The following is a 57,671-nucleotide window of genomic DNA, read 5'->3' as shown; positions in this document are numbered from 1 at the left end:
CGGCCGGGTGGTCAACTGGCCCAAGTCCCGCGAGTTCATCTCCCGCGGCGGCAGCCTCTACTCCCGCGTCCTGCTCGACGTGCCGATCCGTGACGTGACGGGCGGCTTCCGCGCCTTCCGCCGGGAGACCCTCGAAGGCCTCGGCCTCGGCGAGGTGGCCTCCCAGGGCTACTGCTTCCAGGTCGATCTGGCCCGCCGCGCGGTGAAGGCCGGCTACCACGTCGTCGAGGTCCCGATCACCTTCGTGGAACGGGAGCTGGGCGACTCCAAGATGAGCCGCGACATCCTGGTGGAGGCGCTGTGGCGCGTCACCACGTGGGGTGTGGGGGAGCGGGTCGGGCGGATCACCGGCCGCAAGCAGCCCTGAGCCCCCGCCGCACAGCGGGAACTGATCATCCCCTTATCCCGTCCTGAGCCCGGCCCAGGCACACTGGGAGCATGACGACTGGCGCTCCGACCCCCGCCCACCCCGCACGACCGCGCCGCTCGCGGCTGCGTACGTTGCTGCCGCTCGGCGTCGCGGTGTGGCTGGTGCTGGAGATCTGGCTGCTGGTGACGGTCGCCCATGCCACCAGCGGTTTCATCGTGTTCCTGCTCCTGGTCGCCGGGATCGTGCTCGGAGCGGTGGTGATCAAGCGGGCCGGCCGCCGCGCCTTCAGGAACCTCACCCAGACGCTGCAACAGCAGCAGAGCGGTGTCGCGCCCACAGCCGAGGGCGGCGGGGGCGGCGGGGGCAACGGCCTGATGATGCTCGGCGGTCTGCTCCTGATGATCCCGGGGCTGATCTCCGACGCCCTCGGACTGCTCCTGCTGATCCCGCCGGTCCAGAAGAGCCTCAGCCGGTACGCGCAGCGCGCCCTGGACCGCCGGATGCGTGCCGCCGCTCCCGGCACCGTCGGCGGCGCCTTCCAGCAGGCTCGGATGCACCGCCCCGACGGCAAGGTCGTGCGGGGCGAGGTCATCCACCACGACGAGCCCCGCGAGCCCGGCGAGCAGTACCCGCCGCTGAACCGCTAGGCAGTAGCCGCTCCTGAACCGCCGACGGGCAGAAGAGGCCGGAGCGGCCCCAGAACGCACGAAACCGCGGACCCCGTACAAGAACGTACGGTGCCCGCGGCTTCGGCGTGCGTGGTATGCCGCTCGGCCCCGGAGGGTCAGGCGGACTTGCGGCTGTCCCGCGGATGCACCGCGATGTTCATTGCGCCGGAGCGCAGGACGGCCAGGCGCTCTTCGAGGACCTCTTCGAGTTCCTCTCGGGTGCGCCGTTCCATCAGCATGTCCCAATGGGTACGCGCGGGCTTGGCCTTCTTTTCCTCAGGGCCGTCGCCGTCCACCAGGAGTGCCTGGGCCCCGCAGACCTTGCACTCCCACTCCGGCGGAATCTCCGCCTCGACCGAGAAGGGCATCTCAAAGCGATGTCCCTTCTCGCATGCGTACTCCACGGCCTGGCGCGGGGCCAGGTCGATGCCGCGGTCCGTCTCGTAGCTGGTCACCACGAGGCGCGTGCCGCGAAGAGCTCGCTCACTCATGAATCGTGCCTCCCGGGCTTGTCGCCCACAGGACAGGTGTCGCTGTCGTCGTCATCCGGTCAACGTCCGGTCGGCGGTAAAGATTCCCGTTCCGGGTCATGCGTCGCCGTCGTAGCCGCCCCTTGTTGTACCCACCGTCGCCCGGTTTGTCACATCTGGCATCAGATGTCACCCAACGCTTCAGTATCATTGACGCGCAGTAACGGTACGCCAGGCAGGCCAAACGCGTACACTACCGCTCTTTGGGCCCGGACGCTAAATCCTCTCGGGTACGGGATTGCCCGCGTCGCGCACCGCCTGCCGCACCCGCACCCTCGCGAGCAGCACGAAACCGATGAGGAAGAAGGCCACGAGGGAGATGATCGCGTCCCGGTAGCTGCCGGTGAGCTGGTACGTCACGCCGAACAGCAGCGGGCCGAGCCAGCTCATCCCGCGGTCGCTCATCTCGTACACGGAGAAGTACTCGGCCTCCTTGCCCCGCGGCACCAAATGGGAGAACAGGGAGCGGGACAGGGCCTGGCTGCCGCCGAGGACGAGTCCGATCGCCGCCGCGAGGACGAAGAACCAGACGGGCGCGCCGGCGGGCAGGAAGTATCCGGCGCCGAGGGTGAACGTCCAGGCGACCAGGGAACCGAGGATGGTGCGTTTCGCGCCGTACGTGCGGGCCAGCCGGCCCATGCCGAGGGCACCTCCCACCGCGAGCACCTGGACCAGCAGCACGGCCACGATCAGGGTCGACTGGCTCAGGCCCAGCTCCTCGGAACCGTAGACCGACGCCTGCGAGATGACCGTCTGGATGCCGTCGTTGTAGATGAGGTACGCGAGCAGGAACGACAGGGTCAGCGGCTTGCCGCGCATGTCGCGGACCGTGGCGGCCAGTTGCCGCCAGCCGTGCGCGGAAGGCTGCCCGGCGGACGGCGCGCGGCGGTCCCGCAGCCGCTTCAGCGGGACGAGCGTGAAGGCGCCCCACCAGACGCCCGCCGAGGCCAGACAGATCCGGACGGCCATGGACTCGGAGACGCCGAAGCTGTCGTGGGCCGTGTACAGGATCAGGTTGGCGATCAGGACCAGGGAGCCCGCCGCGTAGCCGAAGGCCCAGCCTCGGGACGAGACGGCGTCGCGCTCCTCGGGCGGGGCGATCTGCGGCAGATAGGAGTTGTAGAGGACCATCGACACGGCCAGCGAGGCGTTGGCGACGATCAGCAGCAGGCCGCCCAGCAGATAGCGGTCGCCGTCCAGGAAGAACATGCCCGTCGTGGCGCCCGCGCCCAGATAGGCCGCGGCGGCGAGCAGGGGCTTCTTGCGGCCCCCGCGGTCGGCCGCCGCCCCGGCGAGCGGCATCACGAAGATCGACACGATGACGGACGCGGAGACCGCGTAGGCGAAGAAGGAACCGGCGCGGACCGGCACTCCCAGCGGGTGCACGAATCCGTCCGCGTCCGCCGCGTGCTTGGCGACGGCCGTCAGATAGGGGCCGAGGAACACGGTCAGCACGCTCGTCGAGTAGACGGAGCACGCCCAGTCGTAGAAGTACCAGCCGCGTTGTTCGCGTCGGCGCTCGGTGGCCTCGCCGGCCGCCCCCGCCCGCACGGTGTCCGTGCTCACCCGTGCCCTCGTTTCCCTGTGAACGGACCGCGCGAGGAGGCTCAGAACCAGGTGCCCCGGTCTTCCAGGACCTTGCGCAGTGTGTCGATGTGATCGGTCATGATGCCATCGACTCCCAGGTCCAGGAGCCGGTGCATCCGCTGCGGTTCGTTCACGGTCCACACGTGCACCTGGAGCCCGCGCGCGTGGGCGGCCCGTACGAAGCGGCGGTCGACGACCGGCACACCGGACTGCGCCTCGGGGACCTGGGCGGCGATCGCCGAGCGGCGCACCGCGGCCGGGACGCCCCACGAACGCAGACGCAGGTTCAGGACGCCGCGGGTGCCGAACGACGTCGCGAGCCGCGGTCCCGCCAGGTGCCGGGCCCGCACGACCCGGGCCTCGGAGAACGAGCCGACGCAGACCCGGTCCCAGGCGTCCGTCCGGCCGATCAGGTCCAGCAGGGGCCGCAGCGCCGGTTCGGCCTTGACGTCGACGTTCCAGCGCACCTCGGGGAAGGTCTCCAGCAGCTCTTCGAAGAGGGGCACCGGCTCGCTGCCCGCCACGCGCGCGTGCCGTACGTCCTCCCAGGGGAGGTCGGCGATCCGGCCGGCGCCGTCGGTGACCCGGTCCAGGGTCGCGTCGTGGAAGGCGACCAGCCGGCCGTCCGCCGTGGCGTGCACATCGGTCTCGATGTAGCGGTACCCGGCGTCCACCGCCCGCCGGAACTGGGTCAGGGTGTTCTCCAGGCCGTCCGCCGAACCGCCCCGGTGGGCGAAGGGGATCGGGCCGGGGTGGTCGAGGTAGGGGTGGCGTATGCGCGTGCTCACCCGGGCAGTATGGCGCCCTCCGGTTGACCGGTGGCAACGGTGGTGCTGCCGCCCGGTGCCGGACGGGCGGCGAACACCCGCAGGAAGAGCTGGGCGAGCGGCCCGATGGCGACGGCGTAGAGCACCGTCCCGACGCCCACCGTGCCGCCGAGCGCGAAGCCGGTGGCCACGACCGCCACTTCGAGGACCGTACGGACCAGACGCACGGAACGGCCGGTGCGCCGGTGCAGCCCCGTCATCAGCCCGTCCCGGGGTCCCGGCCCGAAGGATGCCGAGATGTAGAGCCCGGTCGCCATGCCGTTCAGCACCACGCCCGCCAGCAGCAGCGGAATCCGCAGGCCCAGGGAGTGGGCCTCCGGGACGAGGGCGAGGGTGCCGTCCATGGCGAGGCCCACCACGAAGACGTTGGACACCGTGCCGAGTCCGGGGCGCTGGCGAAGCGGGATCCACAGCAGCAGCACGGCGGCGCCGACGACGATCGACACCACGCCGATCGTCAGACCGGTCAGCTCGGCGAGACCCTGGTGCAGCACGTTCCACGGCTCCAGGCCGAGCCCGGCCTCCACGAGCAGCGCCGAACTCGCGCCGTACAGGGCCAGCCCGGCGTAGAGCTGGACCAGGCGGCGGGGGAGCCGGCGGGGGGCGGGGCGCGCCGGGGGTGCGGACGCCGTGTCCGGAGTGCTCGCGGACCCGGCGTCCGGAGTGCCGGCGGCCCCGGCGTCCGCAGCGGTGGCGGATTCGGCGTCCGGGTCGCTCGCGGATTCGGCGTCCGGAGCGGTTGCGGACTTGGAGCGGGTGTTCATGGGATGCCCCCCGGTGGTGACAGTGGCCTGACTCATGGCACTCTGTGGCGTGAGAAGTGGCCGCATCCAGGGCCAATTCGTGGAAGGTGGACTGGAATCATGGCGCAGTGGACTTCGGCGGTCGGGGCCGCGCAGCTCGCCCGGCTCCTCAACTCCCAGCAGGAGCGCCCCGCTGGCCCCGGCACCCGCCGCCCGCCCGCCTACCGCGCGCTCGCCGACGGCGTCCGGCTGCTGGTGCTCGAAGGCCGGGTGCCGGTGGCCGCGCGGCTGCCCGCCGAACGCGAACTGGCCCTGGCCCTGTCCGTCAGCCGTACGACCGTCGCCGCCGCCTACGAGGCACTGCGGGCCGAAGGCTTCCTGGAGTCCCGTCGCGGCGCCGGGAGCTGGACCGCCGTGCCCGCCGGGAACCCCCTGCCTGCGCGCGGGCTGGAGCCGCTGCCCCCAGAGACCCTCGGCTCGATGATCGACCTCGGCTGCGCCGCGCTGCCCGCGCCCGAGCCGTGGCTGACGCGGAGCGTGCAGGGCGCCCTGGAGGAGCTGCCGCCGTACGCCCACACGCACGGCGACTACCCGGCCGGACTGCCCGCGCTGCGCGCCATGCTGGCCGAGCGGTACACCGCGCGCGGGATTCCGACCATGCCCGAACAGATCATGGTGACCACCGGCGCGATGGGCGCGATCGACGCGATCTGCCATCTGTTCGCCGGCCGCGGCGAACGCATCGCCGTCGAATCGCCCTCCTACGCCAACATCCTCCAGCTGATGCGCGAGGCCGGTGCCCGGCTGGTGCCCGTCGCCATGGCCGAAGGCCTCACCGGCTGGGACATGGACCGCTGGCGGCAGGTCCTGCGGGAGGCGGCGCCCCGGCTCGCCTACGTGGTGGCCGACTTCCACAACCCGACCGGGGCACTGGCGAGCGAGGAGCAGCGGCGCGGCCTGGTGGACGCGGCGCGCTCGGCGGGGACCGTGCTGGTCGTCGACGAGACGATGAGCGAACTGCACCTGGACGACGACGTCACGATGCCCCGGCCGGTGTGCGGCTTCGACCCGGCGGGGTCGACGGTGATCACCGTGGGCTCCGCGAGCAAGGCCTTCTGGGCGGGCATGCGGATCGGCTGGGTACGGGCCGCCCCGGACGTCATCCGCTCCCTGGTCGCCGCCCGCGCCTACGCGGACCTCGGCACCCCAGTCCTGGAGCAGCTCGCCGTGAACTGGCTGCTCAGCACCGGGGGCTGGGCGGAGGCGGTCGGTGTCCGGCGGGTACAGGCCCGGGAGAACCGGGACGCGCTGGTCGCCGCCGTCCGCCGCGAGCTGCCCGGCTGGGAGTTCTCGGTCCCGCGCGGCGGACTGACCCTGTGGGTGCGGACGGGCGGGCTGTCCGGCTCGCGGCTCGCCGAGGTCGGCGAGCGGGTGGGCGTCCGGGTGCCCTCGGGGCCCCGCTTCGGGGTGGACGGCGCCTTCGAGGGGTATGTGCGGCTGCCGTTCACGGTGGGCGGCGCGGTCGCGGACGAGGCTGCGGTGCGGCTCGCCGCGGCGGCCCGCCTCGTGGAGACGGGCGCCAGCGGGGGCGAGGAGAGCGCCCGGACGTTCGTGGCCTAGGTTCTGTCCGGCGATCATGTGACTTTCTGGCCAGTAGCGGCCGGGCCGCCGGGGCTGGAGACGGGGCGGCTCCGCGAGGCGGTTCCGCGCGGGTGTGCTGTCCGGGACCCGGTCCGCGCGGTGAGCCGCACGGCTGACCGCCCGGGCGATGAACCGCACGGTCACCGCGCGAGCGGTGCCATGGCGGAGGGGCCGGAACCCGAGCTGGGTTCCGGCCCCTCCGCCATGCGTTTGACGCTTCTGGGCTTCTTGCTCCCGGGCTTCTTGCTTCCGGGGGAGGGCCGTCCGCCGTGGGACGCGGTGGGCGGCCCTCCCGTGGAGGCTCTAGCCCTCGGCCACCGCGACCTCGGCGACCCCGGCGACCTCCGAGGGGACCGGCTCCGCGTCCGCCGGCGCGGTCCGCTCCGGCAGGAGGTCGAGCACCGCGCGCCGGTGCGTCTCGCTCGTCGCGTCGTCATAGGGGTCCGGGGTGGCCGGCACCTGGAGACGCAGGACGGGTCCGGCGCCCAGCCGGGCGTAGCCGCGGCCCGGCGGTACGTCCTGCGTCGGGGTCGTGTGCGGCGGCGCGCCCAGGATCATCGCGAGCTGGCCCACCGAGGCCGGCCCGAGCACCACGCGCGCGCGGGTGTACTGCCGTACCGCGTCACTCAGGAAGTCGAGGTGCTCGAAGTGCTCGGCCACCACCACCGTGACACCGGCCGCCCGGCCGTGCCGCAGCGGCACCTGCAGCAGGGACTGGGGGTCCGCGCCGCCGTCGGCGGAGGCCAGGTGGGCCAGCGCGGTCGGCCGGTCGACCAGGATCCACAGCGGGTTCCTGACGTCGTCGGGAGCGGGGTGTCCCGACTGGAGGGCACGGTTCGCGGCGATCAGCCGGCGCTCCGTCTCGTGCGCCGCCCACTCCAGGCTGGCGAGCGCCCCGGCCGCGCCGCACTCGACGGCCAGGACGCCGTCCCGCCCGGCCAGGCACGCGTACTCCCCGGTGCCTCCGCCGTCGACGATGACGACATCGCCGTACTGGAGGGCCTGGAGAGCGATGGAGCGCACGAGGGTGGTCGTGCCGGTGCCCGGTTCGCCCGCGATCAGCAGGTGGGGTTCCGTGGAGCGGACGCCGGTGCGCCAGACGACCGGGGGGACGTCCCGCTGTTCCTCGCCGTAGGTGAGGGGAAGCGTGCGCTGGACGTCGGCCGGGTCGGTGAAGCCGAGGACCGTCTCGCCGGGCGCGGTGACGAAGCGCTGGGCGGCGATGTCGGTGGGCAGCGGAGGGAGGACGGTGACGGTGAGTTCGTTGCCCTCCTCGTCCCACGCGAAGTGGTACTCACGGCCGCGGCCCGACTTGGCGTACAGGAGCTGCTCGATCCGCGCGCGGGCGTCCGGCTCGCCGTCGGTGAAGTACGCCGGGTAGCGGATGACCAGACGGGAGACCCGGCCGTCGTCGTCGAAGTCGTACGAGCCGAAGGCCTTCTCCCAGTCGCCGCCGTGGGCGTAGAGGGGAGCGGGGTCCTCGGCCGCCGAGAAGTACGGCACTAGGGCCTCGTAGAGCGACTGGAGGCGGCCGGTCTGCGCCTCGTCGGGGCCGGTCGAGGGCGGCGGGGTGCGTTCCCGGCCGGTCCAGGCTGCCGCCGCCATCAGGCTGATGACGGCGAGCAGCGGTCCGTACGGCACCAGCGCCACGACCAGGATCACCGAGGCCACCAGGAACAGCAGCGGCCCGCGCCGGTCCTTGGGGGTGGCGGCCCACTTGCGCCGTCCGGCCGCGGCCAGCCGGCGCAGTCCACGGGTGACCGTGATCAGTGGATGGAGGACATCGGTGGCGCTGTCGGCTGCCGTCCGGGCCAGCTCCCGGCTCTTGGCGATCTGTGCGTTGCCGTTGACGAGGATGCGGGGGAGAGGGCGCCGAGCCACTGCTGTCTCCTGAAGGTCCGTACGAGGTGGGGACGACGTCAGAACTTGATCCCGCCGAGGAGGCCCGCCAAGCTCTCCCCGCCGGCCTTGATGCTCGGCGCGATGGCCGTGCTCGCGAGGTAGAAGCCGAACAGCGCGGCCACCAGAGCGTGCGACGCCTTCAGTCCGTCCTTCTTGAAGAACAGGAAGACGATGATGCCGAGAAGGACGACGCCTGACATGGACAGAATCATTTGAGCTCTCCTGGTTCGTGGGGACAGTCACCATGAGTTGTTCCAGGATCACAGCATGTATCCATACGATAAAAGGTGCAACTGGGTGAATTTCGGCTGTTTTCACTCGCGCGATGGAGCCCTCTTGGGCCGCCTGAGCTGCTGTGTTGCGCCTTGCGCGCGTTTTGTGATCTTTGCCGCGGGCGGTGCCGGTCATGTACCCGCGGAGCCAGTACCCTGTCGATTCACCCGAACGGTTGCAGCGAGAGGCGGTCCGCCCCGATGAGTGAAGCCCCCGACCCCGAGGTCGTGGAGCTCGCGACCAAGATCTTCGATCTGGCGCGGCGCGGCGAGACGGAGACGCTCGTCGCGTACGTGGACGCGGGCGTTCCGGCCAACCTCACCAACGACCGCGGCGACTCGCTCGTGATGCTCGCCGCCTACCACGGCCACGCGGACGCGGTCCGCGCCCTGCTGGACCGCGGCGCCGAGGCCGACCGCGTCAACGACCGGGGCCAGACCCCGCTCGCCGGAGCCGTCTTCAAGGGCGAGGACGCCGTGATCCGGGTGCTCCTGGACGCCGGCGCCGACCCGGCCGCGGGCACCCCCTCGGCACTCGACACGGCGCGCATGTTCGCCAAGGCCGAGCTGCTCGAACTGTTCGGCGCACGCTGACGCCAACGCCCTGACCAGGCGTAACGGCGGGGAAACGACAGGAAAAAGGGAGGCGGAACGGGGCCGCCGGAAATACGGTCGCGGCAGGAAGAGCCGCCGAGTCATCATGACGACGTGATTCACGGACACGATGGCCGGGCAGATGTTGCCGCACCGCGCGGGCCGTGACGCGGCCCGTATGGGCCACCGACGAGAGGCAGAGGAAGATGGTCTACAGCAAGCAAGAGACGGCGGGCGCCCCGACGTGTTGTCACGCGGCCAGGTAATGCAGGATCCCGGTTGCGTCGACGCTTGATGTGAGGCTGTTTCCCATGTTCGATCCGGTCATAGCGCCCAGCGGTACGCTGCTCGGCCTGCTCCAGAGGGGCCGCGGCGACGGCACGCTGCACGCGCTCACCGCACCGCGCGCCGAAGCGCTCGCGGCGCTCAACCACTGTGTGCTGCGCGACCCCCGCCACGACTGGCAGGTGGAGAACCGCTCCCTGTACTACGCCCGTCTCTACCTTGATCTGAACGGCGAGCTGGACGAGATCGAGCGGCACCTCTTCGACGCCGAGGACGTCCTCGACACCTGCGAGACCCGCACCGGCCTCTCCCTCGCCGTGCTCGGCCACCTCGCCTCCTACGGCAGGACGGACGCCCTCGCGCTGCTGCGCGGGTACGCCGCCACCGGCACCAACTGGGCGTGGGCCCTGGACGAACTCGCCCTGCGCGACGACGACGCGGGCCTGCGCGCCCTCGCCGCCCCCACCCTCGCCCGCTTCCCGGCCGACCCGGAGGGCGAGGCCGCGCTCACCGCGGCCGTACGCGACGCGTTCGAGCCACGGCCCTGGCGGCTGTGGGCCGACGACCCGCGCCCCGCCATCGCCGCCCGCGTGCGGGGCGCCCAGGAAGCCGGCTCCTTCGACCGCTGGCAGCGCCAGATGCGGCCGGCCGGACCCCGCCCCGGCTGGAGCGTCCAGGCCGTCTTCGACTGGGCCCAGCAGGGCATCGACCGCGGAGCCGCCCTGCATGTGCCGGCCGCCCGCTGCCTGACCGCCGTCGCCGGCCCCGAGGACCGGCCCGAGATCGTCGAGGCGGCCCGGCACGGCGCGGACGGCGCCCGCTGCACCGCCCTGCGCTACCTCGCCGACGGCAACGACCCGGACGCCCTCGACCTGATCGAACAAGCCGTGGCGAACGGCTCGACGGCCGTCGCCGAGGCCGCCGTCGACGCCTTCGAACGGATGCGCAGTATGGCCGCCGTCGACCGTGCCCGGGGCTGGGCCCACCGGCCCGACACCCTCGGCGCCGCCGCCGGCCGCGTCCTCGCCTGCCGCGGCGGGCTGGGGGACCGAGACCTGGTGCTGGGCGCCCTGCGTGAGGCCGTACGGGGCGAGGGGCCCGACGCGCCGACCCTGTGGACCCTGGTCGACGGCGCCGGACGGCTCGGCATCGACTGCGCCGCCCCCGTCCTGCGCCATATCTACCGCGAGACCGCCTCCTCGCATCTGCGCCAGCGGGCCGCCCGCGCCTTGGCCGTCACCGACCCCACCTTCCCCGCCGGATTCGCCGTCGAGTGCCTGTGGGACTGCGAGGAGACCACCCGGGAGACCGCCGCACGGCACGCCGAGACCGGCGACGCCCGCGTGGTGGACCAACTGCGCCGACTGGCGTCGGATCCGGCCGAGGAGGCCGAGGTCCAGACAGCCGTCAGGAGCCGGATCGGGCCCGACATGCCCGCCGTGTGAACGTCCGGTGGCCCGCGGGCCGGAGTCGCGTGGACGCGGGCTGACCTGGACGGGTGCGGAGCGCAACGCTCACGGGACGTTCACCGTTCGCAAAGATCCAAGTTGACGCGGGCACGTCCAGTGCGGCGAGAACACCCGTATGCGTGTCGTCATCGTGACCGAATCCTTTCCCCCCGATGTGAACGGCGTGGCCCACTGCGCGCTCCAGACCGCCCGGCACCTCGTCGAACGCGGTCACGCTCCCCTCGTCGTCGCCCCGGCCACCGCCGCCGGCAACGGACCCGACGCCCTCGCGCCGTGTCCCGTCGTCCGTGTCCCCTCCCTCCCGCTCCCGGGCTACCCCCAGGTCCGCGTCGCCCTCCCCAGCCGACGCGTCGCCGCGGCCATCACCGAACACCGCGCGGACATCGTCCACCTGGCCAGCCCCTTCATCCTCGGTGTGCGCGGCATGGCCGCCGCCGCCCGGCTCGGCATCCCCGCCGTCGCCGTCTACCAGACCGACCTGGCCGGCTACGCCCGTACGTACATCAGCGCGGGCGAGGCCACCGCCTGGCGGCGCATCCGCTCCGTGCACGCCGCGGCCGACCTGACGCTCGCCCCCTCCAGCGCGGCCCTGCACGACCTGGAGACACACGGGGTGCCCCGCGTCCGGCTGTGGGCGCGCGGCGTCGACACGGCCCGCTTCCGGCCCGCCCTCCGCGACGAGGCACTACGCCGTGAACTGGCCCCCGACGGCGAGCTGATCGTCGGCTACGTCGGCCGGCTCGCCCCCGAGAAGCAGGTCGAACTGCTCGCCGGGGTCTGCGGACTCGACGGCGTCCGCGTCGTCGTGGTCGGCGACGGCCCCAGCGACACCACCCTGCGGGCGGCGCTCCCCGGCGCCGCCTTCCTCGGCCGCCGCACCGGCGACGAACTCGCGCGGATCTTCGCCTCGCTGGACGTCTTCGCGCACACCGGCCCCTTCGAAACCTTCTGCCAGACCGTCCAGGAGGCCATGGCCAGCGGCGTGCCCGTCGTGGCACCCGCCGCCGGCGGACCCCTCGACCTGGTGGACCACGGCCGCACCGGACTGCTCGTCCCGCCCCGCGACGGCGACGCCGTCCGGGACGCGGTGCTGACCCTGGCCGCCGACCCCGCGCTGCGGGCGGCCTACGGAGCCGCGGGACACGCCATGGTCGAGGGCCGCACCTGGGCCGCGGTGGGCGACCAGCTCATCGGCCACTACGAGAACGTCCTGTCCGCACGGAAGTTGGTGGCGGCATGGGCCTGAGGATCGTACGACTCGCCAACTTCGTCGCCCCCGCCTCCGGAGGCCTGCGCACCGCCCTGCGGGAACTCGGCGCCGGCTACCTGGCGGCCGGCCACGACCCGGTCCTGATCGTCCCCGGCGAGCGCGCGAGCGACCGGGAGACCGGACAGGGCCGCGTGATCACCCTCCCCGGCCCACTGCTGCCCGGCACCGGCGGCTACCGCGTCCTGACCGACAAGAGGAGAGTGGCCCGCCTCCTGGAGTCGCTCGCCCCCGACCGCCTGGAGGTCTCCGACCGCACCACCCTGCGCTGGACCGGCGTCTGGGCCCGGCGCGCCCGGGTGCCCGCCGTCATGGTGTCCCACGAGACCGCCGACGGCGTCCTGCGGACCTGGGGGCTCCCGGAAGGGATGGCCCGCCGGACCGCCGACGCCCTCAACGTCCGTACCGCGCACTCCTACGCGCGCGTGGTGTGCACCACGGAGTTCGCCGAGCGCGAGTTCGTCCGCGTCGGCGCCCGCAACGTCGTACGCGCACCCCTCGGCGTCGACCTGGAAGGGCGCCATCCGGACCTGCGGGACCCGGCGCTGCGGGCCCGCCACGCGCGCGTGGACGAGATCCTGCTCGTGATGTGCTCCCGGCTCTCGGTGGAGAAGCGGCCCGGCACCGCCCTCGACGCCCTGGAGTCGCTGCTGCGGCGCGGACGGCGGGCCGTGCTGGTCGTCGCCGGGGACGGACCGCTCAGGACCCGGCTCGAACAGCGGGCACGGGAGCGGAGGCTGCCCGCCACCTTCCTCGGCCATGTCGCCGACCGCGCTCTGCTCGGCTCGCTCCAGGCCTCGGCCGACGTGTGCCTGGCCCCCGGGCCCGCCGAGACGTTCGGGCTCGCCGCGCTGGAGGCCATGGCCTGCGGCACCCCCGTCGTCGCCAGCTCGCTGTCCGCCCTGCCCGAGGTGATCGGCTCCGCCGGGGCCACCGCCGCCGACAGCGGGGACTCCTTCGCGGACGCGGTCGGGCTGCTGCTCGGCCGCCGCGAGAGCGAGCGCCGGGCGGCGGCACGCGCGCGTGCTGAGTGCTTCGGCTGGGACACGGCCGTCGCGGGCTTCCTCGCCGCGCACGACGCCACGGTCCCCGCCGCATCCCGGCAGCCCGAACTCCGCGAACTCCACGAACTCCGCGAGTTCCAGGGGCGCCGAGGGCTTGAGGGACGTCAGGAGCTTCGGGAGTTCCCGGAGGGCGTGGCATGAGAGCGCTGCGCTTCGTGGCCCTCGGGGACTCGCTCACCGAAGGCGTGGGCGACCCCGTGGGGGACCGGTGGCGGGGATGGGCCGCGCTGCTCGCCCGCGGACTCGCCCCGATGGACGCGGCCGTGGAGTTCACCAACCTCGCGGTCAGCGGGGCGCAGACCCGGGACGTACTGGAGCGGCAGACCAAGGCGGCACTCGCCCTGCGGCCCGACGTCGTCTCCGTGCTCATCGGCGTCAACGACACCCTGCGCTGCACCTTCGACATCCACACCGTCGCCGAGCGGCTCGACACCGTCTACGCGGCCTTCCGCGCCCGGGACACCCTCGTGATGACGGCCTGCCTGCCGGACCCCGGCTCGATGCTCGGACTGCCGGGGGCCCTCGCCCGGCCGCTGGCCCGGCGGCAGCGCGCCGTCAACACCGTCGTGCACGCCCTCTCCGAACGGCACGGCGCGCTGCACCTGCACGCCGCCGAGGAGGACTGGCTGACCGACCGGGCCATGTGGAGCGCCGACCGGCTGCACCCGGGGGAGCGAGGGCACCGCCAACTCGCCCTGCGATTTCACGCCCTGCTCGCCGAACGGGGCATCGCCACCGGGGCCGCGCCCTCGGCGGACCCCGAGTTCCCCGTCCCGAGCCGTTCGGCGAGTCTCTGGTGGCTCGCCACCGCCGGAACGGGCTGGGTGGCCCGCCGGTGCACGGACCTGTTGCCCCAACTGCTCACCCTCGCCGCCTCCGAGGTACGCCACCGGGCCCGGGGCACCAGCGCCCGCCTCGACCTCAGCGCGGCCCACGCGGTCTCCGCGGCGCTCGCCGCCTTGTCGGTGGCTGAACAGGCGGATGCGGCTTGAGGGGTGGGGCTTGGGGGGTGGGGCTTGAGGGTCGCGGGTCTGGGGCCGGGCGGTCGGGCTGCCTGGGGCGGCTGGGCGAGGACGGGGCGGTCGATTGGTGCACGCGCCTCACATCCGGCTGCTGGGCGTACGGACCCCACGTCCCGCCCCGAGGCCGTACGAGCCCGGCGTCCCGCTCCGAGGTCGTACGAGCCCGGCGTCCCGCTCCGAGGTCGTACGAGCCCGGCGTCGCGCCCCGAGGCCGTACGAGCCCGGGATTCGGCTGCGGCGGCGTACGGGCCCGGCGTCGCGCCCCCGCCGTACCGCTCCCGAGGGGGCTCAGCGGCGGCGTACCGGTACGAAGCGGACCGGGGTTCCCGGGACCGCCTGGGCGGCGGCGGGGAGGTCCGCCGCGCGGACGACCGCGATGACCGGATACCCGCCGGTCGTCGGATGATCGGCGAGGAACACCACCGGACGCCCGTCCGGCGGAACCTGCACGGCACCCAGCACCATTCCCTCACTGGGGAGTTCACCCGTGCGGGCCCTCTCCAGGGCGGGCCCCCGAGTGCGCAGGCCGATCCGGTTGCTCGCGGGTGACACCTCGTAGGCGCGGCTCGTCAGCGTCCGCACGGCGGCGCTGGTGAACCAGTCGGCACGCGGTCCGGGGGTGACCCGCAGGACCAGCTCGGTCGGCGGCGCGGGCTGGGGAACGACGTCCACGCGCGCGTGCGGGTCACGCGGGCACCCCAGGGGGAGCACCGTTCCGTTGGTCAGCGGCGCGGGGCCGAGCCCCGACAGGAGGTCGGTGGAGCGGCTCCCGAGGACCGGCTCGACCGCGACGCCACCGGACACGGCCACATAGGAGCGCACTCCCGCGCGCGCGGGACCCACGTCCAGGAGCGCGCCCCCGGGGACCCGGACCGGCGCGCCCCAGGCGACCGGACGGCCGTCCACCGTGACCGGACAGGGCGCGCCCGTCACCGCCACGACGATCCCCGAACAGGGCCGCAGGGAACAGCCGTTGAGCGTCGTCTCCAGGACGGCCGCCGCTTCGGCGTTGCCGACGAGCCGGTTGGCCAGTGCCGCCGCCGGAGCGTCGAGCGCCCCCGAGCGCGGCACCCCGAGGTGCGCGTGGCCGGCGCGCCCCTGGTCCTGGACGGTGGTCAGGGCGCCCGCCCGCTCCACCGCGAGAGCCCGGTCGCTCATGAGCCCTCCACCGGGACGAAGCGGACGCGCGTGCCCGGCGCCAGCAGCGCGGCCGGCACGCGCGCGTGGTCCCACAGGACCGCGTCCGTCGTGCCGATCAACTGCCAGCCGCCCGGCGAACTGCGCGGATACACCCCCGTGTACGGGCCGGCGAGCGCCACGGAGCCGGCGGGCACCGCCGTACGCGGGGTCGCCCTGCGCGGCACGTGGTACCGCTCCGGCAGTCCCGTCAGGTACCCGAAACCGGGCGCGAACCCACAGAAGGCGACCCGGAACTCGGCCGCCGCGTGGATCGCCCCCACGTCCGGCACCCGCACCCCCCACAGCGCAGCCACGTCCGCCAGATCGGGACCGTCGTAGCGTACGGGGATGTCGACGGCCGCCTGCGCGCGCGTGCCCAGCGGGGGGATCTCCCAGCCCGGCAGCCGCTCCGCGACCCGCGCGGGGTCGGCCAGGCCGTCCAGGAGCACCGTGCGGGCCGCCAGCACGATCTCCCGCACCGCCAGCGAGCCCTCCGCGCGGCGCCGCAGCAGCTCGGCGTGCAGCGCTTGGGCGGCCTCGCCGGAGGAGACCTCCACGAGCAGGGCCCGGTCGCCGACGGGCAGGACTCTCGTCGGCCCGGAGGTGACCGCCAGGGCTGTGCGGCCACCCGCCGGGGTATCGCCCTCGGTGAGCGCCCGGGCCGCCCCGTGGCCGGCCCGGGCGCTGGTATCGGTGGACCCCGGACGTGTCGCCGGGCCGGTCGAGTGGGTTGTCATACGAACGCCTCCACGCGTACGCCCGAGGCCTCCAGCCGCTCGCGCACCCGGCGGGCCAGGCCGACCGCACCCGGCGTATCGCCGTGCAGGCACAGGGAGCGGGCGCGCACCACGACGCGTTCCCCGGAGAGGGCCGTCACCGCCGCTGACCGGGCCAGCTCCAGAGAGCGTTCCACGACCGCGTCGGCGTCCGTGATCACCGCGCCCTCCTGGGCACGCGGCACCAAGGTGCCCTCGACCGTGTAAGCGCGGTCCGCGAACGCCTCGGTGACGACGGGCAGTCCGGCCCGCTCGCCCACCTTCAGGAACTGCGAGGACGGCAGCCCGAGCACGGGCAGACCGGCACCCGCCAGCAGCACACCCTCCACGACCGCCGAGGCCTGCTCCTCGTCGCGCACGATCCGGTTGTACAGCGCGCCGTGCGGCTTCACGTACGCCACCCGGGAACCCGCCGCCCGCGCGAAGACCTCCAAGGCGCCGATCTGGTACGCCACTTCGGCCGCCAGCTCGGCGGGCGGCACGTCCATGGCGCGCCGCCCGAACCCGGCCAGGTCGCGGTAGGAGACCTGGGCGCCGATCCGTACCCCCCGCTCGGCCGCCTGTTCGCACACCCGTCGCATGGTGGCCGCGTCCCCGGCGTGGAAACCACAGGCCACGTTGGCGCTGGTGACGACGGACAGCAGCTGTTCGTCGTCGGTCAGCCGCCAGCGGCCGAAGCCCTCGCCGAGATCGGCGTTGAGATCGATCCGGGTCATGGGATGCCCTGTCTCCTCGTCCGGCCTCTTCAGGCCACTCGGTACTGCTCGTCGCGGGCGTGCGTGAGGAACATCCGCTCGGGCGCGTGGGTGATCGCGAACGGCGGACGCGACGCCGTCACGGCCGCCCGGGGCGTCACCCCGCAGGCCCAGAACACCGGGATGTCGTCCGGGGCCGCGACCACCGGATCACCGAAGTCGGGGCGCCAGTGCCCGACCACCTCCGTGGGCTCGTCCACCGGTTCGCCGTGTTCCCTGCCGTGTTCCCACACGCGGTAGCGCGGCTTCGGCGAGTGGGCCGGCGGCGGGATCCGGACGGTGTGGTCGACGTTCACAGCAACTCCTTGCCACGGGGCCCGGAGAGTCCGGGCCGGGACGGAGGGGTCGTGCTCATGGGCACCTCGCGGGAGGAACGGAGGGTGCTTGAGGACTGAGCCGTGCCGTGCTTGGGCGGGGGCGGCGCTCGACTGGAGTGGGGGTGGGTCCGTTGGGCGGTGCGCGGGGCGGGGGCGTGCGGGTTGTTGTGCGGCGCCTTTCCGAAACGGTAGAGGATTGTTGAACGATTCTTCAATACCCCTGTTGTCTCGTTCTCGCGCCTGATTGAATTCCGGGCATGGCAGAGCTGACGGGACTGGCGGACGACCGAGCGCTGTTGGGACGGACGAGCACCGCCGAGCGGGTTGCGGACATCCTCAGGACCCGTATCGCCGACGGCTTCTTCCCGCCCGGCACCCGGCTGTCCGAGGACAGCATCGGCGGCGCGCTCGGCGTCTCGCGCAACACCTTGCGGGAGGCGTTCCGGCTGCTCACGCACGAACGGCTGCTGGTGCACGAACTCAACCGCGGAGTCTTCGTGCGGGTGCTCACCGTCGAGGACGTCGAGGACATCTACCGCACCCGGGCCCTCGTCGAGTGCGCCGTCGTACGCGGGCTCGGCGGGCCCCCGTACGCCGTGGACGGGCTCGCCGGGGCCGTCGCGGAAGGGCAGCGGGCGGCCGGTGAGGGGGACTGGAGAGGGGTGGCCACCGCCAACATCCACTTCCACCGGGAACTGGTCGCTCTCGCCGGCAGCGCCCGTACGGACGAGGTGATGCGCAGCGTCTTCGCGGAACTCCGGCTCGCCTTCCATATCGTGGACGACCCACGCCGGCTCCACGAGCCCTACCTCACCCGCAACCTCCAGATCCTCCAGGCCTTGCAGCGGGGCGACCGCGACCGCGCCGAGCACCTCCTCGCCGGCTACCTCGCCGACTCCCTCACGGACATGGTCGAGGTGTACGCGCGGCGGGTGGCGGACGAGGGGCCCGGGGGCGGCCGAGCGGGGGCATCCTCTTCCTAGGGCTAGGGCTAGGGCTAGGGCTAGGGCTAGGGCTGGGGCTGGGGCTGGGGCTGGGGCTGGGGCTGGGGCTGGGGCTGGGGCTGGGGCTGGGGCTGGGGCTCGGGCTCGGTCCGTCCAGGGCCATGGCCTGGTTCCGGTCCAGGTCCAGGTCCAGGTCGGCGGCGTGGGCGTGGGCGGGCCGGGGGTGGCGGTCGCTTCTGGGCCGTTTCGACCGTTGTCGGACCGAGGACCTAGTCTGTGCACCGTGACTTCGCCTGCATCGACGGACAGCGTTCCGCCCCAGCTCAGCGCGGGGCCGCGCCCGGCTCCGGGTCCGGCCGCCGACGAGGGTCTGGCGCGGCGGCTGCGCGCGCTCGCCTGCACCGCGCCGCTGCACGACCTGGACGTACGCAAGGCGAACCTCGCGGGCGAGTACACGGTGTACGGCATGGCCGAGGTCGCCCTCGCCGCCATCGACCTCGTCACGCTGAACATGGACTTCGACACGGGCGCCGACCACGACCAGATAGTGGCCAGGCTCATCCCGCGCATCGCCGCCCAGGCCCCGCGCCGCCCCGTCGCCGAGCACGAGCGCGTGGCCCGCTGGGTCCTGGAGAACCTGATCAACGTCGGCAGTGTCGACCGCGGCTTCCGCGCCGTCTACGGCACCTTCGACCCGGACGGTTCGTACGTCCGCCGTGACTACGACTTCAAGCTGATCGAGGAGGTCCCGGGCTACGGGGGCGGCGTCTACCTCCGTACCACCGACGAAGCGGTCAACGTCCTGGTCGGCGCCCTCGACACCGACGTCACCAGCGCGCAGATCGCCGCCGAGGTCAAGCTGGAGGTGCTGATCAGCCGGGGCCGGCTGGCCGACGCCCAGCTCGCCGCCGAGCAGGCCCGCTACCGGACCGTGCAGTACGCGGAGACCCTCCGCAAGGCCCTCGACGCCACACGACGCAACGTACGGGCGGTCGACTGGCTCCAGACCGTCCCGGACATGATCGCCGAGGCCCTGGACCACGTCGCCGACCGCTATCGCCACGAGAACGCGATCCTCACCAACATCCGCAAGGCCCGTGACGAGTCCGAGGACCCCGAGCAGAAGCGGCGCGCGGCCGAGCTGGTCGACATCGTCAAGGACTGCATCCGCCGGCACACCCAGCTCCAGTCCCGCCTGCTGGAGGCCGGACCGCTGTTCCGCGCCGAGCAGGACCGGCAGGCCTTCGGCACGCCCATGACCACCTCGGGGATCGACCTGTACGGGCATCTCGTCGCGCCCGTCCTGCCGCTCCCGGTCGAGAACGCCCTGCGGGTCACCGACGCCTTCTTCGCGCGCGGGACGGGCCTGCGCACCCCCGCCGCCGTCCGCGTCGGCGATCTCGTCGACCTGCTGCTCACCCCGCCCCAGGAGCGGGAGCACCTCGGCGCGGAGATGCCCGAGCCCGACCTGATCGCGACCCCGGACGACAGCCGCTTCAGCGAGGAGCAGCTCGCCTCCGCCATGGAGCTGCTGAACCTGCCCGCCGACGCCCCGCGCAGACTCTCCGGCCTGCTGGCCGACGCGCGCCGCCGCGACCCCGACCTGCCCTATCTGGTCGCTCTGCTGGCCGTGCACGCCGCGAGCCCGCCGGTCGGCACCGCCTACCGCCAGGGCGAGGAGCGCCTGTTGTTCGCCGTGGACGACGGAACGGAGCTGGACGACGAGGAGTTCGGCGGCGCCGACCTGATCGTCGGCATGGCCCTGCTCGACGCGGCCGGGATGAAGGCGGACCGCGCGTGAACGGCCCGTACCCCGCCCCCGTACGCGCCGGCCGTCCCAACGGCGCCGGCCGTCCCGACCACTTCGACCGCCCCGACGGCGTCGACCATGCCGACCGCCTCCACCATTCGGGCCACTTCGGTCACCCCGACCACCCCCACCACCTCGGCCACCCGAATCATCCCGACCGTTTCGACAAGGAGTCCCAGCCGTGACCGAGCACGTCGAGTGGAGTGAACCGGAGGCCACCGCCGCGCCGGCGAACGCCCCCGTCACCCCGGCCGACGCCGCCGACGCGGCGCGGCTCGTCGCCTTCGGACTCCAGCCCAAGCTGCAGCCCGCCCGCGACCAGGAGTACGCCGAACTGCTGCGCCGCTACCGCGAGGACCCGCCCTTCGCGCGGCTCGCCGACGCGGTCGCCGCCGGCCTCGGGCTCATCGTCCTGGAGGTGTCCCCGCGCGCGGGGATGGCGGTCACCGCCGCCGAGGACTCCGTCTTCGCCGTCCGCATGGGCGACTACGCGCGCCGCGCCTCGGCCGACTCCGCGGACCGCTTCCTGCACGGCCTCGCCCACCTCGCCGTCGCCGCCATGGCCTTCCCGCGCCCCGAGGACCTCGCCGACGACGGATACATCGGCCGCGTGTCGGTCAACGGCGTCGACGCGTTCGTACGGCAGGCCTGCCGCCGTCTGGAGGAGCGCGCCGAGGAGACCGGCGAGAACACCGACCCGGCGACGGACGCCCCGGGCCTGGAGGCGGCCTGGCGGATCTGGGCCCGGCGCAGTTCCACCGGCGCCACCAAGGACGCCCGGAGACTGGCCGGCTCGACCACCGGCATCATCGCGAAGGCCGTCGCGTTCCTCACCGACTCCGGCTTCCTCCAGCGCACCGGGGACGACGCCGGCGGCACCTACCGCACCACCGCCCGCTACCAGCTCCAGGTCCGTGACATGGCGGGCAGCGCCGCCCTGGGCGAACTGCTGGAGCTGGGCATCGTCCCGGTGACCGACGGCACCGCGACCCTGCTGCCCGCCGAGGACACCGACGACCTGGAGCTGGCGGCCGGCGCCGGACTGCCCTTCCACTCCTGACGCCGGCCCCACCACGGCACCCCACCCGTTCCGCCTCCCCTCACCACGACGAGAGTCCGCCGCCATGTACGAGCTGTCCCGGGTCCGCCTCTACTCCATCGGGCCTGCCGGCGCGCGCTACGCCGACACCGTGCTGGACCTGCGCGGAGTCGGCGAGCCCGTGCCCGACCCCGCGCCCACCCAGGCGGAGTTCTTCGAGGAGGAGCCGGTCGGCCCGCCGCGCCGCCCCGCGCCCGCCGGCGTCCTCTTCCTGGAGAACGGCGGCGGCAAGTCGGTGCTGCTCAAGCTGATCTTCTCGGTGATGCTCCCCGGCCACCGCAACACCCTCGGCGGCGCCAGCTCCGGCGTGCTGCGCAAGTTCCTCCTCGCCGACGACTGCGGACACGTCGCCCTGGAGTGGCAGCACACGCTCACCGGCGAGTGCGTCGTCGTCGGCAAGGCCAGCGAATGGCGCGGACGCCAGGTCTCCAACGACCCGCGCAAGTTCGCCGAGGCCTGGTACTCCTTCCGCCCCGGCCCCGGCCTCAGCCTCGACAACCTGCCCGTCGCCGAGGCCACCGCCGTACGCCCCTCCGCCGAAGGCACCTCCGGCGCCCAGGGCAGGCGCCGCACCATGAAGGGCTTCCGGGACGCGATCACCGAGGCGGGCAAGGCGTACCCCCACCTGGAGGTCCACTGGGAGGAGATCCACGACCGCTGGAACGAACACCTCGGCGACCTCGGCCTCGACCCCGAACTCTTCCGCTACCAGCGGGAGATGAACGCCGACGAAGGCGAGGCCGCGGGCCTATTCGCGGTCAAGAAGGACTCCGACTTCACCGACCTGCTGCTGCGCGCCGTCACCGACACCCGCGACACCGACGGACTCGCCGACCTCGTGGGCGGTTTCGGCAACAAGCTCGGCCGACGCGACGAACTCATCGCCGAGCGCGACTTCACCGCCGGTTCGGTCGACCTCCTGGGACGCATCGTCGACGCCGCCGAGGCCCGGGCCCGCGCGCGGGACATCCACACCGGCGCCGAGCGGCGGACCCGGTCCCTCGCCCGCCGGCTGTCGGCGCGCGCCGTCCAGGAGCGGGTACGCGCGGGAGAACTGGCCCAGCGGGTCACCGCCGCCGCCTACGCCGTCACCCACGCCGAGGGCGGACGTGAGCGCAGCGCGCTGATCGCCGCCGAACTCGCCTACCGGCACGCCTCCCTGGCCCTCGCCGCAGCGGAGAAGTCCGCCGCCGCGCAGAAGCGCGAGCTGGCCGACGCGCGCACCCTCCACTCGGCCTGGCAGGCAGCCGAGGCCGTACTGCGGCACCGCGCCGCCGCCGACCGCTCCACCCGCGTGGCCGCCGCCATCCGCGAGGCCGAACGGGACGCGGCGCCCGCCCTCGCCGCCCGCGCCCGCGCCGCCGTCGACCTCGTCCGCGCCCTGCACCGGGCCGCCGACGGGGCCGAGTCGCTCGCCAACGAGGAGGAGGAGCGCTCCGCCGCCCTCCAGGAGACCGGCGAGCGTTCACACGCCGACGCGACCGCCGCCGCCACCGCCGCACAGCGCGCCCGCAGCGAGGCCGGCCATCTGAAGCAGCGACTGGCCGAGGTCGAGCAGGAGACCGCCGAGGCGGTCCGCGCGGGCTGGCTCGACGACAGCGCCCCCGACGCCGACCCGGCGCGGGCCGCGCTCGCCGCGAGCGACGCGGAGAAGACCGCCGTCGCCCGCTGGGACACCGCCCGCGAGGCCGCCCGGAGGGCCGCCGACCACGCGCGGGAGGCGGCCTCCGCCGAGTCCCGCGCCGAGCTGACGGCGGCCCGCGCGGCGGACGCGGCGACGGCCGCCGACAGCCTGTACGCGGCGGAGCGCCGCACGGCGGAGGCCCTCGCCCAGGAGGAGCGGCTCGCGGAACTGCTCGGCCTGCCGGGCACCGACGCCCGAGGCGCCGTGCCCCGGCCCCGCCGCGACGAGGAGACCGACGCCGCCCGGGGTCCGGCCGGCGGCACGCCCCCGCTCGCGGACGGCACCCCCGGACTCGCCGACGGCGCGCCCCTGACGCCGGAACAGCTCGACCAGTACGCCGACGAACTGCGCGAACTCCTCGAAGACGGCATCGCCTCCGCCGAGCGCAACCTCTTCGACCTGCGCACCGCCGCGGCCGACGACGCGCGCATCCTCGGAGCGCTCGGCGACGGCGGCCTGCTGCCCCCCGGCCCGGACGTCCTCGCCACCGTCGAGTACCTCGGCGAACACGGCATCCCCGCCCTGCCCGGCTGGCGCTACCTCGCCCAGGCCGTGGACCCCGTCGACCACGCGCGTGTGCTCGCCGCCCGCCCCGAGCTGGTCGACGGCGTGATCATCACCGACCCGGACACCCACGCCCGGGCCCGCGAGGCGCTTGGCGAGGCCGCCCTGCTGCCGCGTTCCGCCGTCGCCGTCGGCACGGCCGCCGCGCTGCTCGCCCCCACCCCGGCCGACGACGCGGGCGACGGCGGCGTCTTCCTCGTACCGCCGAACCCGGCCATGCACGACGAGCACGCCGCCGACGAGGAACGGCAGGCGCTCCGGGCCCGCGCGGGCCGGCGGGACGAGGAGATCCGCACCCTCGCCGCCCGCCTCGGCAAGGACCGCGAACTGGCGGCGCGGCTCGCGTCCTGGCGCACCGGCTGCCCGGCGGGCCGCCTCGCCGAACTGGCCGCGACCGCCCGGGACGCCCGCGCGTTCGCCGAGGAGGCCGAGGCCGAGCTGGCCGAGGCGCGCACCGTCCGCGCCGAGGCCGACGAGACGGCCGCCGACGCCGCCCACGTACGCGACGAGCGGCAGGAGACCGCCCAGAAGGCCCGGCGTGCCGCCGACGCCCTCGCCGGACTCGCCTTCCGGCTCCGCGAACGCGCCGGCTGGCAGGTCAGACTCCGCGAACTCGCCGACGAGGCCGCCGAGTCCGAGGCCCGCGCCCAGGAGTGCCTGGAGCGGGCCCGCGCCGCCGACGAGGACCGCCGCGCCGCCCAGCGCGCCGCCGACGACGCCCGCCGCACGGCCCGCGCCCTGCGCGCCGAGCGCGCGGAGATCGCCGGTGCCCCGGACGACGTGACCGGGGACGACACGGCCGCGCAGTCCTCCCTCCCCGCCCTGCGCGAGGCCTACCGGGCCGCGTCACAGCTCTACGAGAAGGTCGGCGTCGGCGCCGACCTGCGCGCCGAACAGGCCCGCGCGGAAAGCGACGAGAGCGCCGCGCTCGCCGAACTGGACCGCCTCAGCAACAAGGTCCGCACCCGCGCCGCGCAGCTCCTGGAGTCGCCCGACGGATCGGACGGCCCCTCCCGGCAGGCCGCCGTCGCCCGCGCCGAGGAACTGGTGCAGCTCCTGGAGACCCGGATGTCCACCGCCAGCGAGCAGCTCGGCCGGCTGCGCGGCGAGGCCGAGCGGCACGCGCCCGAGGAAGGCGACGCCCACACCGAGCTGGCCGAGGACCTCGTACCGCGCGACGCCGAGCACGCCCAAGCGCTGTTGCGTACCGCCACGACCGAACTCGCCACCCGCACCGAGGCGTTGGAGCGGGCCCGCGAGTCGCACGCCGAGTTCCTCGCCGCCCACCGGTCCGCCGAGGACGCCGCCGGCGGCTTCGACGAGACGGCGGCCCTGCTCAGAGACCTGCTGCGGGAACACTCCGACGACGAGCAGGACGAGCCCGAGCCCTACCCCGGAAGCCTCGAAGAGGCCCGGCACTCCGCCGCCGAGAGCCGCCGCTCGCTGCGCGGCTGCGCCGCCGACCTCAGCGCCGCCGAGGCCGCCGTCCGCGAGGCCTCCGACATCCTCGTACGGCACGCCAACTCCACCCGCTTCGAGCAGGTGCGCACCCCCGCCCGGCAGCAGATCCGCGAACTGCCCGCCGCCTCGCTCCCCGAGCACGCCCACAAGTGGGCGGAGGCCTTCGCGCCCCGACTGCGGGTGCTCACCGACGAGTTGGAGCAGCTGGAGCGCAACCGCGACTCCATCGTGGACCGGCTGCGGGGGCTCGTGGAGTCCGCCCTCGCCACGCTGCGCTCCGCACAGCGGCTGTCCCGGCTCCCGGAAGGCCTCGGCGAATGGTCCGGACAGGAGTTCCTGCGCATCCGCTTCGAGGAGCCCGACCAGGCCACCCTCACCGAGCGGCTCGGCGAGGTCGTCGACGAGGCCACCCGCGCGGCGGTCAAGAAGAACTCGGACATGCGGCGCGACGGGATGTCCCTGCTGCTGCGCGGGGTCAGCGCCGCCCTCCAGCCCCGCGGTGTCGCCGTCGAGATCCTCAAGCCGGACGCCGTCCTGCGCGCCGAACGCGTCCCCGTCGGGCAGATGGGCGACGTGTTCTCCGGCGGCCAGCTCCTCACCGCCGCCATCGCCCTGTACTGCACGATGGCGGCCCTGCGCAGCAACGACCGGGGCCGGGACAAGCACCGGCACGCGGGCACCCTGTTCCTCGACAACCCCATCGGCCGCGCCAACGCCACGTATCTGCTGGAACTCCAGCGAGCCGTGTCGGATGCGCTCGGTGTCCAACTCCTCTACACCACCGGCCTGTTCGACACCACCGCCCTCGCCGAGTTCCCGCTCGTCATCCGTCTGCGCAACGACGCCGACCTGCGCGCGGGCCTGAAGTACATCAGCGTCGAGGAACACCTCCGGCCGGGCCTCCCGCGCGAGGTCCCGGCGGGGGAGGCCGCACACACGGAGATCACCGCGACCCGCATGTTCAAACGACCGGCACCGGTCGCGCCGTAACGACCCGGGGACGGGGGCAGGGGTTTGCGCGTCGGCCGGGGCGGGCCGCGCGGCTCCCCGACCGCCGGCCGGTCCCTCGGTGTGGTCAGCTCCCCGGGCACGCGCCCGTCCAGTCCGACAAGGGGCCGGTCAGTCCCCTGGGCAGGCGCGAGCCCGCGAGAGCCTGGGACACCATCCGGGGGGCAGCTCCCGGAGTCTGCGTCGCGTTCTTACGAGGCGGTCAGGCGTCCTCCTTCACCAGGTCGGCGCACTTCTCGCCGATCGCCATCGTCGTGATGCACGGGTTCACCGAGATCAGATCCGGCATCACCGAACCGTCCGCGACCCGCAGACCCTCGACCCCCTTGACCCGCAGCCGCGCGTCGAGCGGGGCCGACGGGTCGTCGTCCGCACCCATCTTCACCGTGCAGGACGGGTGGTAGACGGTGTTGTGCGTCTTGCGGATGTAGTCCAGCAGCTCGTCGTCGGAGCGGACGTCCGGTCCCGGGGCCAGCTCGGCGCCCGCCCAGCCGCCGAGCGCCGGCCGGGCGACGATCCGCCGCGCCAGCTTCAGCCCGTACGTCATCACGCGCACATCGTGCTCGTGCGTGAAGTAGCGCGGGTCGACCATCGGCTTGTCCCGGTAGTCACGGGTCCGCAGCCGCACGGTGCCGCGTGATCTCGCGCGGGTCACGTTCGGGGTGAGGCAGAACGCGTTCTCCGAGGTCGGGAAACCGTGCCGGACCGTGTTCATGTCGAACGGCACGGAGCCGTAGTGGAACATCAGGTCCGGCCGGTCCAGGCCCGGTTCGGTGTCGTAGAAGATCCCCGCCTCCCACCACTGGCTGGAGGTGGCGGGCATGGGCTGCCGGGCCTCCCACATGATGACGCCCTCGGGATGGTCCTGGAGGTTCTCGCCGACCCCCGCCGCGTCGACGACCACCTCGACACCGACCTCGCGCAGATGCCCGGCCGGTCCGATCCCCGACAGCATGAGCAGCTTCGGGGAGTCGATGGAACCGCAGGACACGATCACCTCACGGCGTGCGCGGACCGTCCGGGTGCGGACGAGACCCGGGTCGAGGTACTCGGCGCCGACACACCTGCGCCCCTCCAGGAGCAGCTTCTTCGCCCGCACCCCCGTGCGTATCGCGAGGTTCGGCCGCTTGCCCATGACCGGGTGGAGATAGGCGACCGACGAGGACTGCCGGATGTTGTTCTCGTCGGAGTTGATCTGGAACCAGTTGGCTCCCCGGACCACCGTCCTCCCGCTGTTGAACGGGGTGGCCGGGATGCCTTCCTCCGCGCACGCCTCCAGCAGGGCCGCACCGCACGGGTCCTCGCCCTTGAGCGTGCGCAGCTTCACCGGGCCGGTGCGGCCGTGGTGGTCGCCGGGGGCGTCGTTCGACTCCAGCCGCCGGTAGAGCGGGAAGAGATCGGCCGAGCCCCAGCCCGTACAGCCCGCGGCGGCCCAGTCGTCCAGGTCCTCGGCCGGAGCCCAGAAGGCGATGCACGAGTTGTGCGACGAGCAGCCGCCCAGCACCTTGGCCCGGGCGTGCCGCATGAAACTGTTGCCGGCCGCTTGCGGTTCGACCGGGTAGTCCCAGTCGTAGCCGGACTCCAGCAGGCCCATCCAGCGGTCCAGTCGCAGGACGTCCTCGTCCCCGACGTCACTGGGACCGGCCTCCAGCACGCACACGGTGACGGACGGATCCTCCGACAGCCGGGCCGCGACCACATTGCCCGCGGTGCCCCCGCCGACCACCACATAGTCGAACTCGTCCACGCTCATGCGACGCCGCCCTCCTTCGGCCGGCCGTCGACAACCCCCGGCCGCAACGGTGACCGGAGCCGCCGGGGGAGCGGCCGGCCCGTCCTCCGGTCAGGCATCGGTACCTCCCAGCCGGCCCGTCAACCACGAGTGGAACGCGCCGATGTGATGCTCCGTCGGAACCAGCACACCTCCGTCGCGATAGGCCCGGGACGCCATCGCGGGCTGAGTGCGCTCGCAGGCCGCGAAGTCCTGCTCGTTCACCCGGTGGAACAGCTCCACCGACTTGGACAGGTCCGCGCCCGACTCGACCACCTCGGGGGCGTAGAGCCAGTCGCACTCGACGAGCGTGCGGTCCTCGGCGAGCGGGAACATGCGGTGCAGGATGACGTGGTCCGGGACCAGGTTGACGAAGACCGTCGGTTTCACCGTGATCGCGTAGTAACGGCGGTCCTGCTCGTCCGCCACCTCGGGCAGCCGGGCGAACCCCTCGCTGCCGTCCACGGTGAACCCCTTGACCTCCTCGCCGAACGCGGCGCCATGCCCCACGTAGTACTGGGCGGCATACCCCTCGGCGAACTCCGGCAGCACATCGGTCAGTTCGGGATGGATCGTCGCGCAGTGATAGCACTCCATGAAGTTCTCGACGATCAGCTTCCAGTTCGCCCGCACGTCGTAGGTGACGCGCCGGCCGAGCGCGAGGTGCTCGGTGCCGTAGTGCTCGATGGCTGCGGCCGTGCCGAGCCGCTCCACGGCCGCGCCCACGACGGAATCCTCGAACGAGGGCGGTTCCGCCGCCAGACACACCCAGGCATAGCCCAGCCACTCGCGCAGCGCGACTTTGACCAGGCCGTACGCGTCACGGTCGACGTCCGGCATCTTCACCAGGTTGGGGGCGGCCACCAGTCTGCCGTCGAGGTCGTACGTCCAGGCGTGGTAGGGACATTGGAGGTTGCGCCGCACCTCGCCGGACTCCTGCGTGCACAGGCGGGCGCCCCGGTGCCGGCAGATGTTGAGGAACGCGCGCAGCTCGCCCGTGCGGGAGCGGGTCACCAGCACGCTCTCGCGGCCGACCTGCACCGTGCGGAAGGCTCCCGGCCGGGCGAGGTCGCCGGAGCGGACCGCGCAGAACCACATCGACTCGAAGAGCCGCTCCTGCTCCTGGCGGAAGATCTCCGGGTCCGTGTAGTAGCGCCCGGGGAGGGTGGCGATGAGGGACGGGGGCAGTGGAGACGGGGGCAGCGACGGGGGCAGCGGGGACGGGGAGGCGGGGATCGTCGTCACGGGCGGGCTCCTCAGGCGGGCGCGGTGGCGAGGCGGTGGGGATCGAACAGGCCGATGGGGTGCTCCGTCGTGCCCTCCAGGGCGAGGTCGGCGAGGATCTCGCCGACGACCGGCACGAACTTGAAGCCGTGCCCGGAGAACCCGCAGGCCACCGTGACCGACTCCGGATGGGCGGGATGGCGGGCTATGACGAAGTGTTCGTCGGGCGTGTTGGAGTACATGCAGGTGGATGCCTTGAGGAAGGTGCCGGGCAGATCGGGGATGTGGCGCGCCGTCTGGTCCGCCATGGCCCGGATCTCGTCCTCGCGCACCGTCCGGTCGATGTCCTCAGGGGTGCATTCGACGCCGCCCTGGCGGAAGAAGGCGACCTTGGCGCCCAGCTCCGGTCCGTCGATGGCGGGGAAGCCGTAGACCTGGACGCCCGCCTCGTCCTCCCAGATGTAGATCGGGTGCTTCTCGGGCACGAACGGCGCGGTGCCGCCGCGCGGCTGGAACCAGTACATGACCTGGCGCTCGATCCGGAACGGCACCCCGAGATCCGAAAGCAGCCTCGGGGCCCAGGCACCCGGGCAGATGACCAACTGGCCCGCCGTGTACGTGTTCTCGGCGGTGTGCACCCGCACGCCGTCCCGGACCGGCTCCCAGCGGGTCATCGGCTCCTCGAAGCGCAGGTCGGCGCCCTGCCGGGTGGCGAGCTGAAGGTGCGCGGCGACCGTGTTCTCCGGGCGGACGAGTCCCGCGCGGGCCTCGAACAGCGCCACTTCGTCGTCACGCGGGTTCAGCGTCGGGAAGCGGCGGCGGATCTCCGCCGCGTCCAGCATCTCGTGGGGCAGGTCCCACTGCCGCGCCGACAGGACCGAACCCGCGACGGTCCGCGAATCGGGCGGCCCGACCATCAGGCCGCCGCAGAGGGTGGCGATGTCACGGCCGGTGGCCCGCTCCAGGTCCTCGTACAGCTCATAGGCGCGCAGCAGCAGCGGCACGTACGCCGGGTCCTCGAAGTAGGACTGGCGGGTGATGCGTGAACCGCCGTGACTGGAGCCCCGGTTGTGCACCGGGCCGAACTTCTCCAGACCGAGCACACGGGCGCCGCGGGCCGACAGATGGTGGGCGGCGGCACTGCCCATACCGCCGAGACCGATCACGATGACGTCGTAGGTGGGGGACACGGGGCCTCCTCATGCCTTGCGTTTTCCGGCTGTTGTCTCTCCATCGGATTCAACGGCGGATTCGGTTCATTTCCGGATCGAAGAGCGGTTCGTCGCGGACGGTCGCGGGGATCTTCTCGCCGAAGTAGTCGACGTGGACCCCCGTCCCGGCGGGGAGCACGGGCAGCCAGGCGTAGGCGACGCAGCGGCCCAGCGTGTAGCCGTACGAGGCGCTGGTGACGTATCCGGCCGGGGTGCCGTCGACGTGCACGGGTTCCTTGCCGAGGACTACGGCGGCGGGGTCGTCGAGGAGGAGCGCGGTGAGCCGGCGGTCCGGCGCTCTCCCGGCGAGGTCCCGCAGGGCGTCCTGGCCGACGAAGCCGTCCTTGTCCATGCGGACGGCGAAGCCGAGCCCCGCCTCGAACGGGTTGTGCTCGTCGGTCATGTCGGTGCCCCAGGCCCGGTACCCCTTCTCCAGGCGCAGCGAGTTGAAGGCGGAACGCCCGGCGGCGATCACCCCGTGCGGCCGGCCCGCCTCCCACAGGGTGTCCCAGAGGCGGAGTCCCAGGTCGGCCGTGGTGTACAGCTCCCAGCCGAGTTCTCCGACATAGCTCAGCCGCATCGCGGTGACGGGGACATGGCCGATGTAGGTCTCCTTGGCGCGGAAGTAGCCGAAGCCCTCGTGCGAGAAGTCGTCCCGTGTCAGCGGCTGCACGAGGTCGCGGGCGAGCGGCCCCCACACTCCGACGCAGCAGGTGCCGGACGTGATGTCCCTGATGTGCACGTCCTGCGGGGCGTGGCGCAGCAGGTGGTCCAAGTCGGCGGGGGAGTTGGCGCCGACCTGGAAGCGGTCGGGGGCCAGCCGGGCGACGGTGAGGTCGGAACGCACGCCTCCCGACGCGTCGAGGAGCAGGGTGTAGATGACCGCGCCGGGCTTCTTGCGGAGGTTGTTGGAGGTCATGCGCTGGAGGAAGGAGAGGGCGCCCAGTCCTGAGACGTCGAGCCGGCGCAGCGGGGTCATGTCGTAGAGGGCGACCTTCTCCCGGGTGGCCCGGGCCTCCGCCGCGGCGATGGGCGACCAGTGGCGGGCCGACCAGGCGTCGCGCCCGGGAAGCGGGCCGAGGGCGTCGACCAGCGGGGCGTTCGCCTCGTACCAGTGCGGGCGCTCCCAGCCGCCGGCCTCCAGGAAGTGCGCGCCGAGCTGCTGTTGCCGGGCGTGGAAGGGGCTGACGCGCAGGGGGCGCGGGTGCTCCATCGGCTGGAGGGGGTGCAGGATGTCGTACACCTCGACGAACTGCTGTGAACCGCGTTCACGCACATACGCGGGTGAACGCTGCGCCTCCTCGAATCGCGTGAGGTCGCACTCGTGCAGGTCGACGGAGGCGCGCCCGTCGACCATCCACTCGGCGACGGCCTTCGCCACACCGGCCGAGTGGGTGACCCAGACGGCCTCCGCCAGCCAGAACCCGCGCAGCTGCCGGGACTCGCCGAGTACGGGCATGCCGTCCGGAGTGAAGGAGAAGACCCCGTTGAACCCCTCCTCGATCTCCGTCTCGCGCAGATTGGGCATCAGCCGGCGGCACTCCTCCCAGCTCGGCTCCCAGTCCTCCTCGGTGAACGGGTACGAGGACGGCATCGTCATGCCACGCGCGCGTGCCGTGTCGTAGGGGAGGACCGCGAACGGGTCGACCGGCAGCGGCCGGTGGGCGTAGCTGCCGATGCCGAGGCGGTCGTGGTGCTCCCGGAAGTAAAGGTCGCGGTCCTGGAACCGGAGGATGGGCCTCGACGCCTCCGACTCCGCCCCGGCCAGGCCGGGCAGCGGGCGTGTCCGCACGTACTGGTGGGCGAGCGGTTGCAGGGGTACGTCGATCCCGGCCATGCGGCCGATGACGGGACCCCAGAAGCCGGCCGCGGAGACGACGTGGTCGGCGGGGAACAGGCCCCGGTCGGTGACGACCCCGGTGACCCTGCCGTCCGCCCGTTCGATCCCGGTGACCGTGTGCCGGTCGAGGAAACGGGCGCCCCGCTCGGTGGCGCGGTCCAACTGGGCGCGGGCCGCGAGGACGGCGCGGGCGAGCCCGTCGTCCGGGGTGTGGAAACCGCCGAGTACGGCCGAACGGTCGATGAGCGGCCAGAGTTCCCGGCAGCGGTCGGCGCCGACGATCTCGCCCCGGACGCCCCAGGCGGTGGCGTAACCGGCCCTGCGGTGCAGATCGGCCAGCCGCTCTGGCGCGGTGGCGAGTTCGAGACCGCCCACCCGCTGGAAGCAGGAGACTCCGGCCACCTGGAGCGAGGAGAACTTCTCGACCGTGTACCGCGCGAACGCGGTGAGGGTCTTGGAGGGGCTGGTCTGGAACACCAGTCCCGGCGCGTGCGAGGTGGAGCCGCCCGGCGCGGGCAGCGGTCCCTGCTCGAGAACGGTGACGTCGGTCCAGCCGCGGGCGGTCAGCTCGTCGGCGAGGGAGCAGCCGACGATGCCGGCGCCGATGACGACGACACGGGGACGGGATCGGGGTGCGGGAGTGCTGGACATGCCCCTCCTTGCCGGGTGGGGGAGTTGGAGCGTTCAGCGGGTCGCGGGGTGGAACTGCTCGCTGGTGGCGCTGGTGGCGCTGGTGGCGCTGGTGGCGGCGGTCGCAGCGGGGGTGGTGGGGGTGGTGGCGGCAGCGGTGGCGGCGGTCGCCGCGATGGCGGCAGCAGCGGTGGGGTGACGGCGTCGGGACCCTCGGGGCCCGTTCCGCGTGCTCCTCACAGGACCACCACGGACCGGAGCACCTCGCCCCGCCGCATCTTGGCGAACGCCTCCTCGACCTGGTCGAGCGAGATCGTCTCGCTCACGAACGCGTTGAGGTCGAGCAGCCCGTACAGGTACTGGTCGATGAGGAACGGGAAGTCGCGGCTGGGCAGACAGTCCCCGTACCAGGAGGACTTCAGGGCGCCGCCGCGCGAGAACAGGTCGATCAGCGGCAGGTCCACCGTCATCCCGGGGTCGGGCACGCCGACCTGGACGAGCACACCGGCGTGGTCGCGCATGTAGAAGGCCTGCTTGTACGTCTCCGGGCGGCCCACCGCGTCGATGGCGACGTCGACCCCGAAGCCGTCGGTCAGCGCCCGGACCGCTTCGACCGGGTCGGTTCCCCGCGAGTTGACCGTGTGGGTGGCGCCGAACCGCTCCGCCAGGTCCAGCTTCTTGTCGTCGATGTCCACGGCGATCACCTTCATCGCGCCGTTCAGGCAGGCGCCCGCGATCGCCGCGTTGCCCACCCCACCGCAGCCGATCACGGCGACGCTGTCACCGCGCCCCACGTTGCCGGTGTTGACGGCCGCGCCGTATCCGGCCATCACCCCACAGCCGATCAGCCCCGCCGCCTCCGGCCGGGCCGCCGGATTCACCTTCACCGCCTGCCCGGCGGCGACCACGGTCTTCTCGGCGAACGCGCCGATCCCGAGGGCGTTGCTCAGCGGGGTGCCGTCGAGGAGGGTCATGGGCTGGGCGGCGTTGCGCGAGTCGAAGCAGTACCAGGGCCGGCCGCGACGACAGGAGCGACACGTTCCGCACGGGGCGCGCCAGGCGAGGACCACGTAGTCGCCGGGCGTCAGATCGGTGACACCGGCGCCGACCGCCGCGACCGTCCCGGCGGCCTCATGCCCCAGCAGGAACGGGAACTCGTCGTTGATCGCGCCTTCCCGGTAGTGCAGATCCGTGTGGCAGACCCCGCAGGCCTGAACATCGACAAGCACCTCGCCCGGCCCCGGGTCCGGAACGACGATCGTCCGCACCTCCACGGGGGCGCCCCTCTTCACAGCGACTACGGCACGGACCTCGTGGGGCACGACAGGCTCCTCTGCTGTTGCGCATTGCACGATGGGTTGCGCGATGAGGAACATCTTGAGAATGCCGTCAGGGGGCCGTCAAGAGGCGGGAGTTAACCCTTGGCAAAAGGAACGGGAGCCCCGAAACGCGACGGACACACAACGACGCGGGGCCGGATTTCCGGCCCCGCGTCAGTGATCCACCGGCCTGGGTGGGAGGCCGAGGCGGGGGAGGCCGACCCCCGCCGCCTCAGAGCCTCAGAAGCCGTATCCCATCCGCCGGGACAGCTCGGCGCCCGCGGCCACCACCCGCTTCGAAAGCTCCGGCAGCCGGTCCGCGTTCATCCGGTACACCGGCCCGGACACGCTGATCGCGGCGATCACCTTGCCGTCGTGCGCCCGCACCGGCGCCGCCACCGCGGCGAGCCCCAGCTCCAGTTCCTCCAGCGTGATGCCGTACCCCTGCTCGATCACGGCCTCCAACTCGCCGCGCAGCGTGGACGGTCCGGTGATCGTGCGCTCCGTGAAACGCGGCAGCGTCCGCGCCAGCAGGCCTTCGCGCAAGGTCGGCGGCATGTGCGCGAGCAGCACCTTGCCGCTGGACGTCGCGTGCAGCGGGGTGCGTCTGCCCAGCCAGTTCTGCGCCGTGACCGAGGCGGTGCCGCGGGCCTGCATGATGTTGACCGCGGCGTCGTCGTCCAGCACCGCGATGTTGACCGTCTCGCCCAGCTCGTCGGCGAGTTCGCGGCACACCGGCACCCCCTCCTGGGAGATGTCGAGGCGCACCGCCGCAGCGCCGGCGAGCCGCAGCACGGCGGCTCCGAGGTAGTACTTCCCCCGGTCCTTGGCCTGCGTGACCAGGCCCCGGTTCTCCAGGACGCCGAGCAGCCGGAACGCGGTGGACTTGTGCACGTCCAGTTCCTCGGCGATCTCGGTGACGCCCGCCTCGCCGAGCCGGGCCAGGATCTCCAGCACGCTCACGGCGCGGTCCACCGACTGGACGGCGCTGCCGGCACTCCGGCCGCTCTGCTTCCCGGAGGTGTCCTCGGTGCGTTCAGGCTGCTTCTGCGTGCGGGTCATAGGTCAACTCTCACCACCTGACGGCCCGGTTTGGGCCGCATCTGCGGGAAGCCCTTGACGTGACGGGACACCCGCGCGGATTCTGTTGCGCACAGCGCTCTGTCGTGCGCCATGCGAAACATCATGTTACCGAAGCGTCCGGAACCGGGAAGGTTCCCGACGCCCCTGGACCTGAGAGGTCGCGGACGAACGTCCGGACCAGAGGGGGGCCCATGATTCCCGTCTGCCGCCTGGAAGACCTCCCCGCCGGTGAATCCGTCCGCGTCGGGACCACGCCACCGGTCGCCGTGTTCAACGCCGACGGTGAGCTGTACGCCATCGACGACACCTGCACCCACCAGGACGCCTCCCTCTCGGACGGCTGGCTGGAGGGCTGCCTGATCGAATGCCCCCTGCACGCGGCTTCGTTCGACCTCCGCACCGGCCAGCCCACGTGCCTTCCCGCCCGCCGGCCGGTCCGCACGCACCGCGTCACCGTGGACGACGGCATCATTCACGTCCACCTCGCCGCGGAGGAGGGCACCGCCGCATGAAGGCCGGACCTCGCGCCCGTTCCCGAGGTGGCCCGGCCCAGGCGCGGGCCGAGGGTGACCGCCTCCCGCAGGAACCCCTCGACGGCAGGAACCCTGTATGCAGGCGGCCCACATGAGGACTGTGACCGTCGTGGGCGCCTCCCTCGCCGGTCTGTACGCGGCCCGCACACTGCGCGCTCAGGGCTTCGACGGCCGACTCGTGATCGTCGGCGACGAACCCCACCTCCCCTACGACAGACCTCCCCTCTCCAAGGACTTCCTCACCGGCCGCACCGGCGAGCCACAACTCGCTCTCACCGACGCCGAGGAGAGCGCCGAAATCGACGCCGAATGGCTTCTCGGCGTCCGCGCCGACGGGCTCGACACCCGAAGCCGCACCGTCGTCCTCGCCGACGGCCGCACCGTCGCGACCGACGGACTGGTCATCGCCACGGGCGCCGCCGCCCGACGCCTTCCCGGTGACGCCCTCCGCGGCGTACACACCCTGCGCACCCTCGAGGACGCCCGCGCCCTGCGCGCCGAACTCACCGCAGGGCCACGCCGCGTGGTGGTCATCGGGGGCGGCTTCATCGGTGCCGAGACCGCGTCCTCGTGCAGGCTCCTCGGCCATGACGTCACGGTGGTCGAGGCCGCCCCGCTGCCGCTCGTCCCGCACCTCGGCACGAACATGGCCGCCGTCTGCGCCGCCCTCCACCGCCGCGCCGGCGTCGAACTCGTGACCGGGGCAGCCGTCGCCGGGTTCCGGAGGAGCGGGACCAACCCCGCGAGCGTCGCCGCGGTGGAACTCCGCGACGGCCGTGCACTGCCCGCCGACGTCGTGGTCGTCGGGGTCGGTGCCGTCCCCAACACCGAGTGGCTGGCCGGCTCGGGGCTTGCCGTCCGGGACGGTGTGGTCTGCGACGCCGGCTGCGTGACCGCCCTCCCGAACGTGGTCGCCGTCGGCGATGTCGCCCGGGTGGACGGCAGCCGCGCCGAACACTGGACCTCCGCGACCGAGCAACCCCACGCCGCCGTCGCCAACCTGCTCGCCGGCCGGACCATCGAGACCGCGCAATCCCTGCCCTACTTCTGGTCCGACCAGTACGGGGCACGGATCCAGTTCGCGGGACGGCGTCAGCCGCAGGACACGGTCCGGATCGTCGAGGGCGACCTCCACGACGGCGCACCGGCGGACGGCGGCTTCCTCGCTGTCTACGAGCGCGACCACCGTGCGACAGCGGTCCTCGCCGTCGACCGGCCTCGCCCCTTCACCCGTGCCCGCCGCCAACTGGCCCTCGACGCCGACCGGATGGAGCCGGCGCCACGCTGAGCGCCGGCCGTGGCCTCGCTACGAGTGCGACAGCCGCCCGGCACCGCCGCGCCTGCGTATCCGCTCCTGTGCCCGCGCCGAGACCCGCGCGTGACGCCTGGCCTTACGACGCTCCCGCCGGAGCGCCCGCGCCGTGCTGCTCGGTTCCGACACGACACCGTGCCGCTGGTTCCACACCTGCCGGGTCACCCAGACGTCCAGGGCCGCCCAGGTGGCCACGACCGTGCTTGCCACGCTGCTCAGAACCATCGGGAACGCCAGCCAGGACCCCGTCACCGTGCACAGGAAGGCGACGACCGCCTGCATCAGCGTCACCGAGATGATGAGCACCGCCCGCACCGCCGATGTCCGCACCGGATCCGGCAGCCGCCGCTTGCGCGCGGGCTCCTCGATCCACAGCGGCCGGTAGTAGGCCCGCTCCTCGTCCCGCTCGTGTTCGTACGTGTCCGTGACGGCGCCCTTCTCGTCGGCCCGGCCGTGCCGTTGGCCGGCCGCGTACCGGGCACTCGCCCGGTCCCGCTCATCCGCCGCCGCTCGCGGCCGGTCCCGCTGATCACGCCCAGCCGTCGGTATGCCGCGCTCCGGTGCCCGCGTCGCGGGTCGCGCCGCCTCACGCGGCGCCACCTCTGCCTCCAGTGTCCCGCTCCGCTCCGCCGTGCCCATCAACTCGTCACTCCCCACCGCCCGGCAGCCATCCCACACGGATGTCGTGCAACACCCGCTCCCCAGTGGCTGCCCGGCTTGCGTCCTTTTACGCCGCCTGAGTGCGGCATGCGGAGCCTGTGGCCGATTCCACCCTCAACTCCCCTACGGAAAGACGAACGACCTGCGCCGAAGATTCCCGGCGATCGAAGAAATCCGGCCAACTGACCAAGTTCATTCCTTCGTTGTGATCCCGCCCCACCTGCCTGAAACGGGGAGGCAATCTCCCCCAATGAACGGACAACTCCCCATGTCTGGTTCCCAGTCGGGGCCGGAGCGGGTGTGGACAGGCCTTCGAGTTACCTGTGTGTCAGTAGTAGGCTCACGCCGTTTGTTGACGCACAGGTGTACCCCCCGAACCGGAGGGGTCGAGCTGGGGGAGGCCATGCGCTTTCGCGGGAAGTCCATCCGCCGGAAGATCGTGGCGCTGCTCCTCGTGCCTCTGGTGTCTTTGACCGCGATCTGGGCCTTCACCACCGTCCTCACCGGTCGCGAGGCGAGCCGGCTGTTCAGCGTGTCCGACATCGTGGAGAAGATCGGGTACCCGACCGAGGACGCCGTCAGAGTCCTCCAGCAGGAACGCCGCCAGACCCTCGTCTACCTGGCCGACCCCCGCGCCTCCGACGGCCTCGCCGCGCTCAAGCGGAGCCGCACCGCCACCGACCGCGTCGTGGCCAAGGTCCGCGCGAACTCCCGGGACAAGGACGTCCGCGACAAGCTCAACCACGGCACCTCCGAACGCCTCGCCTCCCTCCTCGACGCCGCCGACGGCATCGACTCACTGCGCCGCAGCGTCGAGGACGGCACCGTCAACCGCTCGCAGGCCCTCGACCTGTACAACCGGCTGATCGACCCCTGCTACGTCCTGATGGCCAACCTCCACGTGGTGGACGACGTGGAGGTCGACAAAGAGGGCCGCGCCCTCGTCAACGTGGCCCGCGCACGCGAACTGCTCTCCCGCGAGGACGCCCTCCTCGGCTCCGCGCTGGTCTCCGGCCGCACCACCCGCGACGAACTGCGCGACATCTCCGACCTCATCGCCCAGCGCACCCTCCTCTACGACGTCAGCCTGCCGCTCCTGCCCTCCTCGGAACGCGAACGCTACGAGCGCTTCTGGAAGAACGCCGACACCGCACCCCTGCGCGTGGCCGAACAGGCCGTCGTCACCTCCGGGAACGGCACCCCGCGCGGAGTCACCGCGAAGAGCTGGGACCGCGCCGCCGGCCACGTCCTCAAGGAACTGGGCGCCCTCGACGACCAGACCGGCGACCGCTACCAGGACCGCGTCAAGCCCGTGGCGATGGGCGTCATCCTCCAGGCGGTCGTCGCCGGAGTGCTCGGTCTCATCGCCCTGCTCGTCTCCATCGTCATGTCCGTCCGCATCGGCCGCGGCCTCATCCGCGACCTGCGACGACTGCGACTGGAGGCCCACGAGGCGTCCGGAGTCCGGCTGCCCAGCGTCATGCGCCGCCTCTCCGCCGGCGAAAAGGTCGACGTCGAGACCGAGGTGCCGCGCCTGGAGTACGACCGCAACGAGATCGGCGAGGTCGGCCAGGCACTCAACACCCTTCAGCGCGCGGCCGTCGAGGCAGCCGTCAAGCAGTCCGAACTGCGCGAGGGCGTCTCCGAGGTCTTCGTCAATCTCGCCCGCCGCAGCCAGGTACTCCTCCACAAGCAGCTCACCCTGCTCGACACCATGGAGCGCAGGACCGAGGACACCGACGAGCTGGCCGACCTGTTCCGCCTCGACCACCTGACCACCCGTATGCGCCGGCACGCGGAGGGCCTGGTCATCCTGTCCGGTGCCGCGCCCTCCCGGCAGTGGCGCAAGCCGGTCCAGCTCATGGACATCGTCCGCGCCGCCGTCGCCGAGGTCGAGGACTACGAGCGCATCGAGGTGCGCCGACTGCCCCGGGTCGCCGTCACCGGACCCGCGGTCGCCGACCTCACGCATCTCGTCGCCGAACTGCTGGAGAACGCCACGGTGTTCTCGCCCCCGCACACCGCTGTCCACGTCGTCGGCGAGCGGGTCGCCAACGGCTTCACCCTGGAGATCCACGACCGGGGCCTCGGCATGGCCGCCGAGGCGCTGCTCGACGCGAACCTGCGTCTCGCGGAGACCCCGGAGTTCGAGCTCTCCGACACCGACCGGCTCGGACTCTTCGTGGTCAGCCGGCTCGCCCAGCGGCAGAACGTCCGCGTCTCCCTCCAGCCGTCCCCGTACGGCGGAACCACCGCGGTCGTCCTCATCCCGGACTCCCTGCTCACCGACGACGTCCCGGACACCAACGGCATGGGCTTCCGGCTCGACCGCGCGCTGCCCACCAAGGAGGGCGAGACCGGGCAGAGCCGTACCGCGGCCCTCTCCCAGAAGCCGGTGCGGCTGCCGGGACTGCCCGCGTCGATCCTGGACGGTCCGGTCGAACTGGAAGCGCCCGTCGAACTCGACACGATCACCGGATTCCCGGGCGCGCTCGGCGACGACGACAGCGAACGCGGTGGCCTCTTCCGCCCGCGCACCTCCATCGCCGGCGTCCCCGCGGACCACCACCAGCAGGCCCGGGAGGGCAGCGACGAGCCCGCACGGGCGGGTGACGCCGACCGGCCCGCCACCGGCCCCGTCCCGCTGCCGAGGCGCCGGACGCCCAAGCTCGTCAGCTCCCACGGACGGCCCGTCGCGCCGACGCGCTCGCTGCGAGCCGAGAGCCAGGACGACAGGTCCGACGGCGCGGGCAGGTCCGGCAGCTCCACCGGGTCCGACGGCATCGAGCCCGCGCCGGACCTGGAGCCGGTGCGCGGCAGGAACACGGCCACCGCCCGGGGAGCCACGGACGGCGCGGACCGCCCGGACCGGCGCCCCGCCGACTTCGAGGGCACCAAACCGCTGCCCCGGCGACGCGGTGACCGACCCACCGGTCCGGCCCGGCGCGGTGACCAGCGCTCCGGCACCCCCGGCCCGCACACGGCACCCGACCTCCGTGAGGCTCCCGGGCAGAGTGACGCGGCCGGCCTCCGCGATACCCCGGCCCTGCCCCAGCGCACCCGCGACACCTCCCCGTCGCCGCGCCCCGACAACACTCCGCCCCGCTCCTACCGGGACAGGGAGGAGCCGGGCGCCGGTACGAATCCGCTGCCCCGGCGGGTCCGGCAGGCGAACCTGGCACCGCAGTTGAAGGACGGCCCCGCGCGGCTCGCCGATCGCGACACCCTCCGCGACAGCGGGGGAGCGGACCCCACCGAACGGGACGCCGACGAAGTACGCAGCCGCATGGCCTCCCTCCAGCGAGGCTGGCAGCGCGGCCGCGAGGAGAACGCCGTGGGCGACCAGGCCCAGGACGGCTCAGCACGACGAACGACAAAGGGGGACGGTCGATGACCGCACCGAAGGCCGCAGGAACCACCGCGACCAGTAGTGGGACCGGGGATCTGAACTGGCTGCTCGACGAACTCGTGGACCGCGTCGCCAGCATCCGCAAGGCGATCGTGCTCTCCGGCGACGGACTTCCCACCGGGGCCTCCAAGGACCTCACCCGGGAGGACAGCGAACACCTCGCCGCTGTCGCGTCCGGCTTCCACAGCCTCGCCAAGGGCGTGGGCCGGCACTTCGAGGCGGGCAGCGTCCGGCAGACCGTCGTGGAACTCGACGAGGCGTTTCTCTTCGTCACCGCCGCGGGCGACGGCAGTTGCCTCGCCGTCCTCGCCGACGCCGACTCGGACGTGGGCCAGGTCGCGTACGAGATGACACTTCTCGTCAAGCGGGTCGGCGCACATCTGGCCGCCGCTCCGCGCACCGATCTGCCCGCCGGTGGGTAGTGGGATGACATGAGCGGAGACGGTCAGGGAAACGGCCAGGACGCACGCCACTGGTTCGACGACGAAGCCGGACCGGTGGTTCGTCCGTACGCCATGACACGCGGCCGCACCACCAGCGCGGCCCAGCACCGCCTCGACCTGATCGCGTTGGTGATCGCCGAGCAGCACGCCGAGGACCCCGAGGCGGACCACTCGCTGTCCCCGGAGCACGTGGAGATCGTCGAACTCTGCCGCGACGCGCCCCAGTCCGTCGCCGAACTCGCCGCCGAGCTGGACCTGCCCATCGGCGTGGTGCGGGTGCTCATCGGGGACCTCGTCGCCGACGACATGGTGCACGTGACACGTCCCGTACCCCCTGCCGAGCTGCCGGACGAGAGTATTCTGCGCGACGTGATCAGCGGCCTCCGGGCGCTCTGAGCCGGGCGGAAGCGGGGAACAGACGTGACAGGCTGGCAGTGCTGGGGTCGACCGGGGCGGAACGTTCACCGACGTCGTCGCGCGGCGCCCCGACGGCCGGCCCCTCACCCACAAACTCCTCTCGGACAACCCGTCCCGCTACGCCGACGCCGCCGTGGCGGGCATCCGTGAACAACGTGACCTCCGGCAACGAGCGGCACCAGTACTACGAGACCGTGGCCACCGAGTCGGGCGCGGGGGAGGGCTTCCAGGGCGCCCCCGTCGTACAGACCCACGGGAGCAACTCACGGCTCACCGATCCCGAGGTCCTGGAGTGGCGACTGCCCGTCCTGCTGGACGAGTTCGCCCTCCGGCACGGCAGCGGCGGAGCCGGACAGAGGCGCGGCGGCGACGGCGCCGTCCGCCGTGTCCGCTTCCGCGAGCCGATGACCGTCTCGACACTCTCCCAGCACCGCAGGGTCCCGCCGTACGGCATGGCCGGCGGAGAGGCCGGCGCGCTCGGCACCAACCGAGTCGAACACGCCGACGGCGCGGTCACCGACCTCGGTGGCAGCGCTTCGGCGGACGTCGGCCCGGACGACGTCCTCGTCATCGAAACCCCCGGCGGCGGAGGCTACGGACCACCGCCGCCCGACCAACACCCAGCAGGAGAAGAGAACGATGATCTTCGGGCGTACTGAGCGCGGCAAGCCCCCGGTCGAGCCCGTCACGCTCAAGATCCTGGTGGCCGGGGGCTTCGGCGTGGGCAAGACGACCCTCGTCGGCGCGGTCAGCGAGATCAAACCGCTGCGCACCGAGGAACTCCTCACCGAGGCAGGCCGGCCCGTGGACGACCTCAGCGGAGTCGAGGGCAAACACACCACCACGGTGGCCATGGACTTCGGCCGCATCACCCTCCGCGAGGACCTGGTCCTCTACCTGTTCGGCACCCCGGGTCAGGACCGCTTCTGGTTCCTCTGGGACGAACTCGCCACCGGGGCCCTGGGCGCCGTCGTCCTGGCGGACACCCGCCGCCTGGAGGACTGTTTCGCCGCCGTCGACTACTTCGAGCGCCGCTCCATACCCTTCGTCGTGGGGGTCAACTGCTTCGACGGCGCCGCCCGTTACCCCACAGACACCGTCCGGCAGGCACTCGACCTCGACCCCGGTGTCCCCGTCGTGCTGTGCGACGCGCGGGACCGGGAGACCGTCAAGGAAGTCCTCATCCGCGTCGTCCAGCACGCCATGGCCCGCGCCGCCGACCGCCGCGCCGCCGTGACCACCTGACGCGCGCTCGCAGTCGCGACGCACCGGTGCGGCCCGTACCCCCGCCGACAGGGGTACGAGCCGCGGTCGGCCACGCGCGCGTGGCTCACCCGAGGGGCACGCACGCGTGGAGCCCTGTTTCGCGCCGGCTGCCGCGGCCCCCGGACGCCGTGTTCAGCCGATCGCGTCGTCGTGCCAGCCGAAGCTCTTCTCCACCGCCCTGCGCCAGTTGTGGTACTCGCGGTCACGCACCGACGTCTCCATGGACGGCCTCCACTCGACGTCCTTCTGCCAGTGCGACGTCAACTCGTCGAGGTCGCCCCACACACCGGTGGCGAGCCCGGCCGCGTACGCGGCTCCCAGGCAGGTCGTCTCGGACACCTTCGGACGGATCACCGGCACGCCGAGAACGTCCGCCTGGTGCTGCATCAGCAGATTGTTCTTCGTCATGCCGCCGTCCACCTTCAGGGTGGTGATCTGGACGCCGGAGTCCTGGTGCATGGCGTCCACGACCTCGCGCGTCTGCCAACTGGTCGCCTCCAGCACCGCGCGGGCTAGGTGCGCCTTGGTGACGTACCGCGTCAGACCGGTGATCACGCCGCGCGCGTCGGACCGCCAGTAGGGCGCGAACAGGCCCGAGAAGGCGGGCACGATGTAGGCGCCCCCGTTGTCCTCGACGCTCGCCGCCAGCGTTTCGATCTCGTCGGCGCTGCGGATGATGCCGAGCTGGTCGCGGAACCACTGGACGAGCGCGCCGGTGATCGCGATCGACCCCTCCAGGCAGTAGACGGGCGCCTCGGAGCCGATCTTGTACCCCATGGTGGTCAGCAGCCCGTTCTTCGAGGGAACGGGCCGGTTCCCGGTGTTGAGCAGCAGGAAACTCCCCGTGCCGTAAGTGTTCTTGGCGGCTCCGACCTCGTAGCAGGTCTGTCCGAAGACCGCGGCCTGCTGGTCGCCGAGCGCCGACGCCACGGGAACACCGGCGAGCCGGCCCACCGCGGTGCCGTACACCTCGGCGGAGGACCTGATCTCCGGGAGCACCGCCTCGGGGATGTTCATCGCCGAGAGGATCGACGGGTCCCACTGGAGCGTCTCCAGGTCCATCAGCATCGTCCGGCCCGCGTTCGTCACGTCCGTGACGTGCCGGCCGCCGTCCGTCCCGCCGGTCAGGTTCCAGATGAGCCACGAGTCGATCGTGCCGAAGGCGATCTCGCCGCGCTCGGCACGCGCGCGCAGGCCAGGCACGTTGTCCAGCAGCCAGGCAGCCTTGGGCCCGGAGAAGTAGCTGGCCAAGGGGAGTCCGGTCTGCTCGCGGAAGCGGTCCTGGCCGTCCGTGCCGCCCAGCTCCGCGCAGAGCGCCGAGGTACGGGTGTCCTGCCAGACGATCGCGTTGTGGACGGGCTTCCCGGTGGCGCGGTCCCACAGCACGGTCGTCTCGCGCTGGTTGGTGATGCCGAGCGCGCTCACCTGGTTGGCGCGCAGTCCGGCCTTGGCGATCGCCCCCGCGACCACCGCCTGGACCTTGGACCAGATCTCGGTGGCGTCGTGCTCCACCCACCCCGGCTTCGGGAAGATCTGGCGGTGCTCACGCTGGTCGACGGCGACGATCGCGCCACCCCGGTCGAAGATGATGCAGCGGCTCGATGTGGTGCCCTGGTCGATCGCGGCGACGTACTTCTCGGCGTTGTCCGTCATGGCGTCCCCTTACGTGTGCTTCGTCAGGAGCTGCGTGCGGGTCGGACGGTCGTGTCATGGACGGCGGGACCTGTGGAGCGTGCGGGCGGCGCACACCGGCGCCGGGCGGTCCGAGGGCGGGGAGGTTCCGTGCCCCGCCCGGCGTCCGTGACGAGCGTGCCGTCGTGAGCGTGCGTCGTGGCGGAATCGCCTGTGGACACGGCCCTGGGCGCAGGTCGTCGAGCGGCGCGGTGCCCGCACACGCTCGAACGCGGCGATGCCGACTGACACCCGGAAGTGTTCTCCGGCGCCCAGGAGGCGTCAAGGTCGTGGACCGCAACGGTTCGAAGGGCGCAAACGGGACGCGTCTCGGGGGCCCTGGGAGGAATCGGCCGCCACGTCTCGCCGTCCGGACTTACGGCCGGAAGGCGCCCCGAGGGCCACTCCGCCCGTCCGTCCGCGCCACCCGAATCCACCGAGTCCCGTGGGCCCAACGGCCAAACCGGGCCTCGCCCTGACACAGGCACCGCGACCGCGAACTGCCACCGGTGACCCGGTGCCGCTCAACCCGTCAGTGACTGTCCGTACGGTGCCCTCGGAGCCGGAGCCGGAGCCGGAGCCGGAGCCGGAGCCGGAGCCGGAGCCGGAGTCCCCGTGCCCGTGCCCGTGCCCGTGCCGCGAAGGATCTCATGGCCGGGCAGACCGGCCCGTCCCAGCGCCCAACTCGCCCCGCCCAGCGCCTTCGCGGCCTTCTTGAGCGGCGCCAGGCACGCGGCGGCCTGACGGTGGTCGCTCACGCTGCCGGGGACGCACACCACCGTGGCCAGCGACAGCGTGACGACCCGCCCGCCGGCCGCCCACGGCGTGTCGAGCGCCGCGTTCGCCAGCGCGTCCAGTGTGTCGGGGTCGGTGAGGACGAGGAAGTCGTCACCGCCGATGTGTCCGACACGCGTCGACTCGGACGCCATGACCTGCAACGCCCGCCCCACCGCCCGGATCAGCTCGTCGCCCGCGGCGAACCCGGCGCCGTCGTTCACCTGTTTGAAGTGGTCGACGTCCAGCCAGCTCAGCGCGAACATCCGGCCGGCCGCGATCCGCCGGTCCACCTCCGAGGTGATCGCGTCCGAACCGGGCAGCCTGGTCAGCGGATTGAGCCCCGCCGCCTCCTCGACCCGGCTCTCGGACAGGGCGCGTACGAGGTCCGCGAGCCGCACGACGCCCACGCACCGCCCGTACCTGTCGACGACCGCGACGTCGTCGGACGTACGGTCCCGGTCCCCGTCGGCGACGACGTCGAGCACCTCCCAGGCCGTGGCGTCCACGCCGACCGTACGCGGCGGATCACCGAGCCGGGCGGCCGGCCGGTCGGCGTACAGCGCGTGCCCGTAGCGCCCGGACATCGACAGCAGGAAGCGCGACCGGTGCACCGACCGGACCGGAATCCCGGAGGGGTCCACCAGGAGCACCCCGGACACCTCGGGCGACCCGGTGAGCAGTGCCCTGACCTGTCCGGCGGACGCGGACGCCGGAAGCAGCGCGGCCGGGCGGACGAACTGGCGTACGGAGGGTCCGGGCCGTGGCGTCGGGGCGCCGCCCTGGGACAGCGGCGGAACGTATACGTCCGCCGAGGGAAGCCGCGAGGGTGCCGCGAACAGCTCTCCCTGCGCGAGCTGGGCGCCCGACGACAGCGCCGCGGCACACTGCTGCTCGGTCTCGACGCCCTCCACGGAGAGCAGTGCGCCCAGTTGCTCGCAGAGGGTCCGCATCGCGCGTACTGCGGCGGGCCGCGACAGCAGGGACACGTCGAGCTTCATCAGTTCGGGCGCCAGGTCGGTGAGCAGCCGCAGGGGTACGTCACCGTCGCCCACGCCGTCCGCGCAGATCCGGAAGCCCTCGGCGCGCACGGCGGCCACGGCGTCCAGCAGGGCGCGCTGGGGCACGTGCGTGTAGGGCGGGCCCACGTCGACGGTGACCTCCCAGGGGAGCCGTCCGGCGTCGCGCACCTCGCGCAGCAGCGCCGTGAGCCGGCCGAGGTCCGCGAGGGTTCCGGCGAAGACGTTGACGTGCAGGGGGAGCAGGGTCTCCCTGTGGGCGGCGGCCCGGACCGCCAACGCGGCCAGCCGTCCGTCGAGTTCGGGGTCGCGCCGGGCCTGTGCCAGGATGTCGCCGGACTCCGGACGGGCGAGGATCTCCAGCGCCGCCACCCCTCCGGTCGTCAGATTGACGACCGGCTGGAAGGCGAAGCGGACACTGTCCGTCCAGGAGGGCACGGCAGCATGATGCCGCCGACGGCGCACGCCGGTGGGCGATTCATGAGGTGTTCACGCACGATTCCGGGCTCGTCACCGTGCGTGCGCACGGCCCTCGGCGGTCTGAAGCCGTCGAACGGACCGGCAAGGGCTGCGGGAACCGGGCCTATCGCACCGCGACCACCGCCGAGCCGTGTCCGAACAGCCCCTGGTTCGCGGTGATCCCGACGCGGGCCCCGGCCACCTGCCGGTCGCCGGCGCTGCCCCGCAACTGCCAGGTCAGCTCACACACCTGAGCGATGGCCTGGGCCGGCACGGCCTCACCGAAGGAGGCGAGTCCGCCGCTGACGTTCACGGGTATCCGTCCGCCGAGCGCCGTGGCGCCTTCCCTCAGCAGCTTGGCGGCCTCGCCCTCGGCGCAGAGCCCCAGATCCTCGTACCACTGCAACTCCAGGGCGGTCGACAGGTCGTAGACCTCGGCGAGGGACAGGTCCCCGGGGCCGACGCCCGCCTCCTCGTAGGCCGCCCGCGCGATCGAGGCACGGAAGGTGTCGGCCGCGGGCTCCACCGCGACGGCGGAGTCCGTGGCGATGTCCGGCAGGTCCAGGACCGTGCTGGGGTAGCGGGGCGTGACCGTGGACACCGCGCGGATACGCACCGGCGCCGCCACACCGTGCCGACGGGCGAACTCCATGCTGGACAGCACCACGGCCGCACCGCCGTCGGAGGTCGCGCAGATGTCCAGGAGCCGCAGCGGATCGGCGACCACCGCGGAGCCGGCGACCTCCTGCGCGGTGACGCGCTTGCGGTAGCGCGCGTTGGCGTTGAGCGCCCCGGCCGCCGCGTTCTTCACCTTGACCTGGGCGAAGTCGTCCGGTGTGTCGCCGTGCAGGAACATCCGGCGGCGCGCGTACAGCCCGAAGTACGTCGGGTTCGTCGCCCCGAGGACGCGGAACCGCAACCAGTCCGGGTCGTCGGGCCGGTCCCCGCCGGCGGGCCGGAAGAACCCCTTGGGGGCGGCGTCCGCCCCCACCACCAGCACCACGTCCGAGAGACCCGCGAGGATCTGCGCGCGCGCCGTGGCGAGTGCCTGCGCCCCGGACGCGCACGCCGCGTACACGCTCGCCACGCGGGCTCCCTGCCACCCCAGGGCCTTCGCGAACGTCGCGCCCGCCACATACCCCGGATATCCGCCGCGAACGGTGTCCGCTCCGACGACCGACCCGACATCGCGCCAGTCGATCCCCGCGTCGGCCAGTGCCGCGCGCGCGGCCACCACCCCGTACTCGACGAACCCCCGGCCCCACTTGCCCCATGGGTGCATCCCGGCGCCGAGCACCGCCACCTCACCGGTCACGCCGCCACCCCCGTACGCCCCGTGCTCCTCACGCCGTCACTCCCGTCGGCCGCCAGTGCCATGTCGTCCAGGTCGTCTCCGCGTCCTCGTTCAGCACGCCGGGGACGACCTCCACCTCCATGCCCACCGCCAGGTCGGCGACGGTGATCCCGGGAGCCGCCTGACCGAGGACCACGAGGCGCTCGGATTGCAGCTCCGCAGCGATCAACGCGCAGGGGTTCCACGAGAGTTCCGGATCGGTCACATACGGTGACGGAGGCCGGTACCGGCTGTCGGTGTACGACCAGACGCGGCCGCGGGGAGACAGCGGCACCTCGGCCAGCTCGCCGCCCGGGCAGCCCGGATTGCGGCAGAAGGTGTCCTCGCGGGGAAAGAACACCGAGGCGCACGCGGAACAACGCGTGCCCAGCAGGCGGAAGTCGCCGCCCTCGCCGGTGAACCACCCGGCGACGACAGGTCTACGTGTGCGCGACAAGGTCCCTCCACGACACCAGATCTGACGGAACGTCAGAAGTGTGCCATGGGGCGCTGGAATTGGGCAGGGCGCCGAAGCGAACCAAGGGGGCTGCCCGGGCGTCGGAGTACCTGTGGGGACGGCCGGGGCCCACGGGGGTGGATCCGGCCGCCCCCGTCCGGGCCACCCCGAAGACGTGTGTTCGGTGATCCGCTACAGTCCGCCTCGTGTCAGCGACCCCGCACCCGCCCGCCGATCTCGGCCCCGGCTCGCACTGTTCGAGCTGCGGCGCCCCCTACGGAGAGGGCGTCTCCGACTGGCCCCGAACCTGCCCCGCCTGCGGCACGGTGGCCTACCGCAACCCGCTGCCCGTAGCCGTCGCCCTCCAGCCCGCCTACGACGACAAGGGCGCCGCACTCGTCGTCATCACCCGGACCATCTCTCCCGCGCGCGGAGGCATCGCCCTGCCCGGAGGGTTCATCGACCACCGGGAGGACTGGCGGCACGCCCTGGTGCGGGAACTCGGCGAGGAGACGGGCATCGACGCGGCGGCCAGGGACGTCCGCCTCGCCGACGCGATGAGTTCCCCCGCAGGCCATCTGCTGCTCTTCGGGCTCCTCCCGGAACGCCCCGCCGCCGAACTGCCGCCGTCGGCCCCCACGAACGAGACGGACGGCTGGCACCTGCTGCGCCGACCGGCCGAACTGGCCTTCCCGCTGCACACCCTGGCCGTCCGAGCCTGGTTCGAGGGACGGTACATCTGAGGGTCACCCCGCCCCGAGCCCCCGTACACGCACCGGATACGAGGGCTCGCTGAGACCCCCCTTGCCGCCCGCCCGGCGCACCACCACCTCGCGCCCCTCCCAGCGCGTCACGAAGCGCTCGATCTCCGACTCCTCCCACCCGTCACCCGCGTCCGGCACGAAGAGCCCGCTTCCGCCACGCCCGCGCGCGGGAGCCCACGCCTCCAGCTCCAGCCCGCCGTCGACACCCCGAACGGGCAGCACCGAACCGGCTCGCGCCAGCACCGGAATCCGCGACAAGGGGGCGTCCACCAGCACCTGCGCCGGCCCCTCGTACGCCTGCCCGGTCACCGTGTCGTACCAGCGCCCGCGCGGAAGCTGGACCGCCCGCCGGTCCGCCCCGTGATCCAGCACCGGGGCCACCAGGAGACAGTCCCCGAGCAGGAAGGCGTCCTCGCAGTCGCGCAGCGCGCGGTCCTCCGGCGTGTCCCACCACAGCGGCCTGACGTACGGCGCGCCCGTGCGTCGCGCCAGATGCGCCAGCGTCATGAAGTACGGAAGCAGCCGCCGTCGTTCGAGGAGCGCCACGCGCGCGTGCCCCAGAACCTCGTCACCGAACTCCCAGGGCTCCCTGCGCCCCGCGCGCAGACTCGCGTGCGTGCGGAACAACGGCAGGTAGGCGCCGAGCTGGAACCACCGCAGATACAGCTCGGGCGACGGGCTGCCGTCGAACCCGCCCACATCGGGCCCCGAATAGGGCACCCCGCACAACCCGAGCCCCATGACCAGCGACAGCGACGCCCGCAGCCCCGGCCAGCCGGTGGCCACATCCCCGGACCAGGTCCCTCCGTAGCGCTGCATCCCGGCCCAGCCGGAGCGCGAGAACAGGAACGGCCGCTCCTGGGGGACGAGTTCACGAAGCCCCTCATACGCCGCCCGGGCCATGCCCAGGGCGTACACGTTGTGAGCCTCACGATGGTCCCCGCCGCGTCCCTCCAGAGAGTGCCGTGCCGACCGGGGCAGCGTCGACTCGCCGAAGGCCGTGAACGAGGTCGGCTCGTTCATGTCGTGCCAGAAACCCGCGAACCCCTGCTCCAGCCTCTCCTTGTAGCGGCCGCCCCACCACGCGCGCGTACCCGCGCGCGTGAAGTCCGGATAGACCGACTCGCCCGGCCACACCACTCCCTGCACGAGCCGCCCGGCGGCGTCCTTCACGAACGCGTCCTCCGCGACACCACTGTCGAACACCGCGTCACCCGGCTCCGCCTTGACCGCCGCGTCGATGATCGACACCAGCCGGATCCCGTCCCGGCGCAACTCCTCCGCCAGCACGGGAAGCTTCGGGAACCGCTCGCGGTCCACCGTGAACACCCGGTGCCCGTCGTAGTGGTCGATGTCCAGGTGGACCGCGTCCAGCGGCAGTTCACGCTCCTGGTAGCCCGCGACGATCCGGCGCACCTCCTGCTCACCGCCGAAGCCCCACCGCGCGTGCTGGTGTCCCAGAGCCCACGCCGGAGGCAGCGCGGCGGCTCCGGTCAGCGATGCCCAGGCGTTCAGCACGCGCGCGGGGGTGCCCACCATCACCCAGCAGCGCAGCGGGCCGCCGTCCATCCGCAGCTCGCACGAACCCGCCCGGTCGTGCCCGGAGCCGGCGCCCTCCTCGCCCTCGCGCAAAATCACCGTGCCGTCCCAGGAGGTGTCGTGGAACACCAGATGCGTGCCCGCGTCGGCGACCACCAGTTGGATGGGCATGGTGACGTACAGCGGATCGTCATCCGGCCCGAAGGCCCGTCCCGGGTCGGTGTTCCACAACCGGTACGCGCCGTCCCGCAACCGTGGCCCGCGCGACCGCCCGCCAAGCCCGAAGAACCGGGCGTCGGCCGCCACCTCGGAGCGCTGCATCCAGCGGGCCGCGCCCCCCTCGGCCGTCTCCCACCAGCGCGGCGGCAGATCACGCCGCAGGACCACCCCGCCCGGGGTACGCACCTCGACCGCCCCGTGCCGCGACACCACGACCGTGACCCGCTCGGCGACCACCCGCCATCCGCCGTCCTTGTCCGGCTCCAGGACGGCCCGCGGATCCGGCTCCGGACAGCGGCCCGCGAGAGCGTACGACGGCTCGGGAGCCGCCCCGTCCCAGCCCCAGAACACCGCACCGCTCACCGCCACACTGATCCGTAGCTCGGAGCGGGTGAAGCGGACGACTCCGCCACCGGGGCCCGGCTCCACACCGAGCACCGGTCCGGGCACCCGCGCCCGCTCGGCACCCGGCCGAGGCAGCCCCACTGCGTCAGCACGCCTCCTGCGCCACGCGGCCCGCACCGTGCGCAGCCCCTGTGTGGCACCCCCCGAGCCGACCGCTCTCACCGAACGCACCAGGTCACGACCGTCCATGCTGCTCACCCTGCCACTACCGGCGTCACGCGAGTGAGCCGTTCAACTGCCGTTCACCCGCGGCGACGCCACATCTTCACGTCGCCGACCATGAGCGGCGCGCTCTGGTGCAGAAGTCGATCACATGGCATCGTCCGTGTCAGCCGCGTCCCGCGCACACCCCCTCCCGTGCGCGACCGACGCACACGACGCGCACAGTCCGGGAGCCGCTCCATGTCCACCGCGAACCCCCTGCCGCTCTGGCGGCCCACCGACGAGATCGTGGCCCAGTCACAGGTCACCAAGTTCCAGACCTGGGCCGCCGACCGGCACGGAGCCCCGTCCGACGGCGGCTACGCGGCCCTCCACCGCTGGTCGGTGGAGGAGCTGGAGACGTTCTGGAAAGCCGTGACCGAGTGGTTCGGCGTACGGTTCTCGACTCCCTACGCGCGCGTGCTCGGCGACCGGTCCATGCCGGGCGCGCGGTGGTTCGCCGGAGCGACCGTCAACTACGCGGAGCACGCGCTGCGCGCCGCCGAGACCCGGCCGGACGAACCCGCGCTCCTCCATGTCGACGAGACCCACGAGGCCGTCCCGGTGACCTGGTCCGAGCTGCGCCGCCAGGTCGGCTCCCTGGCCGCGGAACTGCGCGCCCTGGGTGTACGGCCGGGGGACCGCGTCAGCGGCTATCTCCCGAACATCCCCGAGGCCGTCGTCGCGCTCCTCGCCACCGCGGCGGTCGGCGGCGTATGGACCTCCTGCGCGCCCGACTTCGGAGCACGCAGCGTACTCGACCGCTTCCAGCAGGTCGAACCCGTCGTCCTGTTCACCGTCGACGGTTACCGCTACGGCGGCAAACAACACGACCGCCGCGACGTGGTCGCAGAACTGCGCCGCGAACTGCCCACCCTGCGCGCCGTCGTCCACATTCCCCTGCTGGGTACCGACGCCCCCGACGGCGCTCTGGAGTGGTCGTCCCTGACCTCCTCCGACACCGAGCCCGTCTTCGAGGAGGTCCCCTTCGACCACCCCCTGTGGGTGCTCTACTCCTCCGGTACGACCGGCCTCCCCAAGGCCATCGTCCAGTCCCAGGGCGGCATCCTCGTCGAGCACCTCAAACAGCTCGGCCTGCACTGCGACCTCGGCCCCGAGGACCGTTTCTTCTGGTACACGTCCACCGGCTGGATGATGTGGAACTTCCTCGTCTCGGGCCTCCTCACCGGGACGACGGTCATCCTGTACGACGGCAGCCCCGGCTTCCCGGACACGGGCGCCCAGTGGCGTATCGCCGAACGCACCGGAGCGACCCTTTTCGGCACGTCTGCCGCCTACGTCATGGCGTGCCGCAAAGCCGGCGTCCACCCCTCCCGCGACTTCGACCTCAGCCGCGTACGGTGCGTCGCCACCACCGGCTCGCCCCTGCCGCCCGACGGATTCCGCTGGCTGCACGACGAGGTCCGCGACGACCTGTGGATCGCCTCGGTCAGCGGCGGCACGGACGTCTGCTCCTGTTTCGCCGGAGCCGTCCCGACCCTGCCCGTCTACATCGGCGAACTCCAGGCCCCGGCCCTCGGCACCGACCTGCAGTCCTGGGACCCGAGCGGCAAGCCCCTCGTCGACGAGGTCGGCGAACTGGTCGTCACCAACCCGATGCCCTCCATGCCGATCCGCTTCTGGAACGACCCCGACGGCAGCCGCTACCACGACAGCTACTTCGACACGTACCCCGGCGTGTGGCGCCACGGCGACTGGATCACCGTCACCTCACGAGGCTCCGTCGTCATCCACGGCCGCTCCGACTCGACGCTCAACCGGCAGGGCGTCCGCATGGGTTCGGCGGACATCTACGAAGCCGTCGAGCGGCTCCCCGAGATCAGGGAATCGCTGGTCATCGGCGTCGAACAGCCCGACGGCGGCTACTGGATGCCCCTGTTCGTCCACCTCGCCCCCGGAGCCGTCCTGGACGAGGCACTCCTGGACCGCATCAAGCGGACCATCCGCGAACAGCTCTCGCCCCGCCATGTCCCCGACGAAGTCATCGAAGTCCCCGGCGTCCCCCACACCCTGACGGGCAAACGCATCGAGGTCCCGGTCAAACGCCTGCTCCAGGGCGCTCCGCTGGACAAGGCGGTCAACGTCGGCTCGGTGGACAACATCGAACTCCTGCACTTCTACGAGGAACTGGCCCGCCGACGCGGCTGACGGGAACCAGGCCGCCCCCGCGGTGGACCCTGCCCCCGGTCCCGCCGCCGATTGCTCCCCCAGACCGGATTGTCAGTGCCCTCGATTACTGTGAGTGAGCATTGATCGACTGCGCACTGGGGGAGAAATGGCAGACATCCGGCACCACACCCTGCGACGTGTCCTGCGCCGCGAGATCGCGGGCACCATCGGCCTGCTGACCGACGAACACGACTTCCGGACCATGCGGAGCTACCGCAGCTTCGCCTTCGACGACCACACCACCTATCTCCAACAGGTCGAATCACTGCTGCGAAGCCTCGCGGCCCAGGGCGGCCACACCTCGGTGGCCCTGTTCGACCCGGTCGAGTACGCCGAGTTCTGCGCGGAAAGCGGCCTGGAACCCGACACCCCCGCCAGCCGCACCCGCTTCACCGCACATCTGGCGGCGAACGGCCCCACCGTCCCCTACGACGGGCAACCACTGGCCGATCTCGTCCCCGACCTGGTCGACGAAGCCGTCCGCCAGGCCACGTGGGAGTACGCCACCACCGTCCTGAGCCGCATCGGAGCCTGCGCGACCTGCGGCGAGGACATCGGCCGTGCCGCCTTCGTCCGCGCCGCCCACCTCCTCACCCGCGTCCTCGACACCGCCGGCCCCGGCAGCCTCCATCTGGTCTGCAGCGTCTCGACGGCACCCGACACACTCGTCGCCGTCCTCCGCGTGGACGAGCACACCGAGGACACGATCCGCCTGGACGAATCCGAGGCCCTCGAATTCACCACGGTGCTCGCCCTCGGCATCGCCACCCGCAGTGCCGGCGGACTCGTCATGCGCACCACCACGGCCGACACCACCGACCGCGTCTACGGATGGCGCCTGCGCGGCGAGAACCTCGAACCCCTCACCGCCTCCGAGGTGTTCGACGCCTACTGCACCGACATCGAATCCGGCGACCTGGTCTCCCCGGAATCAGGCGTCGACTACGGCACACCCCCCGACCTCGGCGACACCGGAAAGGGGAGCGACCACACCCACTGAACGCGAAGGGGCGCTCCATCCACCGATGGAGCGCCCCTCATCCCGCCGCGACGATCAACCGTCGCCCTCCGGCCGGCCGTGCCCTCTGGCTACTCGCCGGACAGCACAGCCTGCGCGGCGCCGCGCGCCTCTTCCGCCGTGTCCGCTGCACGCGCGGCGGCAGCCGCGCGCTCGCACTGGGCCAGCGTGTACTTCGCCAGCGTCGACCGCACATAGGGGATCGACGCGGCACCCATCGACAAGGAGGTGACACCCAGACCGGTCAGCACACACGCGAGGAGCGGATCCGACGCGGCCTCACCACAGACACCACAGCTCTTGCCCTCGGCCTTGGCCGCGTCCGCGGACAGCGCCACCAGGTCGAGCAGCGCCGGCTGCCACGGGTCCTGGAGCCGGGACACCGCGCCCACCTGCCGGTCGGCGGCGAAGGTGTACTGCGCGAGGTCGTTGGTGCCGAGCGACAGGAACTCGACCTCCTGGAGAACCGAGCGAGCGCGCAGCGCGGCGGAGGGGATCTCCACCATCGCGCCGAACTTCGCCTGCAGCCCGGCCGCCCGGCACGCGTCCGCGAACGCCTTGGCGTCCGTACGGTCCGCGACCATCGGGGCCATCACCTCGAGGTAGACCGGCAGTCCCTCCGAAGCCTTCGCGAGGGCGGTGAGCTGCGTACGCAGCACATCGGGGTGATCGAGCAGCGAGCGAAGACCCCGCACACCCAGCGCGGGGTTCGGCTCGTCGGCCGGGGTGAGGAAGTCCAGCGGCTTGTCCGCACCGGCGTCGAGCACGCGCACCACGACCCGGCCCTCGGGGAAGGCCTCCAGGACCTGCCGGTACGCCTCGACCTGCTTCTCCTCGGACGGCGCGTTCTGGCTGTCGTCGAGGAAAAGGAACTCCGTGCGGAACAGGCCCACACCCTCGGCGCCGGCCGCCACCGCAGCAGGCACGTCCGCGGGACCGCCGACGTTGGCCAGCAGCGGCACCTTGTGCCCGTCCGACGTGGCACCCGGACCCGTCGAGGCCGACAGCGCCGCCTTGCGCTCGGCCGCGGCCGACTCCAGCTGCGCCTTCTTCTCGGCGCTCGGCTCCACGAAGACCTCGCCGCTGCTGCCGTCGACAGCAACCACGGTCCCCTCGGCCAGCTCGCCGGCGCCCGGGAGAGCGACCACGGCGGGCACGCCCAGCGCACGGGCCAGGATCGCGCTGTGGCTGGTCGGCCCGCCCTCCTCGGTGACGAAACCGAGCACGAGAGCCGGATCGAGCAGCGCCGTGTCGGCGGGCGCGAGGTCACGGGCGATGAGGACGTACGGCTCGTCGCTGTCCGGGACACCAGGCATCGGCACGCCGAGCAGGCGCGCCACGATGCGGTTCCGCACGTCGTCGAGGTCGGCCACCCGCCCGGCGAGGTACTCACCGGCACCCGCGAGCAGTTCCCGGTACGCGGCGAACGCCTCGTAGACCGCGCGCTCGGCCGTGCTGCCCACGGTGATCCGCCGCTCCACGTCGGCCATCAGCTCGGGGTCCTGGGCCATCATGGCCTGGGCCTCAAGCACTCCCTGGGCTTCGCCTCCGGCCAGATTGCCGCGCGCAATCAGGTCGGCCGCCACAGCCTCCACGGCCTTGCGGGCACGCCCCTGTTCGCGCTCCGCGTCCTCCGCAGGGATCTGCTTGGCAGGCGGTTCGAGAACCGCCGTCCCCATGTGCCGAACCTCGCCGATCGCCACACCGTGGCTCACGCCGACGCCTCGCAGCGTTGTCTCCATCTCACCCGTCTCCGATAGTGCGGCGGGTCCCGCCGCCGCGATGATTGTCGTACGCACCGTCCGGGACGGCGCTGATGTCACTGCCAGCCGAACAGTTCGTCGTCGGCCTTCACATCGCCGTCCTCACGGACGTTGGAGAGGGCGTCGGCCGTGGCTTCGAGGGCCACGATCGGGCACACCGGGGACTTGCCGGCGGCCTCCACGGCGGCGGGGTTCCACCGGACGACGGCCTGGCCGCGCGTCACGGTGTCCCCCTTGTTGACGAGCAGCTCGAAGCCCTCGCCATTGAGCTGCACGGTGTCGATGCCCAGGTGGGTGAGCACGCCGTGGCCCTCACCGTCGACGACGACGAACGCGTGCGGGTGGAGCGAGACGATCACGCCGTCCACGGGGGCGACAGCCTCCGAGGGCTCACGCACGGGGTCGATCGCCGTGCCGGGGCCGACCATGGCGCCGGAGAACACGGGGTCCGGTACTGCTGCGAGTCCGATGGCGCGTCCTGCAAGAGGGGACGTCACGGTGGTCATGGGAAGCCTCCCAGGGGTGGAGATTTATATGGGCCGTCACTGCCTGTCCCGGACGGCACACTGTTTCAGCAGGGTATGTCATATGAAGTGCCGGTTCCGCATGAGAGGTCCCGGTTGGCGGCCGTAGAACACAGGGGAAACGATTTGCGCCTGCTCCCGGGCCCCATGTACAGTCGTACCCCTGCTTGAGGCTGAGCGACGTCACCAAGCGTCGTTGCCTGGCAGCACCCAACTTGTCAGATCCTATCTCGGGGTCTCGTTCTGCATGTTTGCGGGACGGTGGTCAGAGAGACAGGAAATCGCTGATAGAGTCGGACTCGCCGGAAAGGGAAACGCGAAAGCGGAAACCTGGAAAGCGCCGAGGAAATCGGATACGGAAACGGTCTGATAGAGTCGG

The 57,671-nt window shown here is 72.7% G+C and carries 46 protein-coding genes and 2 pseudogenes (1 of these 48 running past the window's edge); 23 read left to right on the top strand and 25 right to left on the bottom strand.

Annotation, left to right across the window (positions count from 1 at the left end):
- Both AB0912_RS18555 and fxsA read left to right on the top strand, forming a co-directional pair.
- On the top strand, positions 1-367 hold the 3' portion of the coding sequence (locus AB0912_RS18555) for a polyprenol monophosphomannose synthase (protein ID WP_366700912.1). It extends 425 nt beyond the left edge of the window; only the last 367 of its 792 coding nucleotides appear in the window; the start codon falls outside the window, past its left edge; the stop codon is at positions 365-367.
- Positions 368-438: 71 nt separating this feature from the next.
- Positions 439-1,017, top strand: a complete 579-nt coding sequence (fxsA, locus tag AB0912_RS18550; protein WP_366700910.1) for an FxsA family membrane protein — start codon at positions 439-441, stop codon at positions 1,015-1,017.
- Positions 1,018-1,154: 137 nt separating this feature from the next.
- Here the strand turns inward: fxsA and AB0912_RS18545 are convergent, their stop codons facing one another.
- From AB0912_RS18545 to AB0912_RS18530, 4 genes are all read right to left on the bottom strand, one after another.
- On the bottom strand, positions 1,155-1,529 hold the full coding sequence (locus AB0912_RS18545) for an RNA polymerase-binding protein RbpA (RefSeq protein ID WP_003977404.1): 375 nt from the start codon (positions 1,527-1,529) through the stop codon (positions 1,155-1,157).
- 255 nt (positions 1,530-1,784) lie between these two features.
- Positions 1,785-3,134, bottom strand: a complete 1,350-nt coding sequence (locus AB0912_RS18540; protein WP_366700908.1) for an MFS transporter — start codon at positions 3,132-3,134, stop codon at positions 1,785-1,787.
- A 41-nt stretch (positions 3,135-3,175) separates the two neighbouring features.
- On the bottom strand, positions 3,176-3,943 hold the full coding sequence (locus AB0912_RS18535) for a glycerophosphodiester phosphodiesterase (RefSeq protein WP_366700906.1): 768 nt from the start codon (positions 3,941-3,943) through the stop codon (positions 3,176-3,178).
- Complete coding sequence (locus tag AB0912_RS18530; RefSeq protein WP_366701028.1) at positions 3,940-4,563, bottom strand: hypothetical protein; 624 nt, start codon at positions 4,561-4,563, stop codon at positions 3,940-3,942. Before AB0912_RS18530 ends, AB0912_RS18535 begins: the two co-directional genes overlap by 4 nt.
- Positions 4,564-4,845: 282 nt before the next feature.
- Here AB0912_RS18530 and AB0912_RS18525 point away from each other — a divergent pair, with 282 nt between their 5' ends.
- Entirely contained in the window at positions 4,846-6,345 is a 1,500-nt protein-coding gene (locus AB0912_RS18525) for a PLP-dependent aminotransferase family protein (protein ID WP_366700904.1), read from the top strand.
- Positions 6,346-6,669: 324 nt separating this feature from the next.
- On the opposite strand, the gene AB0912_RS18520 is transcribed toward AB0912_RS18525, so the two are convergent.
- A complete protein-coding gene (locus AB0912_RS18520) occupies positions 6,670-8,247 on the bottom strand; it encodes an ATP-binding protein (protein WP_366700902.1) in 1,578 nt (525 codons plus the stop codon).
- Between the two features lie 38 nt (positions 8,248-8,285).
- Entirely contained in the window at positions 8,286-8,480 is a 195-nt protein-coding gene (locus AB0912_RS18515; RefSeq protein WP_037621052.1) for a hypothetical protein, read from the bottom strand.
- 261 nt (positions 8,481-8,741) lie between these two features.
- On the opposite strand from AB0912_RS18515, the gene AB0912_RS18510 reads away from it, so the two are divergent.
- The 5 genes from AB0912_RS18510 to AB0912_RS18490 all read left to right on the top strand — a co-directional run bounded on the left by AB0912_RS18510 (position 8,742) and on the right by AB0912_RS18490 (position 14,211).
- Positions 8,742-9,134 carry an ankyrin repeat domain-containing protein gene (locus AB0912_RS18510; RefSeq protein ID WP_366700900.1) on the top strand — a complete coding sequence of 131 codons (393 nt, stop codon included), beginning with the start codon at positions 8,742-8,744 and terminating at the stop codon, positions 9,132-9,134.
- Positions 9,135-9,445: 311 nt separating this feature from the next.
- The gene (locus tag AB0912_RS18505) at positions 9,446-10,864 is read left to right on the top strand and encodes a HEAT repeat domain-containing protein (protein WP_366700898.1); all 1,419 of its coding nucleotides are present in this window, start codon (positions 9,446-9,448) and stop codon (positions 10,862-10,864) included.
- 139 nt (positions 10,865-11,003) lie between these two features.
- The gene (locus AB0912_RS18500; protein WP_366700896.1) at positions 11,004-12,134 is read left to right on the top strand and encodes a glycosyltransferase family 1 protein; all 1,131 of its coding nucleotides are present in this window, start codon (positions 11,004-11,006) and stop codon (positions 12,132-12,134) included.
- Positions 12,125-13,360, top strand: a complete 1,236-nt coding sequence (locus AB0912_RS18495; RefSeq protein WP_366700894.1) for a glycosyltransferase — start codon at positions 12,125-12,127, stop codon at positions 13,358-13,360. The genes AB0912_RS18500 and AB0912_RS18495 overlap by 10 nt, the downstream gene beginning before the upstream one ends.
- Complete coding sequence (locus tag AB0912_RS18490) at positions 13,357-14,211, top strand: SGNH/GDSL hydrolase family protein (RefSeq protein WP_366700892.1); 855 nt, start codon at positions 13,357-13,359, stop codon at positions 14,209-14,211. The genes AB0912_RS18495 and AB0912_RS18490 overlap by 4 nt, the downstream gene beginning before the upstream one ends.
- A 318-nt stretch (positions 14,212-14,529) precedes the next feature.
- Here the strand turns inward: AB0912_RS18490 and AB0912_RS18485 are convergent, their stop codons facing one another.
- From AB0912_RS18485 to AB0912_RS18470, 4 genes and pseudogenes are all read right to left on the bottom strand, one after another.
- Positions 14,530-15,399 (bottom strand): biotin-dependent carboxyltransferase family protein, encoded by an 870-nt coding sequence (locus AB0912_RS18485; RefSeq protein WP_366700890.1) that lies wholly within the window; start codon positions 15,397-15,399, stop codon positions 14,530-14,532.
- Positions 15,396-16,157 (bottom strand): allophanate hydrolase subunit 1, encoded by a 762-nt coding sequence (locus tag AB0912_RS18480; RefSeq protein ID WP_366700888.1) that lies wholly within the window; start codon positions 16,155-16,157, stop codon positions 15,396-15,398. Before AB0912_RS18480 ends, AB0912_RS18485 begins: the two co-directional genes overlap by 4 nt.
- The gene (locus tag AB0912_RS18475) at positions 16,154-16,912 is read right to left on the bottom strand and encodes a 5-oxoprolinase subunit PxpA (protein ID WP_366700886.1); all 759 of its coding nucleotides are present in this window, start codon (positions 16,910-16,912) and stop codon (positions 16,154-16,156) included. The genes AB0912_RS18480 and AB0912_RS18475 overlap by 4 nt, the downstream gene beginning before the upstream one ends.
- 29 nt (positions 16,913-16,941) lie before the next feature.
- Positions 16,942-17,163: pseudogene (locus tag AB0912_RS18470) on the bottom strand (DUF1445 domain-containing protein); the annotation flags it as partial.
- A 362-nt stretch (positions 17,164-17,525) separates the two neighbouring features.
- Here AB0912_RS18470 and AB0912_RS18465 point away from each other — a divergent pair.
- The 5 genes from AB0912_RS18465 to AB0912_RS18445 all read left to right on the top strand — a co-directional run bounded on the left by AB0912_RS18465 (position 17,526) and on the right by AB0912_RS18445 (position 25,820).
- Positions 17,526-18,251, top strand: coding sequence for a GntR family transcriptional regulator (locus AB0912_RS18465; protein ID WP_366700884.1), 726 nt, complete (start codon positions 17,526-17,528; stop codon positions 18,249-18,251).
- Positions 18,252-18,495: 244 nt separating this feature from the next.
- Complete coding sequence (locus tag AB0912_RS18460) at positions 18,496-20,013, top strand: hypothetical protein (RefSeq protein WP_366700882.1); 1,518 nt, start codon at positions 18,496-18,498, stop codon at positions 20,011-20,013.
- On the top strand, positions 20,010-20,207 hold the full coding sequence (locus AB0912_RS18455) for a hypothetical protein (protein WP_366700880.1): 198 nt from the start codon (positions 20,010-20,012) through the stop codon (positions 20,205-20,207). Before AB0912_RS18460 ends, AB0912_RS18455 begins: the two co-directional genes overlap by 4 nt.
- On the top strand, positions 20,204-21,082 hold the full coding sequence (locus tag AB0912_RS18450; protein ID WP_366700878.1) for a hypothetical protein: 879 nt from the start codon (positions 20,204-20,206) through the stop codon (positions 21,080-21,082). Before AB0912_RS18455 ends, AB0912_RS18450 begins: the two co-directional genes overlap by 4 nt.
- A gap of 64 nt (positions 21,083-21,146) precedes the next feature.
- Positions 21,147-25,820, top strand: a complete 4,674-nt coding sequence (locus AB0912_RS18445; protein WP_366700876.1) for a hypothetical protein — start codon at positions 21,147-21,149, stop codon at positions 25,818-25,820.
- Positions 25,821-26,040: 220 nt separating this feature from the next.
- On the opposite strand, the gene AB0912_RS18440 is transcribed toward AB0912_RS18445, so the two are convergent.
- From AB0912_RS18440 to AB0912_RS18410, 7 genes are all read right to left on the bottom strand, one after another.
- Positions 26,041-27,591 (bottom strand): GMC family oxidoreductase N-terminal domain-containing protein, encoded by a 1,551-nt coding sequence (locus AB0912_RS18440; RefSeq protein WP_366700874.1) that lies wholly within the window; start codon positions 27,589-27,591, stop codon positions 26,041-26,043.
- A 90-nt stretch (positions 27,592-27,681) separates the two neighbouring features.
- Positions 27,682-28,812: an aromatic ring-hydroxylating dioxygenase subunit alpha gene (locus AB0912_RS18435; protein ID WP_366701026.1), complete on the bottom strand. Its 1,131-nt coding sequence runs from the start codon at positions 28,810-28,812 to the stop codon at positions 27,682-27,684.
- A gap of 53 nt (positions 28,813-28,865) precedes the next feature.
- Positions 28,866-30,023 (bottom strand): N-methyl-L-tryptophan oxidase, encoded by a 1,158-nt coding sequence (gene solA / locus AB0912_RS18430; protein WP_366700872.1) that lies wholly within the window; start codon positions 30,021-30,023, stop codon positions 28,866-28,868.
- 49 nt (positions 30,024-30,072) lie between these two features.
- Positions 30,073-32,535, bottom strand: coding sequence for an FAD-dependent oxidoreductase (locus tag AB0912_RS18425; protein WP_366700870.1), 2,463 nt, complete (start codon positions 32,533-32,535; stop codon positions 30,073-30,075).
- Positions 32,536-32,568: 33 nt separating this feature from the next.
- The gene (locus tag AB0912_RS18420) at positions 32,569-32,754 is read right to left on the bottom strand and encodes a hypothetical protein (RefSeq protein WP_366700868.1); all 186 of its coding nucleotides are present in this window, start codon (positions 32,752-32,754) and stop codon (positions 32,569-32,571) included.
- The gene (locus AB0912_RS18415; protein ID WP_366700866.1) at positions 32,751-33,836 is read right to left on the bottom strand and encodes an S-(hydroxymethyl)mycothiol dehydrogenase; all 1,086 of its coding nucleotides are present in this window, start codon (positions 33,834-33,836) and stop codon (positions 32,751-32,753) included. The genes AB0912_RS18420 and AB0912_RS18415 overlap by 4 nt, the downstream gene beginning before the upstream one ends.
- Before the next feature lie 237 nt (positions 33,837-34,073).
- Positions 34,074-34,895 carry an IclR family transcriptional regulator gene (locus AB0912_RS18410; protein WP_366700864.1) on the bottom strand — a complete coding sequence of 274 codons (822 nt, stop codon included), beginning with the start codon at positions 34,893-34,895 and terminating at the stop codon, positions 34,074-34,076.
- Between the two features lie 212 nt (positions 34,896-35,107).
- Here AB0912_RS18410 and AB0912_RS18405 point away from each other — a divergent pair, with 212 nt between their 5' ends.
- Together AB0912_RS18405 and AB0912_RS18400 are read left to right on the top strand one after the other, a co-directional pair.
- Entirely contained in the window at positions 35,108-35,428 is a 321-nt protein-coding gene (locus AB0912_RS18405; protein WP_366700862.1) for a bifunctional 3-phenylpropionate/cinnamic acid dioxygenase ferredoxin subunit, read from the top strand.
- Positions 35,429-35,540: 112 nt separating this feature from the next.
- Complete coding sequence (locus tag AB0912_RS18400) at positions 35,541-36,737, top strand: FAD-dependent oxidoreductase (RefSeq protein WP_366700860.1); 1,197 nt, start codon at positions 35,541-35,543, stop codon at positions 36,735-36,737.
- An 18-nt stretch (positions 36,738-36,755) separates the two neighbouring features.
- On the opposite strand, the gene AB0912_RS18395 is transcribed toward AB0912_RS18400, so the two are convergent.
- Complete coding sequence (locus tag AB0912_RS18395; protein WP_366700858.1) at positions 36,756-37,400, bottom strand: hypothetical protein; 645 nt, start codon at positions 37,398-37,400, stop codon at positions 36,756-36,758.
- A gap of 424 nt (positions 37,401-37,824) precedes the next feature.
- On the opposite strand from AB0912_RS18395, the gene AB0912_RS18390 reads away from it, so the two are divergent.
- From AB0912_RS18390 to AB0912_RS18370, 5 genes and pseudogenes are all read left to right on the top strand, one after another.
- A complete protein-coding gene (locus AB0912_RS18390) occupies positions 37,825-40,815 on the top strand; it encodes a nitrate- and nitrite sensing domain-containing protein (protein ID WP_366700856.1) in 2,991 nt (996 codons plus the stop codon).
- Positions 40,812-41,252 (top strand): roadblock/LC7 domain-containing protein, encoded by a 441-nt coding sequence (locus AB0912_RS18385; RefSeq protein ID WP_366700854.1) that lies wholly within the window; start codon positions 40,812-40,814, stop codon positions 41,250-41,252. The genes AB0912_RS18390 and AB0912_RS18385 overlap by 4 nt, the downstream gene beginning before the upstream one ends.
- Before the next feature lie 9 nt (positions 41,253-41,261).
- Positions 41,262-41,669, top strand: a complete 408-nt coding sequence (locus AB0912_RS18380; RefSeq protein WP_366700852.1) for a DUF742 domain-containing protein — start codon at positions 41,262-41,264, stop codon at positions 41,667-41,669.
- A 164-nt stretch (positions 41,670-41,833) separates the two neighbouring features.
- Positions 41,834-42,349 (top strand): annotated as a pseudogene (locus AB0912_RS18375) (hydantoinase B/oxoprolinase family protein); the annotation flags it as partial.
- A complete protein-coding gene (locus AB0912_RS18370) occupies positions 42,330-42,935 on the top strand; it encodes an ATP/GTP-binding protein (RefSeq protein WP_366700850.1) in 606 nt (201 codons plus the stop codon). The pseudogene AB0912_RS18375 and the gene AB0912_RS18370, both read left to right, overlap by 20 nt.
- 153 nt (positions 42,936-43,088) lie before the next feature.
- On the opposite strand, the gene glpK is transcribed toward AB0912_RS18370, so the two are convergent.
- The 4 genes from glpK to AB0912_RS18350 form a co-directional block, all read right to left on the bottom strand.
- A complete protein-coding gene (gene glpK, locus AB0912_RS18365) occupies positions 43,089-44,609 on the bottom strand; it encodes a glycerol kinase GlpK (RefSeq protein ID WP_366700848.1) in 1,521 nt (506 codons plus the stop codon).
- 542 nt (positions 44,610-45,151) lie between these two features.
- Positions 45,152-46,858 (bottom strand): GGDEF domain-containing protein, encoded by a 1,707-nt coding sequence (locus tag AB0912_RS18360; protein WP_366700846.1) that lies wholly within the window; start codon positions 46,856-46,858, stop codon positions 45,152-45,154.
- A 145-nt stretch (positions 46,859-47,003) separates the two neighbouring features.
- Positions 47,004-48,194: a lipid-transfer protein gene (locus tag AB0912_RS18355; RefSeq protein WP_366700844.1), complete on the bottom strand. Its 1,191-nt coding sequence runs from the start codon at positions 48,192-48,194 to the stop codon at positions 47,004-47,006.
- A gap of 28 nt (positions 48,195-48,222) precedes the next feature.
- Positions 48,223-48,669 (bottom strand): zinc ribbon domain-containing protein, encoded by a 447-nt coding sequence (locus AB0912_RS18350; protein ID WP_366700842.1) that lies wholly within the window; start codon positions 48,667-48,669, stop codon positions 48,223-48,225.
- A gap of 206 nt (positions 48,670-48,875) precedes the next feature.
- Between AB0912_RS18350 and AB0912_RS18345 the strand changes: the two genes are divergently transcribed.
- Complete coding sequence (locus tag AB0912_RS18345) at positions 48,876-49,412, top strand: NUDIX domain-containing protein (protein ID WP_366700840.1); 537 nt, start codon at positions 48,876-48,878, stop codon at positions 49,410-49,412.
- A gap of 3 nt (positions 49,413-49,415) precedes the next feature.
- Here the strand turns inward: AB0912_RS18345 and AB0912_RS18340 are convergent, their stop codons facing one another.
- Positions 49,416-51,785 (bottom strand): TIM-barrel domain-containing protein, encoded by a 2,370-nt coding sequence (locus AB0912_RS18340; RefSeq protein ID WP_366700838.1) that lies wholly within the window; start codon positions 51,783-51,785, stop codon positions 49,416-49,418.
- 213 nt (positions 51,786-51,998) lie between these two features.
- Here AB0912_RS18340 and AB0912_RS18335 point away from each other — a divergent pair, with 213 nt between their 5' ends.
- Both AB0912_RS18335 and AB0912_RS18330 read left to right on the top strand, forming a co-directional pair.
- On the top strand, positions 51,999-53,966 hold the full coding sequence (locus AB0912_RS18335; RefSeq protein ID WP_366700836.1) for an acetoacetate--CoA ligase: 1,968 nt from the start codon (positions 51,999-52,001) through the stop codon (positions 53,964-53,966).
- 127 nt (positions 53,967-54,093) lie between these two features.
- The gene (locus tag AB0912_RS18330) at positions 54,094-54,987 is read left to right on the top strand and encodes a hypothetical protein (protein WP_366700834.1); all 894 of its coding nucleotides are present in this window, start codon (positions 54,094-54,096) and stop codon (positions 54,985-54,987) included.
- Between the two features lie 89 nt (positions 54,988-55,076).
- Here the strand turns inward: AB0912_RS18330 and ptsP are convergent, their stop codons facing one another.
- A complete protein-coding gene (gene ptsP / locus AB0912_RS18325) occupies positions 55,077-56,747 on the bottom strand; it encodes a phosphoenolpyruvate--protein phosphotransferase (RefSeq protein WP_366700832.1) in 1,671 nt (556 codons plus the stop codon).
- A gap of 77 nt (positions 56,748-56,824) precedes the next feature.
- Positions 56,825-57,274: a PTS glucose transporter subunit IIA gene (locus tag AB0912_RS18320; RefSeq protein ID WP_366700830.1), complete on the bottom strand. Its 450-nt coding sequence runs from the start codon at positions 57,272-57,274 to the stop codon at positions 56,825-56,827.
- Positions 57,275-57,671 lie beyond the last annotated feature (397 nt).

It is taken from the genome of Streptomyces sp. NPDC007084 (assembly GCF_040703595.1).
In the GTDB taxonomy this organism is placed as follows: domain Bacteria; phylum Actinomycetota; class Actinomycetes; order Streptomycetales; family Streptomycetaceae; genus Streptomyces.
Note: the sequence above shows the minus strand (reverse complement) of the source record. Positions and strands in the feature narration are given on the sequence as shown.

What these genes read in the sequence shown, in the direction of transcription:
- AB0912_RS18390 (WP_366700856.1), top strand. Translation starts at nt 37,825, where the DNA reads ATGCGCTTTCGCGGGAAGTCCATCCGCCGGAAGATCGTGGCGCTGCTC.
- glpK (WP_366700848.1), bottom strand. Translation starts at nt 44,609, where the DNA reads ATGACGGACAACGCCGAGAAGTACGTCGCCGCGATCGACCAGGGCACC.
- AB0912_RS18505 (WP_366700898.1), top strand. Translation starts at nt 9,446, where the DNA reads ATGTTCGATCCGGTCATAGCGCCCAGCGGTACGCTGCTCGGCCTGCTC.
- AB0912_RS18395 (WP_366700858.1), bottom strand. Translation starts at nt 37,400, where the DNA reads ATGGGCACGGCGGAGCGGAGCGGGACACTGGAGGCAGAGGTGGCGCCG.
- AB0912_RS18545 (WP_003977404.1), bottom strand. Translation starts at nt 1,529, where the DNA reads ATGAGTGAGCGAGCTCTTCGCGGCACGCGCCTCGTGGTGACCAGCTAC.
- AB0912_RS18500 (WP_366700896.1), top strand. Translation starts at nt 11,004, where the DNA reads ATGCGTGTCGTCATCGTGACCGAATCCTTTCCCCCCGATGTGAACGGC.
- AB0912_RS18320 (WP_366700830.1), bottom strand. Translation starts at nt 57,274, where the DNA reads ATGACCACCGTGACGTCCCCTCTTGCAGGACGCGCCATCGGACTCGCA.
- AB0912_RS18425 (WP_366700870.1), bottom strand. Translation starts at nt 32,535, where the DNA reads ATGTCCAGCACTCCCGCACCCCGATCCCGTCCCCGTGTCGTCGTCATC.
- AB0912_RS18510 (WP_366700900.1), top strand. Translation starts at nt 8,742, where the DNA reads ATGAGTGAAGCCCCCGACCCCGAGGTCGTGGAGCTCGCGACCAAGATC.
- ptsP (WP_366700832.1), bottom strand. Translation starts at nt 56,747, where the DNA reads ATGGAGACAACGCTGCGAGGCGTCGGCGTGAGCCACGGTGTGGCGATC.
- AB0912_RS18445 (WP_366700876.1), top strand. Translation starts at nt 21,147, where the DNA reads ATGTACGAGCTGTCCCGGGTCCGCCTCTACTCCATCGGGCCTGCCGGC.
- AB0912_RS18440 (WP_366700874.1), bottom strand. Translation starts at nt 27,591, where the DNA reads ATGAGCGTGGACGAGTTCGACTATGTGGTGGTCGGCGGGGGCACCGCG.
- AB0912_RS18465 (WP_366700884.1), top strand. Translation starts at nt 17,526, where the DNA reads ATGGCAGAGCTGACGGGACTGGCGGACGACCGAGCGCTGTTGGGACGG.
- AB0912_RS18495 (WP_366700894.1), top strand. Translation starts at nt 12,125, where the DNA reads ATGGGCCTGAGGATCGTACGACTCGCCAACTTCGTCGCCCCCGCCTCC.
- AB0912_RS18330 (WP_366700834.1), top strand. Translation starts at nt 54,094, where the DNA reads ATGGCAGACATCCGGCACCACACCCTGCGACGTGTCCTGCGCCGCGAG.
- fxsA (WP_366700910.1), top strand. Translation starts at nt 439, where the DNA reads ATGACGACTGGCGCTCCGACCCCCGCCCACCCCGCACGACCGCGCCGC.
- AB0912_RS18405 (WP_366700862.1), top strand. Translation starts at nt 35,108, where the DNA reads ATGATTCCCGTCTGCCGCCTGGAAGACCTCCCCGCCGGTGAATCCGTC.
- AB0912_RS18385 (WP_366700854.1), top strand. Translation starts at nt 40,812, where the DNA reads ATGACCGCACCGAAGGCCGCAGGAACCACCGCGACCAGTAGTGGGACC.
- AB0912_RS18335 (WP_366700836.1), top strand. Translation starts at nt 51,999, where the DNA reads ATGTCCACCGCGAACCCCCTGCCGCTCTGGCGGCCCACCGACGAGATC.
- AB0912_RS18515 (WP_037621052.1), bottom strand. Translation starts at nt 8,480, where the DNA reads ATGATTCTGTCCATGTCAGGCGTCGTCCTTCTCGGCATCATCGTCTTC.
- AB0912_RS18485 (WP_366700890.1), bottom strand. Translation starts at nt 15,399, where the DNA reads ATGAGCGACCGGGCTCTCGCGGTGGAGCGGGCGGGCGCCCTGACCACC.
- AB0912_RS18475 (WP_366700886.1), bottom strand. Translation starts at nt 16,912, where the DNA reads ATGACCCGGATCGATCTCAACGCCGATCTCGGCGAGGGCTTCGGCCGC.
- AB0912_RS18525 (WP_366700904.1), top strand. Translation starts at nt 4,846, where the DNA reads ATGGCGCAGTGGACTTCGGCGGTCGGGGCCGCGCAGCTCGCCCGGCTC.
- AB0912_RS18340 (WP_366700838.1), bottom strand. Translation starts at nt 51,785, where the DNA reads ATGGACGGTCGTGACCTGGTGCGTTCGGTGAGAGCGGTCGGCTCGGGG.
- AB0912_RS18410 (WP_366700864.1), bottom strand. Translation starts at nt 34,895, where the DNA reads ATGACCCGCACGCAGAAGCAGCCTGAACGCACCGAGGACACCTCCGGG.
- AB0912_RS18380 (WP_366700852.1), top strand. Translation starts at nt 41,262, where the DNA reads ATGAGCGGAGACGGTCAGGGAAACGGCCAGGACGCACGCCACTGGTTC.
- AB0912_RS18490 (WP_366700892.1), top strand. Translation starts at nt 13,357, where the DNA reads ATGAGAGCGCTGCGCTTCGTGGCCCTCGGGGACTCGCTCACCGAAGGC.
- AB0912_RS18370 (WP_366700850.1), top strand. Translation starts at nt 42,330, where the DNA reads ATGATCTTCGGGCGTACTGAGCGCGGCAAGCCCCCGGTCGAGCCCGTC.
- AB0912_RS18400 (WP_366700860.1), top strand. Translation starts at nt 35,541, where the DNA reads ATGAGGACTGTGACCGTCGTGGGCGCCTCCCTCGCCGGTCTGTACGCG.
- AB0912_RS18480 (WP_366700888.1), bottom strand. Translation starts at nt 16,157, where the DNA reads ATGACAACCCACTCGACCGGCCCGGCGACACGTCCGGGGTCCACCGAT.